Source organism: Nocardiopsis sp. MG754419, from assembly GCF_018207095.1.
Taxonomy (GTDB): Bacteria; Actinomycetota; Actinomycetes; order Streptosporangiales; family Streptosporangiaceae; genus Nocardiopsis.
Genome location: NZ_QOCZ01000017.1, coordinates 1 through 54834, shown reverse-complemented (window position 1 = coordinate 54834; position 54834 = coordinate 1). Strand labels below are relative to the sequence as shown.

The 54834-nt window shown below is 71.2% G+C and carries 48 protein-coding genes and 1 riboswitch; of the genes, 19 read left to right on the top strand and 29 right to left on the bottom strand.

Going from position 1 to position 54834, the window contains the following annotated elements; all coding sequences use genetic code 11:
* Positions 1-92: 92 nt before the first annotated feature.
* The 3 genes from DSY14_RS05410 to DSY14_RS05400 all read right to left on the bottom strand — a co-directional run bounded on the left by DSY14_RS05410 (position 93) and on the right by DSY14_RS05400 (position 2946).
* On the bottom strand, positions 93-1538 hold the full coding sequence (locus tag DSY14_RS05410) for a hypothetical protein (protein WP_211715340.1): 1446 nt from the start codon (positions 1536-1538) through the stop codon (positions 93-95).
* Positions 1539-1589: 51 nt separating this feature from the next.
* Entirely contained in the window at positions 1590-2189 is a 600-nt protein-coding gene (locus tag DSY14_RS05405) for a vancomycin high temperature exclusion protein (RefSeq protein WP_211715342.1), read from the bottom strand.
* Positions 2190-2322: 133 nt separating this feature from the next.
* Positions 2323-2946, bottom strand: coding sequence for a DUF1707 domain-containing protein (locus DSY14_RS05400; protein WP_211715339.1), 624 nt, complete (start codon positions 2944-2946; stop codon positions 2323-2325).
* 766 nt (positions 2947-3712) lie between these two features.
* Here DSY14_RS05400 and DSY14_RS05395 point away from each other — a divergent pair.
* On the top strand, positions 3713-5548 hold the full coding sequence (locus DSY14_RS05395) for a UvrD-helicase domain-containing protein (RefSeq protein ID WP_211715338.1): 1836 nt from the start codon (positions 3713-3715) through the stop codon (positions 5546-5548).
* Positions 5549-5633: 85 nt separating this feature from the next.
* Here the strand turns inward: DSY14_RS05395 and DSY14_RS05390 are convergent, their stop codons facing one another.
* Both DSY14_RS05390 and DSY14_RS05385 read right to left on the bottom strand, forming a co-directional pair.
* On the bottom strand, positions 5634-7100 hold the full coding sequence (locus DSY14_RS05390) for a DUF6114 domain-containing protein (RefSeq protein ID WP_211715337.1): 1467 nt from the start codon (positions 7098-7100) through the stop codon (positions 5634-5636).
* Between the two features lie 4 nt (positions 7101-7104).
* On the bottom strand, positions 7105-7746 hold the full coding sequence (locus DSY14_RS05385) for a DUF6230 family protein (protein ID WP_211715336.1): 642 nt from the start codon (positions 7744-7746) through the stop codon (positions 7105-7107).
* Positions 7747-7969: 223 nt separating this feature from the next.
* Between DSY14_RS05385 and DSY14_RS05380 the strand changes: the two genes are divergently transcribed.
* Positions 7970-9823 carry a GMC oxidoreductase gene (locus DSY14_RS05380; protein ID WP_211715335.1) on the top strand — a complete coding sequence of 618 codons (1854 nt, stop codon included), beginning with the start codon at positions 7970-7972 and terminating at the stop codon, positions 9821-9823.
* Between the two features lie 79 nt (positions 9824-9902).
* Here DSY14_RS05380 and DSY14_RS05375 read toward each other — a convergent pair whose 3' ends face one another.
* Complete coding sequence (locus tag DSY14_RS05375; protein WP_211715334.1) at positions 9903-10682, bottom strand: MerR family transcriptional regulator; 780 nt, start codon at positions 10680-10682, stop codon at positions 9903-9905.
* Between the two features lie 452 nt (positions 10683-11134).
* Between DSY14_RS05375 and DSY14_RS05370 the strand changes: the two genes are divergently transcribed.
* From DSY14_RS05370 to DSY14_RS05350, 5 genes are all read left to right on the top strand, one after another.
* The gene (locus DSY14_RS05370) at positions 11135-11989 is read left to right on the top strand and encodes an SDR family oxidoreductase (protein ID WP_211715333.1); all 855 of its coding nucleotides are present in this window, start codon (positions 11135-11137) and stop codon (positions 11987-11989) included.
* 11 nt (positions 11990-12000) lie between these two features.
* Complete coding sequence (locus DSY14_RS05365) at positions 12001-12915, top strand: diiron oxygenase (RefSeq protein ID WP_211715332.1); 915 nt, start codon at positions 12001-12003, stop codon at positions 12913-12915.
* 261 nt (positions 12916-13176) lie between these two features.
* The gene (locus DSY14_RS05360; RefSeq protein WP_211715331.1) at positions 13177-14700 is read left to right on the top strand and encodes an NAD(P)/FAD-dependent oxidoreductase; all 1524 of its coding nucleotides are present in this window, start codon (positions 13177-13179) and stop codon (positions 14698-14700) included.
* Between the two features lie 15 nt (positions 14701-14715).
* Entirely contained in the window at positions 14716-15045 is a 330-nt protein-coding gene (locus DSY14_RS05355; protein ID WP_211715330.1) for a DUF4873 domain-containing protein, read from the top strand.
* A gap of 79 nt (positions 15046-15124) precedes the next feature.
* Entirely contained in the window at positions 15125-16009 is an 885-nt protein-coding gene (locus tag DSY14_RS05350; protein ID WP_211715329.1) for an alpha/beta fold hydrolase, read from the top strand.
* An 88-nt stretch (positions 16010-16097) separates the two neighbouring features.
* On the opposite strand, the gene DSY14_RS05345 is transcribed toward DSY14_RS05350, so the two are convergent.
* From DSY14_RS05345 to DSY14_RS05295, 11 genes are all read right to left on the bottom strand, one after another.
* Complete coding sequence (locus tag DSY14_RS05345; RefSeq protein WP_211715328.1) at positions 16098-17729, bottom strand: FtsX-like permease family protein; 1632 nt, start codon at positions 17727-17729, stop codon at positions 16098-16100.
* A complete protein-coding gene (locus DSY14_RS05340) occupies positions 17708-18361 on the bottom strand; it encodes a hypothetical protein (RefSeq protein ID WP_211715327.1) in 654 nt (217 codons plus the stop codon). Before DSY14_RS05340 ends, DSY14_RS05345 begins: the two co-directional genes overlap by 22 nt.
* Entirely contained in the window at positions 18358-19155 is a 798-nt protein-coding gene (locus tag DSY14_RS05335) for an ABC transporter ATP-binding protein (protein WP_211715326.1), read from the bottom strand. The genes DSY14_RS05340 and DSY14_RS05335 overlap by 4 nt, the downstream gene beginning before the upstream one ends.
* 390 nt (positions 19156-19545) lie before the next feature.
* Positions 19546-22827, bottom strand: coding sequence for a family 43 glycosylhydrolase (locus DSY14_RS05330; protein ID WP_211715325.1), 3282 nt, complete (start codon positions 22825-22827; stop codon positions 19546-19548).
* Positions 22828-23263: 436 nt separating this feature from the next.
* Complete coding sequence (locus DSY14_RS05325) at positions 23264-24622, bottom strand: four-carbon acid sugar kinase family protein (RefSeq protein WP_211715324.1); 1359 nt, start codon at positions 24620-24622, stop codon at positions 23264-23266.
* A gap of 316 nt (positions 24623-24938) precedes the next feature.
* Positions 24939-26045 carry a Gfo/Idh/MocA family oxidoreductase gene (locus DSY14_RS05320; protein ID WP_211715323.1) on the bottom strand — a complete coding sequence of 369 codons (1107 nt, stop codon included), beginning with the start codon at positions 26043-26045 and terminating at the stop codon, positions 24939-24941.
* A gap of 143 nt (positions 26046-26188) precedes the next feature.
* On the bottom strand, positions 26189-27160 hold the full coding sequence (locus DSY14_RS05315; RefSeq protein WP_211715322.1) for a fructosamine kinase family protein: 972 nt from the start codon (positions 27158-27160) through the stop codon (positions 26189-26191).
* A gap of 4 nt (positions 27161-27164) precedes the next feature.
* Positions 27165-27692 (bottom strand): low molecular weight protein-tyrosine-phosphatase, encoded by a 528-nt coding sequence (locus DSY14_RS05310; protein ID WP_211715321.1) that lies wholly within the window; start codon positions 27690-27692, stop codon positions 27165-27167.
* An 82-nt stretch (positions 27693-27774) separates the two neighbouring features.
* Positions 27775-28209, bottom strand: a complete 435-nt coding sequence (locus DSY14_RS05305) for a response regulator (RefSeq protein WP_211715341.1) — start codon at positions 28207-28209, stop codon at positions 27775-27777.
* Between the two features lie 24 nt (positions 28210-28233).
* A complete protein-coding gene (locus DSY14_RS05300) occupies positions 28234-30210 on the bottom strand; it encodes an ATP-binding protein (RefSeq protein ID WP_374223983.1) in 1977 nt (658 codons plus the stop codon).
* Positions 30211-30236: 26 nt separating this feature from the next.
* Positions 30237-31496, bottom strand: a complete 1260-nt coding sequence (locus tag DSY14_RS05295) for a PP2C family protein-serine/threonine phosphatase (RefSeq protein WP_211715319.1) — start codon at positions 31494-31496, stop codon at positions 30237-30239.
* 443 nt (positions 31497-31939) lie between these two features.
* On the opposite strand from DSY14_RS05295, the gene DSY14_RS05290 reads away from it, so the two are divergent.
* The 3 genes from DSY14_RS05290 (at position 31940) to DSY14_RS05280 (ending at position 33782) form a co-directional block, all read left to right on the top strand.
* A complete protein-coding gene (locus DSY14_RS05290) occupies positions 31940-32635 on the top strand; it encodes a heme oxygenase (biliverdin-producing) (protein WP_211715318.1) in 696 nt (231 codons plus the stop codon).
* Positions 32636-32718: 83 nt separating this feature from the next.
* Positions 32719-33375, top strand: a complete 657-nt coding sequence (locus DSY14_RS05285) for a TetR/AcrR family transcriptional regulator (RefSeq protein ID WP_211715317.1) — start codon at positions 32719-32721, stop codon at positions 33373-33375.
* 152 nt (positions 33376-33527) lie between these two features.
* Positions 33528-33782, top strand: coding sequence for a hypothetical protein (locus tag DSY14_RS05280; RefSeq protein WP_211715316.1), 255 nt, complete (start codon positions 33528-33530; stop codon positions 33780-33782).
* Positions 33783-33879: 97 nt separating this feature from the next.
* Here the strand turns inward: DSY14_RS05280 and DSY14_RS05275 are convergent, their stop codons facing one another.
* The gene (locus DSY14_RS05275) at positions 33880-34782 is read right to left on the bottom strand and encodes a PolC-type DNA polymerase III (RefSeq protein ID WP_211715315.1); all 903 of its coding nucleotides are present in this window, start codon (positions 34780-34782) and stop codon (positions 33880-33882) included.
* A 255-nt stretch (positions 34783-35037) separates the two neighbouring features.
* On the opposite strand from DSY14_RS05275, the gene DSY14_RS05270 reads away from it, so the two are divergent.
* Positions 35038-36000 carry an asparaginase gene (locus DSY14_RS05270; RefSeq protein ID WP_211715314.1) on the top strand — a complete coding sequence of 321 codons (963 nt, stop codon included), beginning with the start codon at positions 35038-35040 and terminating at the stop codon, positions 35998-36000.
* Between the two features lie 67 nt (positions 36001-36067).
* The gene (locus DSY14_RS05265; RefSeq protein WP_211715313.1) at positions 36068-37333 is read left to right on the top strand and encodes an NAD(P)/FAD-dependent oxidoreductase; all 1266 of its coding nucleotides are present in this window, start codon (positions 36068-36070) and stop codon (positions 37331-37333) included.
* A 73-nt stretch (positions 37334-37406) separates the two neighbouring features.
* On the opposite strand, the gene pip is transcribed toward DSY14_RS05265, so the two are convergent.
* Together pip and DSY14_RS05255 are read right to left on the bottom strand one after the other, a co-directional pair.
* The gene (gene pip / locus DSY14_RS05260) at positions 37407-38363 is read right to left on the bottom strand and encodes a prolyl aminopeptidase (RefSeq protein ID WP_211715312.1); all 957 of its coding nucleotides are present in this window, start codon (positions 38361-38363) and stop codon (positions 37407-37409) included.
* 41 nt (positions 38364-38404) lie between these two features.
* A complete protein-coding gene (locus DSY14_RS05255; RefSeq protein ID WP_211715311.1) occupies positions 38405-39274 on the bottom strand; it encodes a DUF4429 domain-containing protein in 870 nt (289 codons plus the stop codon).
* A 195-nt stretch (positions 39275-39469) separates the two neighbouring features.
* On the opposite strand from DSY14_RS05255, the gene DSY14_RS05250 reads away from it, so the two are divergent.
* Complete coding sequence (locus DSY14_RS05250; RefSeq protein ID WP_211715310.1) at positions 39470-41185, top strand: AMP-binding protein; 1716 nt, start codon at positions 39470-39472, stop codon at positions 41183-41185.
* A 205-nt stretch (positions 41186-41390) separates the two neighbouring features.
* Positions 41391-42452: a 3-deoxy-7-phosphoheptulonate synthase gene (locus DSY14_RS05245; RefSeq protein ID WP_211715309.1), complete on the top strand. Its 1062-nt coding sequence runs from the start codon at positions 41391-41393 to the stop codon at positions 42450-42452.
* 265 nt (positions 42453-42717) lie between these two features.
* Here the strand turns inward: DSY14_RS05245 and DSY14_RS05240 are convergent, their stop codons facing one another.
* Positions 42718-43617 (bottom strand): class D beta-lactamase, encoded by a 900-nt coding sequence (locus tag DSY14_RS05240; protein ID WP_211715308.1) that lies wholly within the window; start codon positions 43615-43617, stop codon positions 42718-42720.
* Positions 43618-43768: 151 nt separating this feature from the next.
* A riboswitch (glycine riboswitch) is annotated at positions 43769-43870 on the top strand.
* Positions 43871-44017: 147 nt separating this feature from the next.
* Here DSY14_RS05240 and gcvT point away from each other — a divergent pair.
* The 4 genes from gcvT to DSY14_RS05220 all read left to right on the top strand — a co-directional run bounded on the left by gcvT (position 44018) and on the right by DSY14_RS05220 (position 48433).
* A complete protein-coding gene (gcvT, locus tag DSY14_RS05235; RefSeq protein ID WP_211715307.1) occupies positions 44018-45130 on the top strand; it encodes a glycine cleavage system aminomethyltransferase GcvT in 1113 nt (370 codons plus the stop codon).
* A gap of 162 nt (positions 45131-45292) precedes the next feature.
* Entirely contained in the window at positions 45293-45673 is a 381-nt protein-coding gene (gcvH, locus tag DSY14_RS05230; RefSeq protein ID WP_211715306.1) for a glycine cleavage system protein GcvH, read from the top strand.
* A 2-nt stretch (positions 45674-45675) separates the two neighbouring features.
* Entirely contained in the window at positions 45676-46944 is a 1269-nt protein-coding gene (gene glyA, locus DSY14_RS05225) for a serine hydroxymethyltransferase (protein WP_211715305.1), read from the top strand.
* A 76-nt stretch (positions 46945-47020) separates the two neighbouring features.
* The gene (locus DSY14_RS05220; RefSeq protein ID WP_211715304.1) at positions 47021-48433 is read left to right on the top strand and encodes an L-serine ammonia-lyase; all 1413 of its coding nucleotides are present in this window, start codon (positions 47021-47023) and stop codon (positions 48431-48433) included.
* An 874-nt stretch (positions 48434-49307) separates the two neighbouring features.
* Here the strand turns inward: DSY14_RS05220 and amaP are convergent.
* The 8 genes from amaP to purU all read right to left on the bottom strand — a co-directional run bounded on the left by amaP (position 49308) and on the right by purU (position 53333).
* Complete coding sequence (gene amaP, locus DSY14_RS05215; protein WP_211715303.1) at positions 49308-49898, bottom strand: alkaline shock response membrane anchor protein AmaP; 591 nt, start codon at positions 49896-49898, stop codon at positions 49308-49310.
* A gap of 2 nt (positions 49899-49900) precedes the next feature.
* Positions 49901-50506: a DUF6286 domain-containing protein gene (locus DSY14_RS05210; protein ID WP_211715302.1), complete on the bottom strand. Its 606-nt coding sequence runs from the start codon at positions 50504-50506 to the stop codon at positions 49901-49903.
* Complete coding sequence (locus tag DSY14_RS05205) at positions 50503-50871, bottom strand: hypothetical protein (RefSeq protein ID WP_211715301.1); 369 nt, start codon at positions 50869-50871, stop codon at positions 50503-50505. The genes DSY14_RS05210 and DSY14_RS05205 overlap by 4 nt, the downstream gene beginning before the upstream one ends.
* 14 nt (positions 50872-50885) lie before the next feature.
* Positions 50886-51059 carry a hypothetical protein gene (locus tag DSY14_RS05200; protein ID WP_211715300.1) on the bottom strand — a complete coding sequence of 58 codons (174 nt, stop codon included), beginning with the start codon at positions 51057-51059 and terminating at the stop codon, positions 50886-50888.
* Positions 51060-51100: 41 nt separating this feature from the next.
* A complete protein-coding gene (locus tag DSY14_RS05195) occupies positions 51101-51418 on the bottom strand; it encodes a hypothetical protein (protein WP_211715299.1) in 318 nt (105 codons plus the stop codon).
* A gap of 2 nt (positions 51419-51420) precedes the next feature.
* On the bottom strand, positions 51421-51897 hold the full coding sequence (locus tag DSY14_RS05190) for an Asp23/Gls24 family envelope stress response protein (RefSeq protein WP_211715298.1): 477 nt from the start codon (positions 51895-51897) through the stop codon (positions 51421-51423).
* Between the two features lie 52 nt (positions 51898-51949).
* Positions 51950-52174 (bottom strand): CsbD family protein, encoded by a 225-nt coding sequence (locus DSY14_RS05185; protein WP_211715297.1) that lies wholly within the window; start codon positions 52172-52174, stop codon positions 51950-51952.
* A gap of 271 nt (positions 52175-52445) precedes the next feature.
* Positions 52446-53333, bottom strand: coding sequence for a formyltetrahydrofolate deformylase (gene purU / locus DSY14_RS05180; RefSeq protein WP_211715296.1), 888 nt, complete (start codon positions 53331-53333; stop codon positions 52446-52448).
* 180 nt (positions 53334-53513) lie between these two features.
* Here purU and DSY14_RS05175 point away from each other — a divergent pair, with 180 nt between their 5' ends.
* Positions 53514-54734, top strand: coding sequence for an alanine racemase (locus tag DSY14_RS05175; protein ID WP_211715295.1), 1221 nt, complete (start codon positions 53514-53516; stop codon positions 54732-54734).
* The last annotated feature ends 100 nt before the right edge of the window (positions 54735-54834 follow it).

The window sequence follows — 54834 nt, the reverse complement described above, 5'->3', positions numbered from 1 at the left end:
GGGTGGTTGCACCACTACAATCACCACCGGTTCCACACCGCGATCAGCGGCCCTCCCGCCTCCCGCGTACCTAACCTTTCAGGTCAGTACACCTAGCGGCCACCGCCGAAGAGGCGGCCGAACAGACCCTGCGGCGCCGGCTGGGCCGCGGCGGCCTGCGGCTGCGCGGAGGCGACCTGCTCGGGCTCCGGTTCGGAGTCCACTCCGACCAGGGCACAGTATTCCTCGGCGTTGTCGGGCAGGGCCCAGGCGGCGAGGGTCGCGGTGAACTCCTCGTCCTCCCACGCCGCGGCCGGCAGCTCCGCGATCGCCCACAGGACCTTGAGGGTCTCCTCGTCGTAGTCGGCCTGGGCGTGCTCCTCGGGGGTGCGGTCCTTGGAGCGGGCGCCCAAGACCAGTTCCAGGCCGACGCCGGTGGCCAGGGCGCGCGAGGCCTCGTCCCCCTTGATCAGCCCGGGCAGGATGTCCAGGCGCAGGCGGCGGGCGCGGTCCCCGGCGCGGCCCAGCGCGAGGAAGCCCAGGGCCTGCGGCGAGCGGTCGCCGCAGTGCGGCCACGACTCGTTGAACAGGCCCTCGTACCCCATGGAGGTGCCGCCACCGCGACCCACCCGACGCAGGCCCTCACGGGGCGTGTTCTCACCGTGGATGAGGACCATCGCCACCGAGGCGGCGAAGGAGTTGTAGAGGTTGCCGCCGGCCATCTGGTGGGTGAGGCCCACGGTGGTGTCGACGTCCTGGGGTGTGGCGAGCAGGCCGAGGGCGAACATCTCGGCGGGCAGGGGCTCGGCGTGGCCGGCACCGCCGGAGGCCTGGTCCATGGCCTCGCGCAGGTTGGTGGGGGCCTTGGGGGTGGGGCGCAGGTCCTTGGCGAGAAGGAACGAGGAGGCCCCGGTGATCTCGGAGACGATGCGCTCGTGCTCGTCGGGCAGGAAGGCCAGCAGGTAGCTCACCCACTCACCGGCGCGGTCCAGACCCCCGCGGTTGGTCCCACCGTGCAGGAGGGCGACCAGGTCGGGCACCCGGGCGAGCACCGCCTCGTAGGTGTCGAGTTCGGCCTGGAGCACCGCGGCACCGTCCTCGGACTCCATGACGGCGAGGCGGTTGCGGGCGCGGTGGTAGTGCTGCTCGTCGGGGGCCTCGTCCATCGCCGCCCGGTACTGGGCGCGCACCTTCTCGGCGTCCTCGGAGGTGGCCCGGGCCACCTCCTCACGCCACTGGGCGAGGTCACGGTGCTGCGGGAACCGGTCCTCCGCGTGGGCGGCGACCAACTCCAGCAGAAGGCTGAGTGGGCGCCATCGGTCCATGTCCGAGGTGGCGTCGGCGGTCGCGATGTCGACGAGCCGATCGACGACCTGCGGTGCGGCGCGGTGCCCCGGCGCCGGGAACCGGATGATGTCGTGGAGGTCGGACAGCGCGCTGTCGACGGAGCCGACCTGGTCGAGGAGTACGGGGATGCGCTCCCCGCCCTCGGGGGCGAGGGAGGCCCAGTCGACGTCGGCGACGTTGTCGTGTGGTTCGTTTCCCGTGGTCGCGTTCATGCCCCGATTATCCCGGCTCGGCCCGTGTACGCGAATCGCGGTGCGGCGCGGTCACGTGTCCCGGGGGTCGGGGCGTCCGGCCATGGCCGGTGCCGGGCGCAGCACGGCGTCCTTGAGGGCCTTGGCGGCGGCGGGGACCTCGCGCAGGTAGCCGATGACGGTGGAGCGGCGGCGTGCGCCCAGGCTGGAGTCGCCCACCCCCACGGCGTCGATGCCGGCGGCTCGGGCGAGCGCCAAGGTGCGCGGCAGGTGGAAGGACTGGGTGACCATGGTGGCCGCGTCCACCCCGTAGAACTCCCTGACCCTGACGCAGGTGTCCCAGGTGCGGTAGCCGTAGGGGTCGGCCTCGACGCGGTCGGCGGGGACCCCCTGGTCGACGAGGTACCCGGTCATGGTGTCGGTCTCGCGGAAGGACACCTCCCGGTTGTCCCCGGAGACCAGGACACGGTCGACCTTCCCCTCCTCGATGAGGCGGACGGCCAGGTCCAAGCGTCGGGCCAGCAGAGGCGAGGGACCGTCGGCCCAGGCGGCCGCGCCCAGCACGACGGCGACGGGCCGGTGCGGAACGTGGGCGATGTCGGGGCGGCGACCGGCCCCGGCCAGGCGGGTCCAGGCGAACGGTGCCAGGGCGAGGACGACCACGCCGCCCATGATCGTCCCGATCCAGATGAGCACACCCGCCGCCTCTCGATGTCGACCACGGCCCGTGCCGCGCGCCCCACCATCATGGCGCACCGCGGGGGTGCCCGGACCGGCGCGGGCGGTGCGCGGTCGGGGCCGTGGCTCAGGCGAAGGGGTTCCAGCCGCCGGCGCGCTTGTGCCGCACGCGCAGGCTGCCGCCCTGGGACTGTCCGGTGATGACGAAGTGGGTCACCCCGGCACGGCGAAGGGAATCGACGTCCGATCGCAGGCTGCCGAACCAGGAGGAGTCGACGTCGATCTCGGCCGTGGCCCCCTCGGGCAGGATGATGTCGGCGCCGCCCCACGAGGTGTCCACCCACACCTCCACCACGGGGGTGCTGATGCGGGCCTCGCGGAAGTCGAGCCGTGTGGAGCCGAACCGGGCGTCCACCTCCACGCGCTGCGGCACGGTCCAGTCGCCCTTGCGGACCAGGGAGTTCCCCTGGGCCTTGAGCCGCAGGGTCTGGTCACCGGGGACGAGGGGAGCCTCCCGCGAGGCGACCGTTCCGCCCGGAGCGGCGGTGGAGAAGTTGCCGGCGCCGGCCGGCAGGTCCGCGACGATGGGTTCGAGGTCGGCGTAGGTCTTGGCGGCGTAGACCGCGTTGAGACGATCGTCCAGCTCGTCCAGGTCAAGCCGCCCCTCCCCCGCGGCTTCCCGCAGGATCTCAGCGACCTGATCGCGCTCGCCGTCGGAGATGCGCATCCGGCTCATGTCGTTGGGGGCCACGTGCTCGTACCGCTCCTTCTGCCTGGTTTGTCAGACCCACGTTAGAGCATGCGGAGCGACGATGGCCGGTCGCCGACGGGTGTGATCGTGCACGACGCAGCGTCCCCGCTCGGGGCCGCGCCGGAGTCGGATGGCGCCTCTCCCCTGTGGTCGAGGACTCTGCCGGGGTAGGACGGACCCCGGCAGAGTCCTGGACCGCGCGTGATTCCCTGCCCGGGTGCCTCCACGATCCCCCACCGCACCCGTCCTGCACAGAGCGTGTCCACAAACGGCCAGACAGTGAGCGTCGACCGCCTTGGGCTCACGTTCCGGAGCGCCGCACGCACCTGCCCCCTCATCGGGTTTCGGCCCCGATCGCCGACGGCGACCGCGCCCACCCCTGACCCACCGACGACCCACGCGGGATGGGCCACGACCCTCTTCGAACTCCTCTTTCGGTCCGTCTTTTAACCTGATTAAGGACACAAGGTAGACCCGAGAAACCCCAGGTCACGGGACGGTTCCCTCACGGGATCGACGCATCCCTCGCGTCCATTCGAACACCCTTGCGCAAAACATCCTTTGAACTGCAAAGACGCAACCTCTTCGAGGTTCCCGAAATCTGCCCTTCTTCGCCCTCGCGACCGCGTTTGCCCAAATTCCCCCGCGAGCATGTTCCAGGTGAGCGCGAAAGCTCGCCCGACCAGGCCTCCCTTCGCGCGACACCCATCCGATCCGACCGTTCAGCGGAGCCACCATCAGGTCGACGACCGGAGGAATCAACGACGTGTCCGCCCTTGCGATCGCCCCGGCTTTTCTCAGTGACTTCACCCACCTCACGCCCGACGTCCAGCTCGGCACCCTGGCCGTGATGCGCGCCTACCAGGCCGGCGAACCCACCGACCTGGAATCCGTCGCGGGCGCCGCCGACCCCGACGTCCGGGTCCTGGCCATCGCGCCCGACTGGACCGCCGTCATCGCTCCCGCCCCGGGCGCCGAGGCGGACTTGCCCCCGGAGCCGTCCGCCGAGCCGGACACCGACGACCCGCACTACCGGCTGCTGACCGTGCGCCCTCGGGAGGAGGCCCTCCGCTACGCACGGAACCTGCGACCGCGCGTGCCGACCGACACCCTCGCCGAGACCGTCCACACCACGGCCGACCTCACCCCCGAAGGTCCGCCGGAACTGTCCGGCGCGCTCGGCTCTCCGTTCGCACAGTGGCGGATCACCCTGCACCCGGACCAGCACCGGGTCACCGAGTCGCACTTCAACGGATCGGTGCAGGTCACCGGCGGCCCGGGCACGGGCAAGACGGTGATGGCGCTCTACCGGGCCGCCCGTCTGGCCGAGCTGGACGCCGCCGCCCACCCCGAGGACGAGCGGGAGTCGGTCCTGCTCACCACGTACAACCGGGCCCTGGCCCAGTCCCTGGCCGAACGCCTGGATCAGCTCCTGCCCGACCCCGGAACCCGGTCCCGCGTGCGCGTGGCCACCATCGACTCACTGGCCCGCTCCGTGGTCCAGACGCACGCCGGCGTCGCCCCGCGGATGATCGGCGCGGACGAGCTCGCCCAGCGTTGGCGCTCGGTCGCCCTCGCCGACGGGCTGCCCTTCTCCGGGCGCTTCCTGGTGGACGAATGGGAGCAGGTCATCCTGGCCAAGGGCCTGGACCTGCTGCCCGACTACATCCGTTGCGAGCGCAGCGGCCGGGTCCAGCACCTGGCCCCCGAACACCGACGCCAGGTCTGGGAGACCGTCCGGCGCTACGTGGGCGCGATGCGGGTGGAGGGACTGTGGTCCTATCCACAGTTGGCCGCCGAGGCCGCTCGCCTGGTCTCACGCTCGGGTCCACTGTTCCGGCACGCGGTGGTCGACGAGTCCCAGGACCTGCACCCGGCACAGTGGCGGATGCTGCGCGCCTCGGTCCCCGAGGGACCCGACGACCTGTTCGTCGTCGGCGACCCGCACCAGCGGGTGTCCGACAACCGGGTGTCCCTGGCCTCGCTCGGCATCAACGTGCGCGGCCGTGGCCACCGGCTGCGGGTCAGCTACCGCGTGACCCAGGAGATCCTCGACTGGAGCATGCCGATCCTGGGCCGGGAGGCCGCCCTGGGGATGGACGACGACGCCGACACCCTCGCCGGTTACCGTTCCCTGCTGCGCGGCCCCGCGCCGGTGGTCCGCGGCTGCGACAGCCGGACCGAGGAACTCCGGGCGCTGGGCGAGTGGGTGCGGGTGTGGCTGGAGGCCGGGGTGAACCCGGAGGAGATCGCGGTGGCCGGACGCAACCAGTGGGTGGAGCGCGGTGTCGCCAAGGAACTGGAGGCGCGCGGGGTGCCCACCGCGCCGTTGGAGGACGGCGGGGCGCCCGGTGCGGTCCGTGTCGGCACGATGCACCGGATGAAGGGACAGGAGTTCCGGTGCGTGGCCGTGGTGGGGGTGAGCGAGCACCTGCTCCCGCCCAAGGCCGCGATCGAGGCCGCGGAGGGTGACCAGGTGGCCCTGGAACAGGTGATCCAGCAGGAGCGCACGTTGCTGTTCGTGGCCTGCACCCGGGCCCGCGACGCGCTGTACGTGTCCCACGTGGGCCGACCCAGCCGGCTCATCACCGAGAACCGTTGACCCACGGTCGCACGTGCGCGGCGGGCCGGGGACGTCGTCGGACGTCCCCGGCCCGCCCTCTTCGGGCTCTCCGGGGCGGCGTCGGTCAGTCCGGGCCCGCCGCGAACCGACCGTCCAGGTCCGGGATGACCATGCGGTCGGTGGAGGCCATCGGTTCACCGACGTCCACGTCGGTGACGTGCATGATCGGCAGAAGCAGCGGCGGAGGGAAGTCCGGGGTGAAGGTCAAGGGGATCCCCAGGAGCCGCAGGCGCATGCTGGTGACGTGGAGTTCCACGTCGCCCTCCAGGTCCATGGTGGGCAACCCCAGTGACCGTCGGCTTCCGGCGTCGTCGAACCACAGCTCACCCCCGGTCAGGTGGGTCCGGTCCATCGTGAGCCGGAGGTAGCGTCGCGGACCGTCGACGGTCGGGCACTCCACGACGCCTTCGTAGCGGGCGCCGAACATCGTGAGGCCGTCCGCGGTCAGACCCGAGTCACGGACCGAGCCGCGGAAACATCCGTCGCCCTGGGCGACGCCGACCTCGGGGTAGGCGCCCTGGTCCCGCGCGGCCCGGCAGGCCATGACGGCGTCGAGGAGTTCCTCCTCGTCCTCGACCACGGCGCCGTCGCCCCGACGCAGTTCGCACTCGGCGGGGTCGGCGTCGTCCTCGGCCTCCTCCTCTTCGTCCTCCTCCTGACGCTCGTCCTCGTCGGCGTCGTCACCGTCCTCGTCGGAACCGTCCTCGTCGGAACCGTCCTCGGGCGCGGTCTCCCCCGGCGGCTCCGTGGGCGCCCCCGTGGGCGGCTCCGACGGGGCCTCGGAGGGTTCCTCGGCTTCGGGGCCCTCCTCGGACCGTTCGTCGTCTCCGGGGCGGAACCAGTCCCAGGGCCATCCGAGGGTCGGAGCGGGCGCGGCGGCGATGGTGACGGCGACGACCAGTGGAAGCGCGAGCGCCGCCGACGGTCGGTTCCCGCCACGCGGGTCGTCGACGGTGTCGGGCCGACCCCTGCGTGTGCCGGGGGTGTCCGTTTCGGTGGCCTCGGTGGCCTCTGGGCCCGCGGCGTTCTCGGTGTCCGCGTCCGCGGGGCGTTGGGGGTCGTCCACGGCGGCGGCGCCGGAGCCTTCGTCTCCGGCGTGGGCACGCTCCCTCACCGCGGCCCGGCGACGTCTCCGTGGGCCGTGCCGGGCGTCGGGCCCCCAGGCGAACACGAGCGCTCCACCGATGATGCCGAGCAGCATGCCGATGACGAAGCCACCGAAGTTGGAGGTCACGAAGGAGGCCAGCGAGAGCAACAGCCCGACCACACCGAAGAAGGTGTGCTGGGCGGGCTGGAGCCAGCTCAGCACGCCGATGACGATGAGCAGGACACCGATGAGGGTTCCGGAGACACCGGCGACCCCGGCGTAGATGATCAGGTCGATGGGCAGGATCAGGCTCTGCGCGGCCGGTGCGACCAGCAGCTCGATTCCGGCGGCGACGAGGAGGACGCCGCCCCAGAACGGCCGTGTGCGCCGCCAGCCGCGGAACCGGCCCCATCCCGCGCGGAGCAGGGTCATCGCTTGGGCCATGGGATCAGAAGCACTCGTGGGAGCCGGGTCGGATGGCCAGGTTCAGGCCGCTTAGGCGCAGGGAGCCGGAGGTGACCGCCCACGAGGTCAGTTCCATGTCGCTCACCAGGATGGAGTCGGCCTGCAGGCCGAAACCGCCCTCCGGCCCCTGACCGCCCTCGGCCTTGTCGAGGGTGCTGGAGTCCCGACCGATCTCGATGGCGCCGAACTCGGCGTTGCCCTGCATCTGCTCGATGTCGATGACCATCGAGGTGCCCTCGACCGGGGTGTCGGCACCGGCGTTGATGACGAGGGTGGCCTCGCCGATCGGCAGGTCCCACAGGGAGGACAGGCACAGGTTCTGGATCTCCGCGGTGTTCACGGTGGACAGGCCGACCGGCCGGGCGGAGCCGTCGACCGAGTTCGCGACGTCGCCGTACTGCGTGAAGCCGTCACCGGCGAAGCTGTCGGCGGACATCTTGAAGCTGTCGCCGGAGACCGCGAAGGAGGCGGCGAGCAGGCCCTGGGTGGTCATACCGCCGAGCACCGCGGCGGCGACGAGACCCGGGACCGCGAGCAGGGCGAACCTGCGCCACCGGGTGCCGCCTCCGTGCCGTTCGGGCGCTGCCTGACGTGCCTCGGGCACCTCTTCGGGGGCCTTGGGCATGTGTACCTCCAGAGGGTTTCGCCGCCCGGGGACGGCGAGGGGGGAAGGAACCTTGCACCGATGCGCGCCACGTGTGTTACTTGGAACACACCTTACTCGGCGGTAGTGACGAACATTACAATATCAATTGTCACATTTCCAGATGGCGCAATCATCGTTGCGGACTCGTATCCGGCGCACTACGGGATACCGCTTCCGAGCTGCGAAAAAGAGGTCCGAGTCCATGCCCCCTCACAGCGCAACAGACCCCGCCGCCCCCGAGCAGGCCGGCCACGACTACGACGTGGTGGTGATCGGCTCCGGGTTCGGCGGATCGGTGAGCGCGCTCCGCCTCACCGAGAAGGGTTACCGCGTCGGCGTCCTGGAGGCCGGTCGACGCTTCACACCCCAGACCCTGCCGTCGTCGTCCTGGGACCTGAGGAACTTCCTCTGGGCTCCCCGCGCGGGCCTGTACGGGATCCAGCGCATCCACCTCCTGCGCGACGTCATGATCCTGGCCGGGGCAGGGGTGGGCGGTGGCTCGCTCAACTACGCGAACACGCTCTACCACCCGATGGATCCCTTCTTCGAGGATCCACAGTGGCGGCACATCACCGACTGGAAGTCGGAACTGGCCCCCTTCTACGACCAGGCACGACGCATGCTCGGCGTGCGCACCAACCCCACCATGACCCCTTCCGACGTGCACCTGAAGGCGGTCGCCGAGGAGATGGGGGTGGGCGACACCTTCCGGCTCACCCCCGTGGGCGTGTGCTTCGGCGACGGTGAGGACGGAGACGGCTCCACCGCCGCTCCGGGTGCGCCTGTCGGCGACCCCTACTTCGGCGGCGCCGGTCCGGAGCGACGGGCCTGCCGGGAGTGCGGTGAGTGCATGACCGGCTGCCGCCACGGCGCCAAGAACACGCTCACCGAGAACTACCTGTACTTCGCGGAACGGGGCGGGGCCGAGGTGCACCCGTTGACCACCGTCGAGCGGCTGCGCGAACGCCCCGACGCCGAGGGCGGGGGGTACGCCGTCGACACCGTCCGCACGGACGCCCCCCGACGCCGGGAGAACGCCCGCACGTTCACGGCCCGACAGGTGGTGGTCGCCGCGGGCACCTACAACACCCAGGTCCTCCTGCACCGGATGCGGGACCGCGGCATGCTGCCGCGCCTGTCCGCCGCGCTGGGCACCCTCACGCGCACCAACTCCGAGGCGCTCGTCGGCGCGATGAGCAAGCGGGTGCGCCCGCCCGAGGACCTCACACACGGGGTGGCGATCACCTCGTCCATCCACCCCGACCCGAACACGCACATCGAGCCGGTCCGCTACGGCAAGGGATCCAACGCGATGGGGCTGCTCACCACCATCCAGGTGCCCGGAGGAGGGAGGATCCCGCGCTGGCTGCGCTACGTGGGACTGATCCTGCGCCACCCGTCCGTGTTCGCCCGCAGCTTCTCCAACCGCCGTTGGTCCGAGCGCACCATCATCGGTCTGGTCATGCAGTCGCTGGACAACTCCCTGACCACCTCGCTCGCGCGCGGACCGCTCGGCGGCGGGACGAGGCTCACCTCGCGGCAGGGACACGGAGAGCCCAACCCCACCTGGATTCCGGCGGGCCAGGAGGCCGCGACGCGACTGGCCGCACGCATCGACGGCCACCCGGGTGGCACCGTCGGCGATCCCTTCAACGTCCCGATGACCGCGCACTTCCTGGGCGGGTGCCCGATCGGGGACGACGCCGAGACCGGGGTCATCGACCCGTACCACCGGCTGTACGGGTACCCCGGGCTGCACGTGGTCGACGGATCGGCGGTCACCGCGAACCTGGGCGTGAACCCGTCACTGACCATCACCGCCCAGGCCGAGCGCGCCATGTCGATGTGGCCGAACCACGGTGAGGAGGACACCCGCCCGGAACAGGGCGCGGTGTACCGGAGGGTGCGGCCGGTGTTCCCCCGTGATCCGGCCGTGCCCGCGGGCGCGTTCGCGGAGCTGCGGTACACGACGTCACTCCCGCTCACGGTGGTCGAGCCGGGCTCGGAGGCGGCCGAGGTCCCCGCGCCCACCCCGGAGAGCGTCGACCCGGTTTAGGGGACCGGTCGGTTCGGGAGCCGACCACGCCCCGGCGAGCGGCCACGAGGACACCCCGGACCCACGGGGGTGTCCTCCCTCAGGACGGGCCCGCGGGACCCTCGTCGTCCTCGCTCTCGTGCGCCCGGAGCTCCTCCAGTGCCTCCGCGAAGTGATCGCCCATGACGTCGCTGAGGTGGTGGGCCATCTCCTGGGCCAGGACCGCGTCGACGGCCTGCTGGGCCAGGGGACGCACTCTGCGGATCAGTTCGGCGATCTGCGCGACCTCGTCGGCGCGGATGACGCTGCCGGGGGTGTACTCGTCGACGATGTGGTCGGTCACGGTCCGGACCATGTGCTCGGACACGTCGCCGATCCGGTGGCGGAGGTTCTCGGCGATGTCGAGGACGGAGTCGACGCTCATGCCGAGCTTGACGAGCTCGACCCCGGCGTGGAACAGGCGGGGGCTGGGGATCCGGAAACGCAGACCGTCGCGTTCCAGGACGCGGAGTTCGAGGGCCCGCCTTATCGTCCGGGGGGTGACGTCCTTGCCGAAGAGTTCGCGGATCTCGCCGAGCCCGACGTAGTCGGCGATCTCGTCGGTCCAGGCGTCACCGATCGCCGACTCGAAGCCGAGGATCTCCGACAGGTCGCCCCCGCGTTCCCACACCTGGAACATCTCACCGATGTTGGCGAAGGTGTAGCCGCGACGGAGCAGCTGGCCGATCAGCCGCAGGCGCGCCAGGTGCGCCTCCGAGTAGATGCCGACGCGCCCCTGACGTCGCGGCGGGGCCAGCAACCCCCGGTCCTGGTACACCCGGACGTTGCGCACCGTCGATTCGGCGAGCCGGGCGAGTTCGTCAATGCGGTATTCGGCCATGGCACCACCCTAAAGACACGAGAGGGCCGTACTCGTCGGTATTCGGGGCCTTTCACGCCACCGATCGTGGTCGACACGAAGCGTCATGCCCCGGCGCAACCGTGCCGATAAGGCCAAAGCCCACGAAAGCCCCATAAGGCTCATATCCGGCGCCGAACACACGAGAGGAGAGTGGGCCCGCCGCATCGGCGCCCCGTGCCGGCGCCCACCGACCCGTCGATGCCCGGTCACCGCCACGCGACGCGATCCGAGCCTTCCCCGACGGCCCCGACCGGTGCACCCTTTAGCCACCGGAGGCCGTCGACCCCGGACCCCCGACGGCCCGACCTCGCGCGTACGCAGGACACACCGCGAACACCGGAACCTACTCGCGAGTAAATTCACCGCTTCACCCCATTGCATTGTGACAATGACCGTTGTAACGTTCCGGCAATGACTGTGGAGGAGATCACATGACGCCCCCCTTGCCGCACCATCTGCGCCGCCTCCCCGGCCGGAACGCCCTGGTCACCGGCGCCTCCGGGGCGTTCGGCAGCGCCACCGTCGCGGTCCTGCGCCACATCGGCGTCAACGTCATCGGCCTCGACCACAAGCCCGCCCCCGGCGTCATCGCCTGCGACATCACCGACGACCGCCAGGTCCGTGACGGGGTCGCCGAGGCGGTCGAGCGGCTCGGCGGTGATCTGGACCTGCTCGTCCACTACGCCGGGGTCGGACCCTCCGTGGACATCGGCCACGCGCCCGACGCGCACGCCCACCAGGCACTGGAGGTCAACCTCCTCGGCACCTGGCGGGTCACCGCGGCCGCCATGCCCCACCTCGTACGGGGTCGGGGCCGTGTGATCGTCACCGCCTCCCTGCTCGCCCATCTGCAACTGCCGCTGGCCGGCGCCTACACCGTCTCCAAGCGCGCCGTCACCGCCTACGCGGACTGTCTGCGCGCCGAGTACGGAACCCACGTGGAGGTCACCACCGTCCATCCGGGTTTCGTCGACACCCCGATCCACGAGAGCTCCCGCGCCACCGGCGCCTCCCTCGACGGCCTCGTCCCCGTCGAGACCGAGCGCGACACCGTCATGGCGGTGGTCAGGGCCGCAGGCGCCAAACGCGCACCACGTGACGTCGCCTCCACCGCCCTGGGAACCGCCGCACTCCACCTGACCCGACACTTCCCCGGCACCACCGAGCAGATCGTGTCGCTCCAACTCGGTCTGCTCCTCACCGACGGTGCCTTCGCCGACGCGGAGATCGCGCAGGGCCTCCACGCCCGCCACGGCACCCCGCACGCACCGACCGCCCTCTCCTGAAGGAGCAGCCGTTGACCGCCGAAGCCGTCGCCAAGCCCAAGACCACCGACCGCGAGGACATCGCCAAACGCCTCCTGCGCGGTTCAGCCAAGGCCTCCTACGACCCGCTCGTCGAGATCGACTGGGACGCCCCGGTGGACCCCGACATGTGGGCGATCCGCCCCGAGCGCATCTCGATCTACGGCACCCACCTGTGGGAGGGCCTGAGCGAGGAGAAGCGCAAGGAGCTCTCGCGTCTGGAGGTCGCCAGCGTCGCCACCATCGGCATCTGGTTCGAGACCATCCTCATGCAGATGCTGGTGCGGCACGCGTACCACAACGACCCCACCTCGCTGCACGTCCAGTACGCCTACACCGAGATCGCCGACGAGTGCCGGCACACGATCATGTTCGCGAAGATGGTGCAGAAGCTCGGGTGGGAGACCCACCGCCTCGACCCGGTCACCTTCCACCTCGGCCGACTGTTCAAGGCGATCGCGCACGGTCCGCTGATCTTCGCCGGCGCCCTGTTCGTCGAGGAGGTCCTGGACCAGCTCCAGCGCGAGGCCGTCCCCGACGAGCAGATCCTGCCGTTGGTGCGCGCGGTCGCACGGATCCACGTGACCGAGGAGGCGCGGCACATGCGCTACGCCCGCGAGGAGTTCCAGCGGGACTGGCCGCGGCGCGGCGCCCTCAACCAGGCCTACAGTCGGATCGTGCTGGGTCTGGTCACCTACTACTCCGCGACCCGGCTGATCAACCCGAAGGTCTACGAGCAGGTCGGGCTCGACCCCGAGGAGGCCTCCCGGGTCGCCAGGGCCAACCCGCACTGGGTCGACACCAAGACCTGGGCGGCGCGCAAGGTGGTCAAGACCCTCGACACCGCGGGCGCCATCTCCGGCCTCGGCCGGTACTTCTGGAACAGGGCCGGCCTCCTGGGCCGCTGACCCCGTCCGCCACGATGGCCTCGCACCGTGCCATCCGTCCCGGGACCGTCGGGTCCCCCGAGAACGCCGTCGCCGGAGGGCGCAACGCGCCACGCCCTCCGACGACGGCCCCGAGACGCCGGGTCCGGGAGCGAACGCGCCACGCTCCCGGACCCGGCACCCCTCCCCCGGTGGGCGGAACGCGCCACGTCCTCCGGGGGCCTACCCACCGGCCGCTACGCCTGTTCCGTTCCGGCCGGGACGCACGAAGGGAAGAGCGACGTGACCGAAGCAGTACCGCACTACCGGGTGGCGGTCATCGGCACCGGTTTCGCCGGCATCGGCATGGCGGTCCGCCTCAGGCAGGCCGGGCTCAGGGACTTCGTGGTCCTGGAGCGGGCCGACGGCATCGGCGGGGCCTGGCGGGACAACTCCTACCCCGGTGCCGCCTGCGACGTCCCCTCCCACCTGTACTCCTTCTCCTTCGCGCTCAACCCTCGCTGGAGCCGCACCTTCTCCCCACAGACGGAGATCCGGGAGTACATCGAGCGCGTGGCCGGCGAACACGGCGTCGACGCGCACCTGCGCCGCGACAGCGAGGTCCGGGCGGCCCGGTGGGAGCCCGACCGGAACCGATGGCGTCTGGAGACCTCCGGCGGCGACCTCACCGCCCAGTTCCTCATCAGCGGCGCGGGCCCGCTCGCCGACCCCGCCCACCCCGACATCAAGGGCATCGACTCCTTCGAGGGCAGGCTGTTCCACTCCGCGGAATGGGACCACGACCACGACCTGACCGGCCGCAGGGTCGCGGTCATCGGCACCGGTGCCTCGGCGATCCAGTTCGTGCCCCGGATCCAACCCGAGGTCGACCACCTCACACTGTTCCAGCGCACCGCCCCCTGGGTGATGTTCCGGCACGACCGCGACATCACCAGGACCGAGAGCTGGCTCTTTCGCAACGTCCCCGGCGCCCAGCAGGTCGCCCGCAAGAGCATCTACTGGGGACGCGAGAGCTACGTCCTCGGTTTCGCCAAGAACCCCAGGCTGATGGGGGTCGTGGAGCGACTGGGGCGCGCCAACATCGCCCAGTCCGTCAAGGACCCCGAGCTCCGCCGCAAACTCACGCCGAACTTCCGTCCGGGTTGCAAGCGCATCCTGATGTCCAACGACTACTACCCCGCGTTGGCCTCCCCCAACGTGGACGTGGTCACCGACGGCATCGTGGAGATCCGTCCGCACTCCATCGTCACCCGGGACGCGTCCGGCACCGAGACCGAGCACGAGGTGGACACCATCATCCTCGGCACCGGTTTCCACGTGAGCGATCCGCCCATCGCGCAGCGCCTGTTCGACGCCGAGGGCCGCTCCCTCAGAGAGCACTGGGGCGGCGACGTGCAGGCGTTCCGTGGCACGACGGTCGGCGGGTTCCCGAACCTGTTCGTGTTGGCCGGCCCCAACACCGGTCTGGGCCACACCTCCCAGGTGTTCATGATCGAGGCCCAGATCCGGTACACGATGCAGGCGCTCAAGTTCGTCTGCCGCAACCGGATCGACCGGCTCGAACCGCGTGCGGAGGCCCAGCGGGCCTACAACGCCAAGGTGCACGCGGCGATGCGGGGCACGGTGTGGGTGACCGGCGGTTGCGCGAGCTGGTATCTCAACGAGGAGGGCCGCAACACCACCCTGTGGCCCACGTTCACCTGGAACTTCGCGCTCCGCACCCGTTGGTTCGACCCGCACAACTACGACCTGCGACGGATCCGTTCGGCCCGACGATCGGCCCGCGACGACGCCGTCGCGGCCTGACGGAGGAGGAACACCATGAGCGGCTTCGACGACGAAGAGGAGTACCGGGGCACCGTGACGGTGCTGCTCTCCGAGGACGCCACGGAGGGTGTGGAGGTCGGCGCCCACCTGGCCGGCCACTTCTCCCCCCTGACCGGCGACTACCGGTGGACCGGGCGCCTGTCGGCGCACCCCGAGGTCACCCGCGCCTACGAGGACGGGACACGCGAGGTCGTGCTGCGCACCCCGGACGGGTATGCGGGCGCCGGCACCCTCGACGGCCCCAACCTGTGGGGCGGACACCCCGTCAACGGGGCGGGAACGCCTCCCTTCGCCGTCCCCCGGATCATCCTGGAGGATGACTGAGGCGGACCGGACGTCCCCCGGGCCACGCGCCGGCCCGGGGGACCGCATCCTTGCACCCCCACACCCGAAAGGTGATCCGATGGCGATACGACACGTGGGCGACGCACGGGAATCGCGGATCCGTTCCGCCGACGGCACTCTGCTGCACGTCGAGGTCCGCGGCCCGGACGACGGCCCGACCGTGGTCCTCTCGCACTGCTGGTCGACGTCGCTCGCCTCCTGGGGACGCGTGGTCCGACGGCTCGATCCGGGACTGCGCGTGGTGCTGTACGACCAGCGCGGGCACGGTCGCAGCCAGACACCCCTCACGCGCGCCGGTTACAGCGCCGAGAAACTCGCCGACGACCTGTGCGCCGTCCTGGAGGCCACCGTCCCCTCCGGGGGTCGGGCCGTCATGGCGGGGCACAGTATGGGCGGGATGACCATCATGGCGGCGGCTCCCCGAGCGACCTTCCAGGAGCGGGCGGGCGCCGTGCTGCTCACCAACACCGGATGCACCGACCTGGCGAACCGGGCCACGGCCATCCCCCTGCCGGGGGCGCTGGGCAGGCTCGGCTCGCGGCTCTTCCTGACCGCGCCGGTGCCCCTGGGCCCTCCCAGCGTCGCCAGCGCGGAGATCTTCCGGTACCTCGTCATGGGGAAGGCGACCGACCGGGCCACCAAACGCCTGTGCGCCCGGCTCGTGCACGGCTGCGGCGGCGTCGCCCGCAGCGAGTGGGGCCGGGTGATCACACGCCTGGAACTGTCCGACTCCGCCCGCCGGATCACCGCCCCGACCGTCGTCTTCGGTGGCTCCGAGGACAAACTCACCCCGGCGTGGCACGCCCACCACATCGGCTCGCTCGTACCGCACTGCGAGGAGGTGCGGGAGGTTCCCGGTCTGGGGCACATGGGCCCCCTGGAGATCCCCGACATCCTGGCGGAGTCGATCGACGAACTCGCCGCCACCCATCTCCGGGCCTGATCCCGACCGCGACGCACGCACGAGGGGTGGGGCCGGCGCCCCACCCCCGGTCGCGCACCGGTCCCACCCACCCGGTGGTGGGAGCGGACTACCCGTGCGCCACGGTCGTGACCGGCCGATGCCGGGTCACACGTCGACCGGGCACCAGTGTGGCGAGCAGCGTCACGAGGAGCGCCACACCCACCACGCCGACGTAGACCAGCGGCGACCCCGTCGGGACCACCGTGCCCGTGCGGCCGACACTGAAGGACACCAGCGTCGCGGCGGCGGCGACGGTGCCCAGGAACACGCCGATCACCGCCACGAGGACACCCTCGATGGCGAGCATCCGCAGTACCTGCCCCCGAGTGGAGCCGGTGAGACGTTGCAGGCCGAACTCGCGACGGCGCGCGTTGGTGCCGGAGGCCAGCACGTTGACCAACGAGATCGCGGTATAGGTGACGATCATGGCGACGATCGTGTAGATGGCGAACGCCTCGGTGCCCTGGACCCGGCCGTACTCCTGCGCCAGCGTCGCGCGGTCGGCCACCACTGTGCCCCCGCCTTCGGGGGCGATCCCCGCCAGGCCGGCCATCATCCGCTCCGTACCGACCCCGTCCTCCCCCACCACCCGGATCTCGGTCACCCGACCCTCGGTGGTGTGGCCGGCGAGCACGTCCGCGGGCAGCAACAACGTGGCGTCCGATCCGGGGGGCTCGGTGAACAGAGCGACCACCTCCACGTCGAGCACGGCGTTGTCGCCCATCCGCAGCGTCATCGGGTCACCCGGTCCCACTCCGAGTTCACCGGCGTTGTCGGCGTCCAGGGCCACGGCGGCCCCACGAAGGTCGTCCATGGAGCCCTCGACCACGGGTCCGGGCATGACCGCCGCGACGCCGTCCGGCGTGACACCCCGAAGCTCCCAGCCGGCCCACCGATCCTCCCCCTCCCAGTTCCCCGGATCGTCGACGGGCCTCTCGACGAACCCCGTGCTCTCGACGTACTCCGAGGCGGCGTCCACTCCGGGCAGCGCGGCGACCTGTTCCGGCAAGGGAGCGTCGGCCCCGGCCTCGACCCTGATCACCGCGTCCGCCGCCAGTCCGCCGACGAATTCCTGGTGGACGGCGGCCTTACCGGTGAGGTGCATGTACAACAACCCGGTGGCGATGCCGGTGAGCAGGACGACCGGCATCGCCACCGCGGCGGTCCGGTCGATCCCGGCCCGCACGTTGATCACCGCCAGCCGCCCGGCCTGCCCCGTCAGCGCGCCCACCGGCGTCAGTAGCGCGGCGAGCGGGCGGGTCAGCACCGGGCTGAGCACGGCCAGGGCGATGGCCATGAGGATCGCGCCCGGCGACCCCGTGGTGGAGGCGAGTCGTCCGCTCATGGCGGTCATCGTGACGACGAGCAGTGCGACACCACCGGCCAGCAGGACCAGTCCGAGGACGATCCGCCACGGGCCGATCGGTCGGTTCTCTGGCGAACCGGCGTCGGCCAACGCCTCGGTGGGCCGGGTTCGAGCCGCCCGATGGCCGGCGACCAGGGCGCCGCCGACCGCGGCGCACAGAGCGGAGACGACCGCGACGAGCGACGGGATCCAGCCCAGGTGGAACGCGAGGCCGTCGACGATGATGTCGGCGTCGACCAGGGCGCGCAGCAGCGACTCACCGAGCCATCGACCGGGCAGGATCGCCGACGCCGAGGCGAGGGCGGCCAGGATCAGCGTCTCCCCGAGGACCAACAGGCGCAGTTGCCCGGGTGTCCCCCGACCGCCCGGAGCAGGGCCATCTCGCGATGGCGCTGCTGCACCGAGAGCGCCAGCATCGAGGCCACCCCGAACACCGCGATCATGATCGCCCACGCACCGAAGAGGCCGGCGAGGACGACCAGGCCCTCACCTGCGGCCACCGCCTCGGGCACTTCGGCCAGGCCGCGGTCGTCGCCGACGAGCGTCACGGCGGTCTCGGTTGACTCGGCGTCGACGAGGGCACGGAGCCGATCGACGTCGGTGCCCTCCTCGGCCACCACGGCCACGGCGTCGACGGTGCCCTCCGGGGCCGGAGCGTCGAAGACGTGACCGCGGGACTCCTGGACACCGGGCAGCGCGGCGAGCGCGTCGACCAGTGCGGCGTCCACTCGCACACGCTCGGTCAGGATCGCGGTGTAGCCCATCTCGGCGACGTCGTGGCGATGGTCGCCGGCGACGACGATGTCGGCGCCGGACAGCTGCTGCGGCGGCACCGACGCGCGGATACCGGTCTCCAGGAGCCCGCCGCAGGCCATGACGATGGTCGCGCCGAGGAACATCGTGAGGAAGGCCGCCACGAAGCCGCCCTTGCGATGGCGCAGGGTACGTGCGGCGAGCCGGATCATCGCCGTTCCCCCGCGGTCGGCGCGGTCGTACCGTCGTCCCAGGCGCCCAGGTGCGTCATCCGCTCGGCGACGGCCTCGGCCGTGGGGGCGCGCAGTTCGCCGGCGAGTCGCCCGTCGGCCAGGAACACGACCCGGTCGGCGTAGGAGGCCGCCACGGGGTCGTGGGTCACCATGACGATCGTCTGTCCGGCGCTCCGCACGGTCTCGCGCAGCAGTCCCAGCACGCTGCGGGCCGACCGGGAGTCCAGGGCCCCCGTGGGTTCGTCGGCGAAGACGACGGCCGGTGCGGTGACCAGGGCCCGGGCGATCGCCACGCGTTGCTGTTGGCCTCCGGAGAGTTCGGCCGGTCGGTGCCGCCCCCGGTCCCGGAGGCCGACCTGTTCCAGGATCTCGGCCACTCGGCCGTGGGAGGGACGACGGCCCGCCAGTTCGAGGGGCAGCCGGACGTTCTGCGTCGCGGTCAGGGCGGGAAGCAGGTTGAACGCCTGGAAGACGAATCCGACCCGTTCCCGACGCATGAGGGTCAACCGTCGCTCACCGAGACCGCCGAGGTCGACGCCGTCGAGATGGACCGATCCCGAGGTCACGCGGTCGAGACCGGCGGCACAGTGCAACAACGTGCTCTTCCCCGATCCGGAGGGCCCCATCACCGCCGTGAACGTGCCGCGATCGAAGCCGACGTCGACATCGTCGAGCGCGGCGACACGGTGGCCGCGCCGACCGTAGACCTTGCCCACCGTCCTCAACCGCACGACCGTCGACCGACGGTCGTCCCCCGTGTGCGTTTCCCGCATGGTCCCCGTCCCCGCTCACCCGTCTCGGGTGCTCCCGTTCTCTCGGTATCGACGGTTCCAGCGTGGTCGCCATGGGGCACGCCTCCCATCGGGGAGAGCCCTGGTCACGCCCTGAGTTCCTTCACACGCACCTCTGGGGTGGGGCACGTCGGGGTGGCGGGGCGGTGACGGCGACGGAGGCGGAACGATCACCGGAGGGGGCTCGGCGCATCCGACCCCACGGAGATGCGACGCACGTCACAGCGACGGGGGCGGTCACGGTCGCCCCGGACCGGTGTCCACTGTGACCGGTCGCGTGCCCGTAGGGGACACGGGTCGGGGTCCGTATCGGGCGACGGCCTGGCCGTCGCCCGATACGGACCCCTCGGTCTCAGACCTTCCGTACCCGCCTCACGGATCCGTCGGGTCCAGGTCGACCCACGAGGACGGACCGTCGAGCACCGGCACGTCGCCCTCCCAGAGCAACGGAGTGACCCACATGCTCCGTCCACGGTCGTGGTCGCCCACACCGTCCGGGGGCCATGCGTGGTGCACGTACCAGGTGCGGTCGTTCACCTCCAGGACCATGCCGTGCCCCGGGCCGCCGGCGACCTCGTTGGAGGACATCAACGGTTCCTCGGACGGCTTGGTCCACGGCCCGAGGAGGCTGTCCGCCACCGCGTAGCCGACCCCGTACTCCGCCGAGTAGTAGCCGTTCGCGGAGTAGAACATGTAGTAGCGGCCCTCGTGCACCCAGACGCTCGCGCCCTCGACCAGATGGCCCTCCCATTCCTGGTCGTGGGTGACCAGTCGGTGCGCCTCCCCGACGAGGGACAGCCCGTCCGGGGACAGTTCCTGGGCGTAGATCCAGCTCCGCTCGTCGACGTGGTTGCCGTCGTTCTTCCAGAGCAGGTAGGGCGTACCGTCCACGTCCACGAACGGGCTGGCGTCGATCGACCCGCCCTCATCGGTCTGGCAGACCAACGGCGCGTCATCGGAGTCCGTGAACGGGCCGAGCGGGTCGGTGGCCTCGGCCACGCCCAGGCACTGAAGATCCAGCTCGGGATCGCGGGCGGTGTAGTAGGCCAGGAAGCGCCCCGGTTCGGCCTCGATGACCTCCGGCGCCCAGTGCTTGCCCTCCTCCGACCAACCGGCCACGTCCGGCATCGCGTCGCCGGACAGCTCCCAGTCGACCAGGTCGGTGGAGGTCAGCACCGGCATGTTGCCGTGCTCACCGTTGGTGGCGTAGGCGTAGAACGTTCCCCCCGACTCCAGAACGAACGGATCGGGGAAGTTCTCCTCGAAGACCGGGTTGGCGAATCCCACGGGGTTCTCCTCATCGTGGTCGGTGCCGGCGACGGATTGGATCTCGACGCTGTGGAACACCGCGTCGACCGCCGGTTCCGCTCCCCCGCCCGCGTACAGGCCGATCCTCGGCTCGGCGTCGGCCGGGAAGGTCCAGACCGCGCCCCAGCGCCAGTTCTCGCCGTCGATCGAGGTCGCGGAGCGGTAGTGCGACTCACCCGTCTCGGGGTGCACCCGGTGGTGGAGCCGCAGCCACATCTCCGGTGCGGTGGGACCGCCCCAGTGGGATCCGCTGTCGCGCCGACCGTCGGTGGTCAACTCACGGCTGAACTCGGCCGACCGCGTCCGGTGCAGGGCGAGGGTTCCCAGCCGGGCGAAGTCGTCGTCGTCGACGTGGGCGATCAGGCCCGCCTGCTGGTAGTTGCGCACGGTGTCCTCACCGAGGTCCAAGGTGAGGTGGGTCTGCATCATCCACTCGCCCTCGGGCGCGTCGCGCAGCAGGAGCGTGCCGTCGTTGTCACCGCCCCTGACGTCACCGTCATCGAGCGGCCAGGTGAGTCCGTCCTCCTCCACCGTGATGTCGTCCGTGCCGCGGACCCACTCCCAGCCCTCGTCGAGCTCGCCGTCGAACTCCTCGGACCAGAGTGTTCCGCCCGCCTGCGGTTCGGCGACCGCCTCGGTGACGGGGGTGTGGACCGCGGCCACACTCGGGTTGGCGATCGACACGGGTGCGCCGTCGGCCGCCCAGGCCACCGGCCGCTGCTTGACCACGGAGCGCGGAGTGTCCACCACCACGCGCGCCAGCGAGTCACCGAGTCGGCTCTCCCCCACCGAGGCCCACACCCGACCGTCCCTGACCTCGACCTCCAGGGCCGTGAAGACCTCCGGGTCGAAGATCTCCGGCAGGGGCGCGACCTCGGTGACCGGGTCTCCCGAGGGCGCCGCGACCTCGGCGCGCAGCTCGCGCGCGTCGGCGTCGACCTCGACCGCGATCCCTTGGTCGCCCATCCCGGCCAGGTCCAGCCGGAACGTCCCGGTGCCGTCGGGGAACCTGAGGTCCGACTCGACCCGGGACTCGGCCGCCGCGGGGCGGACGGTCTCCACGCGGGCCGGTGCGTCACCGGAGGTGTCCGGTGCGAGCAGGCCGACGGTACCGGCGCCGTTCTCCTCCTCCTCGACGGAGGTCCAGTCGCCCTCCACCACGCGCAGCGCGTCACCCGCGGCGGGGTCGTCCATGTCGATGCCGAGCGCCGAACCGACCGTGGGACCGGTGAGTTCGCCCTCGGTCGGGCCCGCGCCGGCGTTCACGATCGGCCAACCGTCGATCCAGTCGAGCCGGTCGATGAACGTCGGCCGCTCGTTGATCCCGCCGGGCTCGTCCAGCCACGGGTCGTCACGTTCGATGCCGTGGTAGAGGATCCAGTCCTGGCCGGTGGTGTCGGTGAAGAACGCGTGGTGACCGACCCCGATGATGCCGTTCCCGTTCTGGGCCAGGACCTGGGTGCCGCCGACCCGCGACTCGTTCAGGGAATGGCCCTCGTGGTCCACGAAGGGCCCGGTGGGAGAGTCCGACCGGCCCGCGTGGACGCTGTACCCGGTGCCCGGACCGTCGCAGCACATGGCGGCGGAGACGGTCAGGTAGTAGTAGCCGTCGCGCTCGACGACGAAGGCTCCCTCGTAGCGGTCGGCGACGGTCAGGCGGGTCGGCTCGCCGACGGCGCGCAACCCGTCCTCGTCCAGTTCGGTGACCCAGACACCACCGATGTAGCCGCCGAAGTAGAGGTAGCGGGTGCCGTCGTCGTCGATGAACAGGGCCGGGTCGATCGAGTTGAAGAACCCGCCCTCACCGTCGGAGCGGGGTTCGACCACCGCCTCTCCGGTGTCGGTCCACGGTCCGGCCGGGGTGGGCGCGGTGGCCGCCCCGATGGCGTAGTCCATGGCCCCGCCGCCCGCGACGGTGTGGGTCATCGAGTAGTACAGGACGTACTGTCCATCGACGTACCGGATGTCCGGGGCCCAGAACATCGAGTCCTCATGGGCCCACTCCGGCCGGTTGTCGTCGTCGAAGATCTCGCCGAGGTACTCCCAGGTCGCGAAGTCGGCGCTCCGCGCCACGTGCATGAGACCGAACTCGCTCGGCGCCTCGGTGAGCGGGTCGCTCGTGGCGTAGAGGTACCAGTAGCCGTCCTTGCCGCGGATGACGACGGGGTCGGCGTAGGTGTCGGAGAACGGGTCCGAGATGGGGTTGCGCACGTCGGCCGGCCGGGGCTCGGCCGCACCGGAGGTCGGGGCGGCCGGTGCGGGCTCGGCCGGCGACGCCGACGCCGGGGACGTGGACAGAAGGGCGATGACGGTGCACAGGGCGATGAGGATCGCCGAAGGTCTCATGGGGGTTCGCACCTTTCCGGGCCGCCGGAACACGGCCTCGTGCGGCGAGACCGGCTCCGCGACACCCCTGGCACGCGTCCCTGGGCGACTCGTGAGCCTCACCCGCCGATGTTCAGGGGGAGTTTCCGAGTGATGAACGACGGATGACGACAGCTCCCTTCCTAGTCGAGTTTTCCATCGTTGTAAAGACCTGGTGCGAGGCTGCGTCCACAGCGAGGCTCCGCGTGTGCACCCCGGTGAGGAGGGACGATGGCCGTCCCATCACGGGATGTCGGTGTCGCGTCGGCGCTCGCGCGGCGGTGGTCGCACACGGGGAGGACGGCCGCCCTCCCCGGTGGGGCGGCCACGGCGGCGGGCGGCGGACCTGCCTCGTCGGAGCACCCGTGAAAGGGCGGCGCCACCCGGGCCACCACCGGGGCGGTGGCCCGGCCGATGGCTACGGGTCGCGCGTCAGGGAGGGGATCACGTGCTCGGACACCTCGGAGTGCACCTGGTGCAGGCGGGCCTGGGCGGCACGGCGGAGTTTGGCCAGGCACTCGACCAGGGTGATGTCGTCACCGACCATGCCGCCCTTGGCGATGACCGGGGTGCCGTCGAGAGGACCGCCGCTCAGGTGGCCGTGGACCGCGAGGGGCACCACCTCGCCGCCCACGTCGAAGGCGTGCACGTCCAACTCGTCCAGCACGCTGGCGACGAGATCGCCGCCGGTCAGGTACAGGCCGCTGGGCAGGGCGTGGGCGCCCACGGTGTCGGCGAGCTCGTTGACGACGTCGGCGACCAGTCCGGCCAGACGTCCGGGCAGCTCGGCCCGCGCCTGCGCCGGAAGGGCGCGGACGCGTTCGGCCGGGGTGACCACGCGCAGCACGCAGAGTTCGGGGAAGCCCGAGGAGGACAGGTGCCCGGTGAGTTCCTCGGCGATGTGGTCGGCGTGCTCGCCCTCGGGGTCGCCGAGTTCGACCGCGTCGACGTCGACGAACCGGACCGCTCCGGTGCGGGCGACGGTGGCGAGCTGCCGACGGGTCAGCTCGGTGGTGCTGCCGGCCACCGCCAGGAGGGGCCCGCGCGATCCGGCCTGACCGCGCAGCCGCAGGGCATAGGCGAGGAGGGCGCCGGTGGGTCCGGGGTCCACGGCCACCCACACGGTCCCGTCGGAGTGGTGCGCCGCGGCGGCGGCCTCGGCGATGTCGGTGAGGTGCTGTTCGGAGGCGGCGTCGCACAGCACGACCGGCTCGTCGCCGGCCAGGAGTTCGGCGGTGAGCATCTCCGGTGTGACCTGGCGGATCGGTACGTGACGGACGGCCAGGTCGGTCTGGGCGCCCAGGATGTCGGCGACCACACTGGTGTCCATCGGACAGAGGGGGTCCAGGGCCAGGTCGGTGCGTTCCAGCGGCACCCCGTCGATGAGCTGCACCCCGTTCTCGGTGACGCGTCCCGAACCGGGGAAGGCCGGCGCGAACAACACCCGCACCCGGGTGCCGACGGGTACGCGCTCACGGACCGCGTCGTAGGCGGCCTCCACCTCGGCACCGATGTTGCCGCGCAGGGTCGTGTCGGTGCGCTTGACCACGAGCCCGACCGGCCACACCGCCTCGATGACGTCGGTGACCAGGTCGGCGGCCTGTTCGGCGGGGACGTGCCTGCTGTCCAGGTTGGCCACGACCACGTCGTAGTCACCGGCGACCCGACTGACGTGCTCGGGCGTCACCGTGGCCACCCGCATCCCGGTGCGGGCGAACCGCGCACCGGTGGCGTTGGCACCGGTGAGGTCGTCGGCGACCACGAGTACCTGGGCCACGGGGCGTCTCCTTCGGGGTGCGTGAAGCCTGGATCATCCTCCCTCCAACATAGGGCCAAGCGGGGGTCCGAGGAGCGTTGTCCACAGGGGCGTGGCGGCCGAAGGCACTGGTGACGGCGGTCTCGGCGGCCCGGACACGGTCGCCCGACGGATCGGACACGAAGGCGACACGGACACCCGGCCCCTCGCACGCGACACGCCCCGCCACGTACCCGGCACCGACCCCCGGGCCCGTCGTGGACCCGGGAGGGAGTGCCCGCACCGCACCTCCCGGGAAGGCGGTGGAAAGGCCCGGGCGACCGGAGCGCGGTCCGGCTCAGTGCCCGGCGGGCCGCACCACGGTGCGGGTCGCGGCGCTGCGCCGGGCCGCCTCGATGACCTCCAGCCCGTGGATCACCTCGTGCGGGTCCACCGGCAGGGGTTCTCCCTCGCCGACCGCGTCGCGCACGCCGACGTAGAACTCCGGGTACGCTCCTCGCTCGCTCGGGACGGGCCGGAGGTCGCCGTCGACGCCGAGCAGACCCCACTCGGACTCGGGGACCACCCCCCAGTCGGACACGGTGGGGCTCTCCCCCGCGGCGAGACGTGCCTCCTGCCCGTCCATGCCATGAGAGGTGTAGGCCGCCCGGTCGCCCAGTACCCGAAAGCGCGGACCGTTCTGCGCGCTCAGGGCGCTCATCCACAGATGGGAGCGCGTGCCGCGCGCGTGCTCCAGGGAGAGGAAGACGTCGTCGTCGGCGCGCACCCCGTCGCGCCGGGCGTCCACCTCGGCGTGGACCGAGGCGACGGGTCCGAAGAGGTTGACGGCCTGGTCGATCAGGTGGGGACCCAGGTCGTACAGAACGCCGGCACCGACCTCCACGCTCCCGCTGTCCCGCCAGGTCGCCCGGGCCTCGGGCCGCATCCGTTCGAAACGCGACTCGAAACGGTGCACCCGTCCCAGCGCGCCCTCCTCGATGATCCCCCACAGGGTGAGGAAGTCGGCGTCCCAGCGGCGGTTCTGGTAGACGGTGAGCACCTGACCGAGCTCCGCGGCACGATCGGTGAGGTCGCGCGCCTCCTTGGCGGTGAGCGCGAACGGCTTGTCCACGACCACCGCCAGACCGGCCTCCAGGGCGGCGCGGGCCAGGGGCGCGTGGGTCTCGTTGGGTGTGCTCACCACGGCGATCTCGTAGCGCCCGGCGTCGGCCCACAGGTCCTCGACGGAGGGGTACACGGTGACGTCGGGATAGCGGGAGCGCACGGCGGCCTCGCGGGCGGGCGCACCGGTGACCACGGCGGACAACCGTAGTCCGGGCACCGCGTCGATGAGGGGAGCGTGGAAGACCTCGCCGCCCTTGCCGTAACCGATGAGCGCGACGTGCAGTTCGGGTCCGTCGTGTGCGGGGGTGCCCTGACCAGGGCTCGTGGGTGCGTCGGCCATGGCACCAATGTACTTTTCCCGGACCGGTGTCCCGAGACCGGCGGGGCCCGGTCCCCCACCGGTGGTCGACGCGAGTGGCTCACGAGGTCCCCCGCCCGCGCCGTGCGGGGCATGGGCGGCCCGGACACGGTGACGAGGGCCGGTCAGACCCCGCGCAGAGCGGAGCGGGCGGCTTCCATCGTGGTGGTGCGGTAGGCGGCGCCGAACAGACACAGGTGCACCAACAGCGGGTGCAGTTGGTGCAGGGCGACCCGGGCGCGCCAGCCGGCCGACAGCGGCGCCACCTCGTTGTAGGCGTCGCGCACCCGGTCCAGGTGGGGCAGGCCGAACAGGGCCAGCATGGCCAGGTCCGCCTCCCGGTGACCTCCGTGCGCGGCGGGATCGATGAGCACCACGTCCCGGTCCCGCCAGAGCACGTTGCCGTTCCACAGATCACCGTGGATCCGCGCGGGCGGTTCCGGGTCGCCCGCCAGTTCGGCCACCGCGTCCATGACCCGCTCCACCTCGCGGGCGTCGCCCGGGGTGAGGGACCCCTGGTCCACGGAGGCGCGCAGGTAGGGACGGAGCCGCTGTTCGGCGTAGAAGGTGGGCCAGTCGGTGTGCGGGGTGTTGTCCATCGGAAGAGGTCCGATGAAGCCGGGCCAGTCCGCGCCGAACGCCTCCGCGCCGGTCAGGTGCGTGCCGGCGAGTTGTCGACCGAGCCGTTCGGCGGCGACCGGCGAGGGATCGTCCTCGGCCACCCACGGCAGCACGAGGAGATGGTCGTCCCAGGCCACCGGAGCGATCATCGGGGAACCGAAACAGCGCCCCAGCCACTCCAGGCCGCGCGCCTCGGCGGCGAGCACACCCATGGCGGGCGATCCGCGGGTCAGCGACTTGACGAACAGGCGGGTGCCATCGCCCAGTTCGGCGTAGGACAGGGTCCAGTCGTGGCTAACCCCGGCCTTGGCCGCGCGGCGGACCTCGCGACCCACCAGAGCGGAGACCCGGTCGGCCAGAGTGCCGGTCAGCGGATCGCGGCGCGGCCCGTGGGGTCCCCGCGGTCCGTCCGGTCCGTGCCCCCCGGGGCCGGGTCCGTCCGCTCCGCGCGCGTGCGCGATCGGCTCGCCCTCCACCTCGTCAGCCCCGCAATCGGGTGACGAGTTCGTTGGTCAGCCCCTTGGCCGCCGCCTCCACCATGTTCAGGACGGCGGTGAAACCGTCGTCCCCACCGTAGTAGGGGTCGGGGACCTCGGGGTTGGGCCCGCGTCCGGGAGCGAAGGAGCGGAACAGCAGCAGCCGGGACGGCTCGAAGCCGAACCCCTCCCCCCGTTCCTCGACGACGCGGAGCAGGTCGTCGTAGTTGTCCAGGTCCATGACCAGGATGAGGTCGCGGTCGGCCAGGTCCGTCGGGGCGAACTGGCGGGCGGTGTGATCGGTGAGGTACCCGTGCACGCGCAGCGTGGACGCGGCACGGGGGTCCATGCCCCCGCCGACGTGCCAATCGCCCGTGCCGGAGCTGTCGACCCGCACGAGGTCGCTCATTCCGGCACGTTCGAGGTCTGCGGTGAGCACCTTCTCCGCCATCGGCGATCGGCAGATGTTTCCCAGGCACACCACACTGACGCGGTAGGGACCAGCGGGGTCACGCGGTTCCGGCAGGCTCATGTCTCTTACCGTAACGAAAATCCGCCGCACCCACCCGATCTGGCGCGATACGTGCGCGCCCCGCCGGCAGATCCGACCCGTGTCAGCCCTTGGGCAGGCGCACCACGGTGACGAAGAAGTCGTCGATCTGCCGCACCACGCGGATGAACTGTTCGAAGTCCACCGGCTTGGGCACGTAGGCGTTGGCGTGGAGGCGGTAGCTGCGCAGAACGTCCTCCTCCGCCTCGGAGGTGGTGAGCACGACCACCGGGATGTGCGCGAGGTCGTCGTCGCTCTTGACCTCTTCGAGGACCTCTCTGCCGTCCTTACGCGGGAGGTTCAGGTCGAGGAGGATCAGGTGCGGGCGCGGCGCCTCGGCGAACTCACCCTCACGACGCAGGAAGCGGAGCGCCTCGACGCCGTCGGAGACCACGTGCAGCCGGTTGCCCAGCTTGTGTTCCTCGAACGCCTCCTTGGTCATCAGGACGTCTCCGGGATCGTCCTCGACCAGCAGCACCTCAATGGGATGCACCAACATGACCTCGCTCAAGCTTCCAGACCCCTATGCGGGCCCCGACCGGTGACCGGGCGGGGCCGTACCGCCGGCGTCTTCGGAGGACAGGGGACGTTCCCCCTCCGGTCCATGGGCCGGGGGATCGGTCTCCGACTCTGTGACGCCGGACTCTCGTGTGGCCGTCGACGCCTCGTCCGCGGGGGCGGACTCGGCTGCCGTTGTGCCCTCGACGCCGTTAACGGCCACGTCGGTGGGTTCGGTTCCCTCGTCGGGCTCCGACTCCTCCTCCGACTCGACCGCCGATGCGGCGGCCTCCGCCTCGATGTCGACGGGCAGGGTCCAGCATATGCGGGTTCCGGTCCGTCCGGAGTCCACCTCTTCCGTCGATGCGGATCCGTCGGGGTCGTCCACGTTCACCGAGCTCGTGTCCAGCCACATCCGACCACCGTGGAACTCGATGATCTTCTTGCACATGGCCAGACCGATACCGGTGCCGGTGTACTTCTCCCGCGTGTGCAGACGTTGGAAGATGACGAAAATGCGTTCGGCGTATTGGGGTTCGATCCCGATGCCGTTGTCGGTGCAGGCGAACACCCATTCGTCGTCCTGGCGTTCCACGCTGATGCGCACCTCGGGTGCGTCCTCGCCCCGGAACTTGACGGCGTTGCCGACCAGGTTGAAGAAGACCTGCGTGAGCAGGGTGCGGTCGCCCTGGACGGAGGGCAGGGTGTCACCGGTGACGACGGCGCCCGCGTCCTCCAGGCTGGCCTCCAGGCTGCTCAGGGCGTCGCCCAGGGCCGTGTTCAGGTCCACGGGCGCGAAGTTCTTGGTCCGTCCCACCCGGGAGAACGCCAGCAGGTCGTTGATCAGGGTCTGCATGCGCTTGGCCCCCTCGACCGCGAAGTCGATGTAGGAGTCGGCGCGCTCGTCCAACTGCCCCTGGTAGCGGCGTTGGAGGAGCTGGCAGAAGCTGGCGACCTTGCGCAGCGGCTCCTGGAGGTCGTGGGAGGCGACGTAGGCGAACTGTTCCAGTTCCAGGTTGGAACGGCGCAGCTCCTCCGTCTGGTGTTCGAGCAGGGTCGACTGTTCCTGGAGCTTGCGTCGGGCCGAGGCGACCTCGTCCAGGTCCTGCACGATGCGTTCGCGCATCGCGTCCACGTCGTGGCCCAGTTGGACGATCTCCGGGGGGCCGTGCAGGGAGATGCGGTGGGCGTAGTACCCCTCGGACACCTGCCGCATGTGCCCGGCCAGGTCCTCCAGTGGACGCAGCACCCACTGCTGGAGCATGACCCACAGGAACACCGACAAGAACACCACGACCAGGCCGACCAGGACGAGCAGCGCCACGACCTGCTGGGTCGCCAGGGTGAGACCGCTCTGGGCCTCGGCGATCTCGTTCTCCAGGTGGTTGGTGGTCGCGTCGGCGGCGCGGTTGAGCTCCAGGAAGAGGACCCGCCCGCGCTGGAGGTCGTCCTGGGTCGGTGTCTCGCCGGCGCGCACCTTCTCCGAGACCGGGCGGGCGAAGTCCTCGCTCCACACGTCACCGGCCTCGATGAGCTCCTCGACCTTGGGCGCGACGTCCTCGTTCTCCGCGGCGAGCATGGTGAGGGCGTTGCGGTACTCGGCCAGCGACATGCCCTGTTCGTTGTAGGGCCGCAGGAAGTCCGGGTCCCCGGTGAGGATGTAGCCGCGCAGCGCGTGGTCCTGGCTGAGGTAGGCCGAGCGGGTCTGCTCGACGGTGCTCAGCCCTGGGGTGAGCGACTCCACCTGCAGGGTCAGGGAGTCGCGGGCCTGGAACGCGGCGAGGGTGATCACCGACACCGCCACCACCAGCACGACGGCGACGACCGTCAGAAGGCTGGTGACCCGGCGGCGCAGGCTCCAGGAGTGCCGGGCGGGGTACAGGTCCCGGGTCACGACGCCTCCGGTGGGCGAGGGCGCGCCGGTGGACGCGTGTTCGTCCCGCTCCCGGCCCGACCCCTCCTCTCCGGCGCGTGCGGAGCCGGCGTCGGGCTCGGTGTCCATGGTGCGGTCGTCCTCCCCCGTGGGGCTCAAGCGGGTTCTCCGTGGTTGATGAGCAGCATGGCGACGTCGTCCTGGAGCGGCCCGCCGTTGCTGCGCTCGGCCTCGTCCACGATGTGCTCGGGCAGGTTGTTCAGGGGAACGTTCTGGCCCAGCACCCCGTTGACGAGGCGGCGCAGACCGGCGACCTCCAGGCGCGCGGGCGGGGCGCCGTCGTAGGCGTCGACCAGTCCGTCCGTGTAGAAGAGCAGGCTGGCCCCGCGGGGCAGGACGACCTCGGTCGACTCGTCCTGGTCGACCGGGAACACGCCCAGGGGCGGCTGGGGCGCGGCCTGGATCTCCTCGGCGCAACGGTCGGAGACGAGCATGGGCGGGGGGTGGCCCAGGCTCCGGACGCGTGCGCGTTCGCTGCCGGTGTCGAGGCTGGCCATGCACAGCGTCGCGTACATCTCCTCCTGGGCGCGTTCGCTGACCAGGAGCTGTTCGAGGTTGGGCAGGACGTGCCGCTCGGCGACACCGCTCATGACCAGGGTGCGCCAGGCGATGCGCAGGCTGACGCCCAGCGCGGCCTCGTCGGGACCGTGGCCGCTGACGTCCCCGATGATGACGTGCGTGGTGCCGTCCTTCTCGACCGCGTCGTAGAAGTCGCCGCCGACCAGGGCGCGCTTACGGCCGGGACGGTAGTAGGCGCGGTGGCTCAGGGGCGACCGCTCCAGCAGGACCTGGGGCAGCAGACCGCGTTCGAGGCGCATGTTCTCACGGGCGCGCATGCGGGCCTCGCGCAGTTGGCGCGCGTTCTCGTCGGCGCGCCGCCGTTCCAGGGAGTAGCGCAGGCTGCGGGCGAGGAGTGATCCGTCGACCTGGCCCTTGACCAGGTAGTCCTGGGCGCCGGCGGAGACGGCGGCGATGCCCTCGTGCTCGTCGTCGAGTCCGGTGAAGACGACGACGGCGGCGGAGGGCGCACTGCCCAGCACCTCGCGCAGGAGGTCGAGTCCGTGGCCGTCGGGAAGGTTGAGGTCCAGCAGAACGCAGCCGCGAAAGTCCGTGAGGTGTTCCCGTGCGGCCTTGAGGGTGGAGACCCAGGTGATGCGTGTGGCCAGCGCGGTGTCGGCGAGGAGTTCCTCGGCGAGAAAGGCGTCGCCGGGGTCGTCTTCGATCAGCAGGACCTCAACCGATTCGACGGTAGCCTCCACCCGGTCGGCCAGGACGGTGTCGTCACTCAGGGGAGCGTTGCCGTCCGTGGCAGCGCCCTCGGCGGCTTCGGCCGCTCCGTCACCGATCACCGTCACGGGATCGGGCCCTGTTCTCCTGGTATCCACTCATCGCCTCATGGTTCGCGGCCCGCGGGGCGCACTGTCATGCCGTAGGACCCGAGGGGACACCTCGGGTCTTCCCGGCGGTTCGGACCGCACGCCACCCAAACGATAAACGCCCCACCGACCACTTGACCAGCAGAGGCGACGAGACACATCCAACGCCCGTCGGGGAACTCCCCGTGGGCGGGGTGCGCAAGCCTCCGGGACGTGGGCGCTTCCGGGCGCGTCCGAGGCACGCGCGACCGCCGGGAACGCCGGTGGGGGCGCACGGCGGGACGTGTCCTGTGACGCAGGGCACCACGACGGGGGCTTTCCCGGCAATTTTTGTGACAGGGTGTCATATAAGCCTTGACAGGAGCGGTCACCTAAATGACATCATGTCAGAAAAGCTCCGAATGGAAAGGTGGAGAGTGTCGATGAGCGCCACGGCACCGGCCCCCATGCCGGCTCCGACCCCCGCCACGGCCGAACCCGACTCCCCCCGGTCGTTCTCCGAGCGGCTCAAAGCGGCCACCTGGAGCGACCACGCCTCGGCCGAGCACCACGGCTTCACCAAGGCCCTGCTCGACGGCGACCTCTCCCTCGACGGTTACACCGCGATGGTCGCCCAGCACTACTTCGCCTACGTCGCCCTGGAAGAGGTGGGGCGGGCGCTGGCCGACGACCCGATCGCCGGCCGCTTCCTCGACCCCGAGCTCCAGCGGGTCCCCTCCTTGGAGGCCGACCTGCGCCACCTCCTCGGCGCGGACTGGGCCGACCACGTCGCCCCGGGTCGCGCCACCCGCACCTACGTGGCGCGCATCGAACAGATGGCGGACCACCCCGAGGGCTTCGTCGCGCACCACTACACCCGCTACATGGGCGACGTCTCCGGCGGCCAGTTCATCCGTCGGATCGCGGCCCGCGCCTACGACCTGGCCGACGGCGCCGGCACGGCCTTCTACGACTTCGGCTCCCTCGGCAGCCTGCCCCGGTTCCGCGCCGGCTACAGGGAGCGCCTCGACGGGCTGCCCCTGACCGAGGAGGCCGCCGCCTACCTGGTGCGGGAGACGCGTCTGGCCTACCAACTCAACACGGAGGTGCTGGCCGAACTCGGCCGTCACCACGCCTGACGCCACCGCCCACCGAGACAGCGCCCGGATCGCCCCCGTCGGTCCGGGCACCTCGGTGTGCTCGGCGTGCCACCATAGGAGACATGCCCAAGATCACGGCTCCGACCATCGCCGCTCACCGTGCCCGCACACGGGACCGCATCATGGACGCCGTCGACGAGTTGATCAGGACCCAGGGGATCGACCGCATCTCCATGACCGACGTGGCCAACGCCGCGGGCATCACCCGCACCGCCCTGTACAACTACTTCCCGGACAAGCCCGCCCTGCTCCTGGCCTTCACCGAGAAGGTGAACACCACGTTCGTGGAGCGGTACAAGCGGGAGCTCCCGTCGGGGGTGTCGGCCTCGCGCCGTCTGTCGGCCTTCGTGCGCCTCCAACTGGAGGGCATCGTCGCGCACCCGCACCCGCCGGCCGCCGAACTGGGCGCGAGCCTGGGACCCGACGCCTACCAGGCCCTGGCCGCGCACGTGGCCCCGATGCAGCGACTGCTCACCGAGGTCCTGGACGAGGGGATCGCCTCCGGGGAGTTCGACCACCTGCCCGGCGGGCGCGTGGCCGCGCTCACCCTGTCCATGGTGGGCTCCCAGCGCCTCCCCCTGGTGAGCGGTGAGGTCGGCCTGGAGGAGACCCACGCTCTGGTGACCCGATTCGTGCTCCGCGCCCTCGGGGTGGAGTCCGGAACCGTGGACACGATCCTCCCGGAACACCCTTCGAAAAACACGCTCGGTAGCGAGTGAATCACCCTCGGAGATAAGGGCCCGAACGTAATCGGTTCTGGCCGTGAACGGCCATTGTGAAGCCGCATGAAGGTGTGCATGCGGGGAACGAGTGGACTCAGCCCGCCCCCGGGCCGCCCCGTCCACCCTCGACTCGTGAGGCCCTCTCCACCGTGTCCCTCGTACTCATCGCCTTCGGCGCCACCCTGGTCTCGGTCGCTTTGTTCAACAAGATGCCTCGGGTCGTCCCCGGGTACCGTCCCGTCCCCCGTCACGGAGGCGGTGTCGCCGCGGCCCCGCGCGCCGTCGCGCCGCCCCGACTGCGTCTGGTCGAGGCCCGACTCACCGAACAGGGCCGCGCCGTGTTCACCGCCATCGGGGGCAGCGCTCTGATCGTGGCCTTCTTCCTCGCCCTGTCCGGCCTGTAGGTCCTCGCCTTCGCGGTCTCCGCCGGCCTCGACCCGTTGTTCGGGCATCGAGGACCACGGCGGGGCCCGGCCGGAGGACCCGCGAGCGTGGAGGAGGTCAGCCGCGCGGGAGCCGTGGGTCGCCGGCCCTGCGCAGCAGCATGCCGCCCGCCACGGTGGCGGCGATGCCGCCGGTCACCACCGCGGCCCGGCCCAGGCGCTCGCGCAGCCGTGCGTCGCGCCGGGCGGCCGACTCGGCCACCTCGCGCTCGGCGTCGCGGAAGGCGCCGCCGCACAGCAGCGAGTCGAGTTCGCGGCGCCGCCAGCGAGCCGACGACCAGGGCCTCAACGGCAGCCGGGTGGTGGTCCCCGAAGTGGTGCGCGGCTTGAACCGCACCGGACCCGCCGAGGGCGTTTCGCCCCGAAGGAACCGGGGCGAGGGCCCCGTGTAGCGCAGGTCGCCGGGGGCGTTGGTGATCATCTCCCCCAGCAGCCCGGCGCAGGCGCGTGCGTCCCCCAGGGCGGTGTGCTGACCGGTCGGCCAGTCCCCGCTGAGCAGGTGCGAGGCGCGCGGCAGCGAGTAGCGCGCCAGATCCAACTGGGAGCGCAGGGCCCGGAGCGTGCACAGACCCGACTGTCCGGCGGGCAGCCCCGCGGGCACCAGTTCGGCGGCGAGGAAGCGCTCCTCGAAGTCCAGGTTGTGACCGACCACCACCGCTCCGGACAGCAGCTCCGCGATCCGGGGGACGATCTCCTCGGCACGGGGGGCGCCGATCACGTCGCCCTCACCGATCCCGTGGAACTCCTGGCCGCCGATCGGCGCGCGGGGGTCCACCAGGGTGCTGAACTCGTCGAGGACGCGCCCGTCCCCGTGCACCCGCACCACGGCGATCTCCACCAGTCGGGCACCCTCCCGAGGGTCGAGTCCGGTGGTCTCGACGTCGACGACCGCGTACTCCAGGTCCGCCGCCCGCGTCCCGACCCGTCTGCGGGTCAGCGCGCCCGTCCGCAGCGTTCCCATTGTGCGTCCCCACTCCTCACATCAGCCCTCTGTCGCGGTGGACTCACCACCCGCAACGACCCTACTGCCCGGGTCCGACACCCCTGCCGCCCGGCCCGGTGCGCCGGAACCGCGACGGAAGGCACACCTGCACCGGGGAAGAACCACGCGGTTGTGTACGTTTTGACGCATGCCCGGCAGGGTCGGGGGTCCGATCACCCCCGACGCACCGGGAACCCGGCACCCGCTCGGCCCCGACGAAGAGGAGACCCCCACATGACGCAGGCACCGATGCCCGGCTACGTCCCCCTGGCGGAGGTCGTGCGCTCCGGGATGCGCGAGAGCGTCCACTACGGTGCCGTCGTCGGTCTGTCCGCCGAGGGGGAGATCGCCTACGCCCGCGGCCCGGTGCACGACGCCATGTTCCCGCGCTCGGCCGCCAAGCCCTTCCAGGCCCTGGCGATGCTGCGCGCGGGCGCCGACCTCAAGGACTCCGCCCTGGCCATCGCCGCCGGCAGCCACGGCGGCGAGGACCTGCACGTGGCCGAGGCCGAACGCATCCTGGCCTCGGTCGGGCTGACCGCGGACGCGCTCGGCTGCCCCGAGAGCGTGCCCGGCGGCCACGCCGCCCGCAGGACCTTCCACGCCGAGGGCCGGGCCCCCTCCCGCCTGTACATGAACTGCTCGGGCAAGCACGCCGGCATGCTCGCCGCCTGTTCCGCCCAGGGCTGGAGCACGGACGACTACCTCGACCCCGAGCACCCCTTCCAGCAGTCGGCCCGTGAGGCGACCGAGGACATGTGCGGCGAGCAGGTGGCGCACACCGCCGTGGACGGCTGCGGCGCCCCGCAGTTCGCCGTCTCCCTGGTCGGCCTGGCCCGCGGTGTGCAGAGCATGCGCCTGTCCCCCGAGGGCAGCCCCGAACGGTCCGTCCTCGAAGCGATGAGCGCCCACCCGGAGTACGTCTCGGGCACCGACCGGATCGACACCGAACTCATGCGCCGCATGCCCGGCCTGGTATCCAAGGTCGGGGCCGACGGAGTGCTGGTGCTCGGCGCCCCCACCGGTGAGACCGTCGCCGTCAAGATCAGTGACGGGGACGCCGAACTCCGCGCGCGTACGCTGGTCGGCATCACCGCACTGAAGGCCCTGGGTGTAAACGTCGACCCCATCGCCGACCACCTCACCACCGACGTCCTCGGCGGCGGCCGGACCGTCGGCGGCGTCCAGGCCCTCTGACCCCACAGCGGCCGGGCTCGATGGGCGGCGGGTCGGCGACCACAGACGAGAAGAGGGAGAACGCACGGTGTCCGACACCTTGGACCAGATCGTCATCGCCGGGGCGGGGATGGCGGGACTGCACGCCGCCGAGGCCCTGCGCGCGCGGGGGTTCGAGGGTCGTCTGACCCTGGTCGGCGAGGAGCCGCACCGGCCCTACTCGCGTCCGCCGCTGTCCAAGGAGGTCCTGACGGGCGCCGGGATGGACCCCGCCTCGGGGGATCCCGGGTGGTTGGTCGGCCACCGTGCGCTGCGGCTTCGCGAGGACGAGGTCATCGACGCCCTGGACCTGGACCTGCGACTCGGCACCCGCGCCGTGGGCCTGGACCCCGTCGCGCGCGAGGTGGGCCTCATCGGCCCCGACGGCGCGACGTCGGTGCCCTACGACGGGTTGATCGTGGCCACCGGCGCCCGGGCGCGCCGGCCCGGGACCGACCTCGCCGGGGTGCACGTGCTGCGCACACTCGACGACGCCGAGGCGGTGCGCGCCGCCTTCGACACCGCCGGCCACCTCGTGGTGGTCGGCGCCGGGTTCGTCGGCGCGGAGGTCGCCGCGAGCGCCCGCGCCGTGGGCATGGAGGTGACCCTGGTCGAGGCGGAGACCACCCCGCTGACCCGTGTGGTCGATCCGGCCATCGGCTCGGTGCTCACCGAGATGCACCGCGAGAGCGGCGTGGACGTTCGCCTGGGTGTGGGCGTGACCGGGTACGAGGGGTCGGACCGCGTGGAACGGGTGCGCCTGTCGGACGGTTCGACGGTCGAGGCGTCCCTGGTGGTGGTCGGGATCGGCGTCCACCTGAACACCGAGTGGCTGCGCGACTCGGGGGTGGAGCTCCTGCCCGACGGAGCCGTGCGGTGCGACGCGTACTCCGCCACCTCCGTACCGAACGTGTACGCCGTCGGTGACCTGGCCGACTGGCCGCACCCCCGCTACGGCGGCCGGATCCGCCTGGAGCACTGGACCAACGCGAGCGAGCAGGGCGAGGCGGCCGCCCACAACCTGCTCGCGGGCGAGGGCCGCACGGCCTTCACCCCGGTGCCCTACTTCTGGTCCGACCAGTACAAGAGGAAGATCCAGCTGTTGGGGCAGGGCGCTCCGGCGGATCGGGTCGCCTTCGTGCACGGGTCACCGGAGGACCGTAAGTTCGTCGCCTTCCTGGGGCGCGGGGGGATGCTGACCGGGGTTCTCGGGCTGCGCTCCACCCCGCGCACCATGCGCTACCGGCACCTGTTGGAGCGGCCCACCACATGGGACGAGGCCCTCACGGCCGCGGGGGCGGGTCCCACGACGTGAGGCCCGCCCGGGGCGCGTACCGCCCCGGCGCCGTGTACGTTCCGCGGGCCGAGGTCGGGGTCGGGGCCGGACCCTATGCGGCGAACCGGTCGGTGGCCTCGATGAGCCGGTCGAGGATGCCGGGCTCACTGAACGCGTGACCGGCGTCGTCGACGACGTGGAACTCCGCCTCCGGCCAGGCACGGTGCAGGTCGAAGGCGGTGCGCACCGGGGTGCACACGTCATAGCGACCCTGGATGATCACGCCGGGGATGTGCCGGATGCGCTCCGCGCCCTCGATGAGCTGTTCGGGGGTGAAGAAGCCCTTGTTGTGGAAGTAGTGGTTCTCGATGCGGGCGAACGCCAGCGCGTAGTCCTCACCGGCGTGGTGGTCGCGCAGCGCCGGGTTGGGGAGCAGGGTGATCGTCGACCCCTCCCACACGCTCCACGCGCGGGCGGCCTCCAGGCGCACCTCGCGGTCCGGGGACTCCAGACGGCGGGCGTAGGCGGCGATGAGGTCGTCGCGCTCCTCCTCGGGGATGGGCGCCAGGTAGGACTCCCACAGGTCCGGGAAGAGGTTCGAGGCGCCCTCCTGGTAGAACCACCGCAGCTCCTGGTCGCGCAGGGTGAAGATGCCCCGCACGATGAGCTCGGTGACGCGCTGGGGGTGCTTCTGGGCGTAGGCCAGGGCCAGACAGCTGCCCCAGGAACCGCCGAAGACCTGCCAGGCGTCGACCCCGACCATCTCTCGAAGACGCTCGATGTCGTCGACCAACGCCCAGGTGGTGTTGGTGGACAGGTCCACGTCCATGCCGCCGGCGTGCGGGGTGGAACGGCCGCAGTTGCGCTGGTCGAACAGGAGGATGCGGTACTTCTCGGGGTCGAACAGCCGACGGTGGTCGGGGGTGCAGCCGCCGCCGGGACCACCGTGCAGGAACACCACGGGCTTGCCGGTGGGGTTACCGCACAGCTCCCAGTAGACGCGGTGTCCGTGTCCGACGTCGAGCATGCCCGAGTCGTACGGTTCGATGGTCGGGTACAAGGTGCGCAAGGCGTGGCCTTTCGTGACTGTGGCGAGCCCCGGAGCCGGGCTCAGAGCCGGTCCAGGAGCTCCGCCTTCTTGGTGCTGAACTCGTCCTCCGTCAGCAGCCCCTCGGCGTGCAGACGGCCGAGCTCGCGGATCTTCGCGAAGATCGCGCCGCTGTCGTCGCCCGGGGACGCGGGCTCCAGTGCCGCGGTCTTCTCCACCCAGGCGATGTGGGTGTTGACGGTGGCCGCCATGAGGAGGGTCTCGTCGCTGCCCTTGGCCCCGTGCGAGACGAGGGTGAAGAAGTCGTGTTCGAGGCCGGCCGCGCCGGGGATGTCGACCCCGCGCAGGAGGACCCGGATGAACCCCTCCTCGAAGTCCATCTGCGGGGTCCACTCAAGGCCCTGGATCTCGGACATCCGGTAGTCGCGCGACTGTTCCCGTCCTTTGGGGGTGCTCGTCATCCACCCGTCCCACTGGAGCCGCAACCGTTCCCCGTCGAAGGAGGCGGCGCCCTCGGCGGTACGCACCTGCAACGGAGGGCGGGCGACCAGCCCTCGGGCGACGACGACCGGGTGCGGTGGTTCCTGGTCCGTCTCGCGGGCGAAGCGCACGGAGGCGGCGAGCTGTTCGGCGAAGTACTCGGCGACCAGTTCCTTGTCCTGCGGCCCGGTCAGCAGCAACGGAGTGGCGGCCGTACCCGTGGTGTCCAGACGGGAGTAGGGGTCGGCACCGTCCATGAGGCGCAGACGCAGCCGCCACCCCTGTTTACGGTCGCCGGGATCGAAGTCCACCTCGTCCACGGCCACGATCGGCACCTCGCAGTGGCCGAGGGTCTTGAACAACTGTGGCACCTTGCGCCCGGCCCCGAAACCGATGCGCACGAGCGCGTCGTCGAAGCGCCAGATCGCGTGATGACCGCGTAGCTCCTCCATGGTCCACCACCTTAGAGGGGAAGACCCGCGACACGAACCCTGTGAGCGCCGGTATCGGGACGCCGTCGCGGGGCGAGGCGTCGCGGCGGTCCGTAACGGGTAGAACCGCAGGGGCACACCCCGTCCCATCGTCCGCGGCGATGGGGGCCCGAGGGCGGTGCGCCCGGCGCGCCGCCTCCGAACCGGAGGTCTTCGATGGCGAAAGGGATGTCCGAGGGCGCGCGGGAGTTCCGTGCCGCACGGGACCTGCTCCTCCAGCACCGGAACGACCAGGAGGCCGCCCGCCGGGAGTTCACCTGGCCCCGGCCCGCGCACTTCAACTGGGCGCTCGACCACTTCGACCACGTGGCGGCGACCCGGCCGGACCGGACGGCGCTGTGGCTGGTGGAGGACGACGGCACCGAGGTGCACCACACCTACCGGCGGCTGTCGCAGCGCTCCGACCAGGTGGCCAACTGGTTGCTCGCGCAGGGGGTGCACCACGGCGACCGGATCATGGTCGCCCTGGGCAACCAGGTCGAGCTGTGGGAGATCACCCTCGCCGCCATCAAGCTGGGTGCGGTCGTCAGTCCCACCTCACCGTCCCTGTCGGAGGGCGACCTGGTGGACCGGTTGGACCGGGGCGACATCGCGCACGTGGTCTGCTCCCCCGCCGACACCGAACGCTTCGGGCCCTTGGAAGGACACTGGACCCGGATCTGCGTGGGCTACATGGAGGGCTGGCTCAGTTACCCCGACTCCGAACACGCCGGACTGGAGTTCCACCCGCCCCACCCGACCTCTCCGGACGATCCTCTCCTGCTGTACTTCACGTCGGGGACCACGGCGGTCCCCAAACTGGTCACCCACACCCAGAGTTCCTATCCCATCGGGCACCTGTCCACCATGTACTGGTTGGGGGTGGGGCCCGGCGACGTGCACCTCAACGTGTCCGCCCCCGGATGGGCCAAGCACGCCTACAGCAGCCTCTTCGCCCCCTGGAACGCCGAGGCGACCGTGTTGGTGGTGAACCAGGAGCGCTTCGACCCCGCACGCCTGCTGGACGCGGTGGTGCGCTGCGGGGTGGACACACTGTGCGCCCCGCCGACGGTGTGGCGGATGCTGGTGCAGGCCGACCCCGGAGCGTGGCGGGTGGGGCTGCGCGAGGCGGTGGCGGCGGGCGAGCCGCTCAACCCCGAGGTGGTCACCCGGATCCAGCAGGCGTGGGGCATCACCGTGCGCGACGGGTTCGGGCAGACGGAGACGACCCTGCTCGTCGGGAACGGACCGGGGCAACCCGTGGTCACGGGCTCCATGGGCCGGCCGATGCCGGGGTACGACATCGTGCTCGTCGACCCGGCCACCGACGAGCCCTCCGACACCGGCGAGATCTGCGTGGACCTGACCGACGCACCCGTGGGCGCCATGCGCGGCTACTCCGACGATCCCGAGCGCACCCGTGAGGCCACCCGCATGGGTCTGTACCGGACCGGGGACATCGCGACCCGGGATTCGCGCGGATACATTACCTATATCGGCAGAACGGACGATGTGTTCAAAGCATCGGATTACCGGATCTCACCGTTCGAACTGGAAAGTGTTCTCCTGGAACACGAATACGTGGTCGAGGCGGCCGTGGTCCCCTCTCCGGATCCTTTGCGGTTGTCGGTGGTCAAGGCGTACGTCTCCACGGCCGAGGGCGTACCGCACGACGCCGAGAGCGCCCGGTCGATCCTGCAGTACGTCCGCGGGCGGTTGTCCCCGCACAAGAGGGTCCGTCGCCTGGAGTTCTCCGACCTGCCGAAGACCACCTCGGGTAAGATCCAACGGGTGCGGCTGCGCCGGGCCGAGGCGGAGCGCGGCACGATCACCGACGGCACGCGCAACCCGCGTGAGTTCTGGGAGGAGGACCTCCCCGGGCTGAAGGAATGATCCCTCCTCTCCCTCGCGGGCCCCGAGAATGGCGCCCGGATATGTCCCGTCTCAGAACCTGAGACGCCGTTGACGCCATTGCCCGCATGTGGTCTTTCCCATCCCCGCGACCCGGTGGAATGACTCACGTGACCGCGCCCGCCCCGATGCGGCGCGCTACGGTCGTAACTGCCGAGACGAACAACCGGACGGGACACGCACAACGATGACGAGCACCAACGACACACGGGTGGCGAGCTACAGGCCGCTCATCGCGCCCCGGGACCTCCTCGCGGAACTGCCGATCAGCGACGAGAGCGCCGCCCTGGTCGAGAGCTCGCGCGCCGAGGTCAAGCGTGTCCTGGACGGGGAGGACGACCGCCTGCTGGTCGTGGTCGGTCCGTGCTCGGTGCACGACACCGAGTCCGCCATGGACTACGCGCGCCGCCTGGCCGAGCTGGTGCCCTCCCTCGGCGCCGACCTGTGCGTGGTCATGCGGGTGTACTTCGAAAAGCCCCGCACGACCGTGGGTTGGAAGGGCCTGATCAACGACCCCGGGCTGGACGACACCTACGACGTGCACCGGGGTCTGCGCACCGCCCGGGAGCTCCTGCTGGACATCAACGCCCTGGGCCTGCCCGCGGGGACCGAGTTCCTCGACCCGATCACCCCGCAGTACATCGCCGACGTGGTGTCCTGGGGCGCGATCGGCGCGCGCACCACCGAGAGCCAGGTGCACCGGCAGCTGAGCAGTGGCCTGAGCACCCCGGTCGGGTTCAAGAACGGTACCGACGGCGACGTCCAGGTCGCGGTGGACGCCGTGGGCGCGGCGGCCGCCTCGCACACGTTCTTCGGCGTGGACCCGAGCGGCGCCGGTTCGGTCGTGGTGACCGAGGGCAACCCCGACTGCCACGTCATCCTGCGCGGTGGCCGCAGCGGCCCCAACCACGACCCCGCCTCGGTGGGCGCCGCCCTGGACGTCATCGGCAAGGCCGGTCTGCCCCGACGCCTGATGATCGACGCCAGCCACGCCAACAGCGGCAAGGACCACGTGCGTCAGGTGGGCGTGGCCCGGGAGATCGCCCAGCAGGTCGCCGAGGGGCAGAAGGGCATCACCGGCGTCATGTTGGAGAGCTTCATCGAGGAGGGCGCCCAGAAGCTGGGCGACCCGGCCGCCCTGACCTACGGTCAGTCCATCACCGACAAGTGCATGGGGTGGGAGACCACCGAGAGCGTGCTGGCCGACCTCGCCGAGGCCGTGCGCACGCGCCGCAAGAACGCGGCCTGAGTCACCTCGACGTCCGACGGGCGCCGGGAGGAGGGTTCCTCCCGGCGCCCGTCGTCGTGTTCACGGTGCCCGAACCGCCCGGAACGGCTCGGGCGCGGGTGGCCTCGCCGCCCTGGACGAGCAGGGTGACGACGGCGCACTCCCCCACAACGTGACGTCGGCGGGCGGATCCCTCTCCCGCCCGGTCACCCGTGCCGACGCGTACGGCGGCGTCGCGGGTCCCGCGTCGCGCTCGGGCCCACGCGCGCCACGCGGCCCGGGCGGGTCAGGCCCCCGCGGCCTCCGCGGGCAGGACGTCCAGCTCCGCCAGGAAATCCCGGCCCAGGGACTCGCGCACGTCGGCGTCCGACTCCTCCACCACGTCCAGGCGCAGCGCGAACGTGTGCAGGTCGTCGCCGTTCTCCACCCAACCGACCCACCAGCCCGGAGCGGGGTCGGCCTCCACCCCCAGGCCGGTCCGGCCGTACAGGCTGTAGTCCTCGGTCTCCTCCACCGCCACCAGTTCGCGCAACGCCTCCTGGTGCTCCACGTCCACCGGCAGTTCGGCCCGGGCGAGCTCCGCCAGGAAGGTGGCCTGCTCCACGGCGGAGATCTCCAGCGGACCCTCCACCCAGAAACGGCCGAGGTCCCCGTCCTCGCCCACCTTGCGGTTGCCGTAGTCGAACCGGTCCACCCAGGTGGACATCCGGTCGTGCCCGATCCGTTCGGCGACCTCGTAGTGCACCGGGACGTCCGCGGTCGGCAGCGCCTCGCGCAGACTCATCTCCTCCTCGCCCTCGGGGGAGACGACCTCGTCGATGTCGGACACCACCCCGGTCTGCAGGGCGATGAGCGTGTGGGGGAGCTTGAACGTGGACGCCGGGACGGCGCGCTCACGGGCCTGGTCGGCGCCCACCACCACGGCGGAGCGGTCGCGCACGTCGTAGAGCACGAACGTGCCGTCCACGCCCGCCTGCTCGAAGTGCCCGGCCAGATCGGAGCGCTCCACGGCCTCCAGGTCGCCGAACGCGACCGGTGTGCCGGAGTCCACCCGCCCGGGGCCGGGCGGGGGTTCCTCCTCGGCTCCCCCACAGGCCACCCCCGTGAGCAGGGTGAGGACACTACCGGCGACCAGGGCGTGGTTCCGTGTCCTGGGAGACCGTGCGGGGTCGGTGTCGGTACGCACTCGGCTCCTCCAGCGGTGTACGAGAGAACGTCCTCACCCCAAGCTAGGGCATCCCCCGCTCCGGGGTCTCCCACCTTCCGAAAGGGGCGTCCACAACCCGTCGACCGCTCTTGGGTGCCCTGTGTCACCGCTGCTAGGCTGGCCGTGTTGCTGACCCCGTACGGGAGAGTGCCCATGTAACCAACGTGGGCCGCCGAAGGAGCAATCCCTCCCCACAGACAACCTCTCAGGCACAGCGGACCGTACGGGCGAGACCACTCTGGAAAGCAGGGACCATGATCCCTCGCCGAAGGTGCAAGCCACGCCGCGCGCGTGGTGAAGCTCTCAGGCACCCATGACAGAGGGGGAGGATGGCAACGCCTCACCGCAACGACCGACGCCCATCCTCTCGGGAGTGCCCATGTCAGAGTCCACCTCCGCGCCGCGCCTCACCGCGTTGCACAAGACCCACGAAGAGGCCGGCGCCACACTCGTCGACTTCGCCGGGTGGCTCATGCCGTTGCGCTACGGCAGCGAGACCGCCGAGCACACCGCGGTCCGCGAGGCCGCCGGACTCTTCGACCTCTCGCACATGGGCGAGATCCGCCTGATCGGGCCGCAGGCCGCCCGGGCGCTCGACCACGCGCTGGTCGGTCACTTGTCCAAGGTGAAGGTGGGCCGCGCCCGGTACACCATGGTCACCGCCGAGGACGGCGGCGTCCTGGACGACCTGATCGTGTACCGCCTCGGCGAGGAGGAGTACCTGGTCGTGGCGAACGCGGCCAACGTCCCCGTGGTCGCCTCGGTCCTGGCCGAGCGCGCCGCCGACTTCGACGTCGAGGTCGTCGACGAGTCCGCCGACCACTCCCTCATCGCCCTGCAGGGCCCCAAGGCCGTGGAGATCCTCGCGCCGCTCACCGACGCCGACCTGGACGAGATCCGCTACTACGCCGGGTACGAGCACACCGTCGCCGGGATCCCGGTGCTGCTGGCCCGTACCGGCTACACCGGTGAGGACGGCTTCGAGATCTTCGTCAGGCCCGCCGACAAGGCACCGGAGGTCTGGGCCGCGCTGTCGGCGGAGGGCGCGCGCCACGGGCTGGTCCCCGCCGGGCTCTCGGCCCGCGACACCCTCCGTATGGAGGCCGGCATGCCGCTCTACGGTCAGGAACTCACCGCCGACCTCACCCCCTTCGACGCCGGCCTGGGCCGCGTGGTCAAGTTCGAGAAGGGCGACTTCGTCGGCCGCGCGGCGCTGGAGGAGGCCTCGCGCACCGCGCGCGCCCGGCGCCTGGTCGGGTTCGTCGCGCGTGGCCGCCGCCCGCTGCGCAAGGGGCAGGACGTGCTGCGCGACGGAGTCGTCGTCGGAACCATCACCAGTGGCGCCCCCTCCCCCACTCTGGGCCGCCCCATCGCCATGGCCTACGTGGACGGCGACCTCGACACCACGACCGGCGCGTTCACCGTGGACGTGCGCGGCCGCGGCGAAGAGGTCGACGTGGTCGAACTGCCGTTCTACCAGCGGAAGTCGTAGGAGCGGGGTCCGCTCCGTCGGACCCCCGAGGACCTGCGCGCCCCACCGCCCGGATCCCCACGAGGGACCGGCACGGTCGGGGCGTGGCCAGGTGTAGGCCGGGCCGGTACGCCGCACGGGCGCACGGCACACAACGGATAAGCATCTCCAAGGAGAGTTGAAGTGAGCGTTCCCACGGAGCTGGGTTACACCGCCGAACACGAGTGGGTCAGGGTCGAGGGCGACATCGCCACCGTCGGTATCACCGCGTTCGCGGCCGAGTCGCTCGGCGACATCGTCTTCGTCGAGAGCCCCGCGGTCGGCGGCGAGGTCTCCACGGGCGAGGCCGTCGGCGAGGTGGAGTCCACCAAGTCCGTCAGCGAGATCTACACCCCCGTGACCGGTGAGATCACCGAGATCAACGGGGCTCTCGAAGACGCCCCCGAGACGATCAACTCCGACCCCTACACGGACGGTTGGCTGTTCAAAGTACGGGTCCCCGGGGAACTCCCGCAGCTGCTCTCCGCCGCGGAGTACACCAAGCTGATCGAAGGCGAGAACTGAAGATGACCAGCGACAACCTGCTCAACCGGCCCCTGGGCGAGTTGGACCCCGAGGTCGCGGCCGCCGTCGACGCCGAACTGGCCCGGCAGCGCGACACCCTGGAAATGATCGCCTCGGAGAACTTCGCTCCCCAGGCGGTCCTGGAGGCCCAGGGCACCGTCCTCACCAACAAGTACGCCGAGGGCTACCCCGGCCGCCGCTACTACGGCGGCTGCGAGAACGTCGACGTGATCGAGCAACTCGCGATCGACCGCGCCAAGGAGCTCTTCGGCGCCGAGCACGCCAACGTGCAGCCGCACTCGGGCGCCCAGGCCAACACAGCGGTGTACTTCGCCCTGCTCAAGCCGGGTGACACGATCCTGGGTCTGGACCTGGCCCACGGTGGTCACCTCACCCACGGCATGCGGATCAACTACTCCGGCAAGATCCTCAACGCCGTGGCCTACCACGTGCGCGACGACGACGGCACCGTCGACTACGACGAGGTCGCCGCGCTCGCCAAGGAGCACCGGCCGAAGATGATCGTCGCGGGCTGGTCCGCCTACCCGCGTCAGCTCGACTTCGCCCGGTTCCGCCAGATCGCCGACGAGGTCGACGCGCTGCTCATGGTGGACATGGCGCACTTCGCCGGTCTGGTGGCGGCCGGACTGCACCCCAACCCGGTGCCGTTCGCGGACGTCGTCACGACCACCACGCACAAGACCCTGGGCGGTCCGCGCGGCGGCATGATCCTGTCCAAGGCCGAGTTCGGCAAGAAGATCAACTCCGCGGTGTTCCCCGGCATGCAGGGCGGCCCGCTGGAGCACGTGATCGCGGCCAAGGCGGTCTCGTTCAAGGTCGCGGCGGGCGAGGAGTTCGCCGATCGCCAGCGTCGCACCGTCGCCGGCGCCCGTATCCTCGCCGAGCGGCTCACGCAGCCCGACGCGGCCGAGGCAGGCGTCAAGGTCCTGACCGGCGGCACCGACGTCCACCTCGTGCTGGTGGACCTGGTGGACTCGCCGATCAACGGCCAGGAGGCCGAGGACCTGCTGCACGAGGTCGGCATCACGGTCAACCGCAACGCGGTGCCCAACGACCCGCGCCCGCCGATGGTCACCTCGGGTCTGCGGGTCGGCACTCCGGCCCTGGCCACCCGCGGCTTCGACGAGGGGGACTTCACCGAGGTCGCCGACGTCATCGCCGAGACCCTGAAGCCGGAGCGGGACGTCGCCGCACTGCGCGCGCGGGTCGACGCCCTGGCCGCCAAGCGGCCGCTCTACCCCAACCTGTAGCAGCGCCCACGCCGTGTGGGCCCGCTCGGGCCCGCACGGCGCCCATCCCCACGGCACCTCGACGAGGAGGATGTCCATGGCCATCAGCACCTTCGACCTGTTCAAGATCGGTATCGGACCGTCCAGTTCACATACCGTCGGCCCGATGAAGGCCGCACGGACCTTCGTGTCGACTCTGGGATCGGACGGGGCGCTGGACCGGGTGGCGCACGTGCGGGCCGAGCTGTACGGCTCGCTGGCGCTCACCGGTAAGGGACACGGCAGTGACACGGCCGTGGTGCTGGGGCTGATGGGTCACACCCCCGAGGGGGTGGACGTGGACGCGGTGCTCCGGCTGGTGGAGGAGGTCCGTTCCTCCCGGACCCTGCTGCTGGGCGGGCCGGACGGTCCCCCGGTCGCGTTCGACCCGGCCGTGGACGTGGACTTCCGTCGCAAGGAGAGCCTGCCCGACCACCCGAACGGGATGCGGTTCGTCGCCCTGGACGCGGTCGGGGTGGAGCTGGCGGCCAAGGTCTACTACTCGGTGGGCGGCGGCTTCGTCGTGGACGAGCGCGCCGCCGGCGCGGACCGGATCAAGGCCGACGACACCGAACTGCCCTACCCCTTCTCCTCCGCGGAGGAGCTGCTGGCCCTGTGCGAGCAGACCGGTATGTCCATCAGCGCGCTCATGCTCGCCAACGAGCAGGCGTTCGGCCGCACCCCCGCACAGATCCGCGCCGAACTCCTGGAGATCTGGTCGGTGATGCGCCAGTGCGTGCGGCGCGGGGTGATGACCGAGGGCAGCCTCCCCGGGGGGCTGCGCGTCCCCCGACGGGCGCACCGGCTGTACCGACAGCTGGGCGGGGTCTGCGACGAGCACGGCCTGCTGGCGCCCACCCACGTGGACCCGGACCCGATGCGCGGCAGTGACTGGATCAGCCTGTACGCACTGGCGGTCAACGAGGAGAACGCGGCGGGCGGCCGGGTCGTGACGGCACCGACCAACGGCGCGGCGGGCATCGTTCCGGCCGTGCTCCACTACTACCTGCACTTCAGCCCGGGCGCCGGGGACGAGGGTGTGGTGCGCTTCCTGCTGACGGCGGCGGCCATCGGCATCCTGTTCAAGCAGAACGCGTCGATCTCCGGCGCCGAGGTGGGCTGCCAGGGCGAGGTGGGTTCGGCCTCGTCGATGGCCGCGGCCGGTCTGGCCGAGGTGCTGGGCGGCACGCCCGCGCAGGTCGAGAACGCCGCGGAGATCGCGATGGAGCACAACCTGGGCCTGACCTGTGACCCCATCGGCGGTCTCGTGCAGGTCCCGTGCATCGAGCGCAACGCGCTCGCGTCGGTGAAGGCGATCAGCGGCACCCGTATGGCCTTGCGCGGCGACGGTAGCCACTTCGTGAGCCTGGACAAGGTCATCAAGACCATGCGCGACACCGGCCGCGACATGCACGACAAGTACAAGGAGACCAGCCGCGGGGGTCTCGCCGTCAACGTCATCGAGTGCTGACGGACCCGTGCGGCGCGCACGTCGCCGCCCTCCTCCCGAGCGACACCGCTCAGGGCCGTTCGGGGCCGTTCTCACCGGGTTCGCGCGGCCGCGACGACCGTTGGTCGACCACGCTCTCGACCAGCGCGATGTCGACCACGTAGGAGACGTCGGCCTCCCACCGGCCCCGCTCGTCGCGGCCACGCCACCGTGTCGGCAGTCCCTTGAACCAGGACCCCCGTGTCGGACCCAGCAGAGCCGGGTCCCCGCCTGCGCGTAGTCCGGGAAGCAGTGGACGCAGGGTGGCCGGTCGTGCAGCACACGCTCCAGGGTCACCACCTCGGGGTCGTGTATCGGCAGCCCCATGCGGTCCGCCCTGCGCTGCCCCTCGATCAGGGCCTCGCACGAGCGCGTGATGGAACACCGTCCCGCTCGGTGTGATCACCACGCACGCGGACAGGCCCGAGGGAACGGGTCGACAGGGTCCGCGCTGCCCGGGCAGGAGGTCGTGCACGCAACGGTCGTCACCCATCCCCGATGATCGCGTCCTCCGCGCGTGGGCACCAGAGACCGCGGGCCATGATCCGGCGGTAATCCGACCGTCGGCGCGCACACGACCCCTCGGTCCTCGGTCGGTGGTTCTCCCGGCAGTGGTCGTCGGTACACCGGGCCCGAGCGCCGGAGGCCGGGACGGGGGAGACACGGGGATCCTCCGAGGTCCGCGCACCCGTGCGCCGGCTCGGACAGGGTGGTGGACAGGGCCCCCACGCTCGGACGCTCTCCGGTCCGGGGCGTCGCGGCCCGGCCCGGGCGAGGGGCCTTGCGGCCGACGTCGAGCGCTCGTGCCCCGGCCGGGCGGACGCACGCCGTGGTGCGTCCGACCCCAGACGTTCCCTCAGGCCAGGCTGCGGCGCGGGTTCTTGGCGGGGGCCGTCATCGACATCCGGATGACCGCCGGAACGTGCTCCAGTTCGAGGGCGGACCTCAGGTTGGCGAGCCCCTCCTCGCGCACCCGGTGCCATACCCTCGTCACGTCCGCGTCCTCGTCCAAGGTGAGCGCCAACCGCAGGTGCGGCGCGTCGCCGGACTCGGTCAGGCGTGCCCGGGCACGTCGCACCCCCGGGTACTCCGCGACCTCCTGTTCGAGGGCGCCGCGGGCCGCGCTCTCGGACATCTCCACGTTGCCCTCGTCGTGCCGCTCCAGGTAGAGGCGGCCCACGGTGTCGTTCATGCCCTGGACCATCAACCACCGCAGGGCCAGGAACCCGGCGACGAAGGCCACCGCCACGGTCACATAGGGCACCCACGGCTGGGCCAGGACCGCGTTCACACCATCACTCAACAGGGGCGTTCTCGCGATCCCGGGCCCGAAGAGCCCCTGTCCGGCCGCGAGCGCCGCCGCACCGACCGCGAGCAGCACCATTCCGACGATCACCAGGCCCAGGCGATTACCCCGGGCCGACCTGCGGCACCTGTCGCGCGCCATGGCTAACCCTCCGCGTATCGAACGTGTGTGGCGATCCGCATGCTGCGCAGGGGCGCCAGCTCCTCCAGGCGCCGCTCCACGGACCTGGTCACCTCGGCAGGCAGGGCGCGCGCCTCGCGCATCCCCGTGCGCACGTGGACCCGCAGTCTGTTGCCGCGCACCGTCACGTGCACGCTGTCGACCCCGCTCACGTCCTGCGCGGCGGCGGCCACCGCACGGCGCAGCGCCGGTCGTGTCAGTCCCACGACGAGCGCCGGGTCGTCCGTGCGCAGGGCCGTCCACCGGCCCCGTCCGGGGGCGAGCGCCACCACGATCAGGGCCAGCCCGATCACCGCCGAGACCGCCGAGGCGATCTGGACGGAGGGCTCGGACCAGGTGGTCGCGGCGGCGTAGTCGGTGGCCGCTCCGACGGGGAACAGCCGCAGGGGGTTCCCCGCCAGGGCGGCGATGACCTCGGCGGCGGCGACCACCGCCACCATGAGGACCACGAACCCGGTGATCACCGCGGGCCACGAGCGACGTGGGCGGAACGTGTGGACGGCGACCCGTCTCGCCCGGCGATCCACGCTCTGGGCCGGACGGGCGAGCGCCTCTTCCACGGTGGTCATCGCACCAACTCCGCGATCTCTATGTCGATGTGGTGGACCTGTTTACCGGTGATCCGCTCGATCCGGCCCTTGACGTGTTCTCGTACGGCCTCCGCCACGCGGAGGACCGACAGTGGATAGTCCACGTCGATCCGCAGTCGTAGCAGGACCACCTCCCCGCTGACGCGCGCGCGGGCCGCCCGGGATCGGGCGGCCTCGGCCCCCGCGACCTCGCCGATCGCCCGGGCGGCGGCCTTCTCGATGACGCTTCCCGGGAGATCGATCCGTCCCCCGGGATCACGCGCGCCGGCCAGGTCGGCCCTCGTCGCGCCCCGCGGTGCCGGCACCCGTTGCTGGGGGACCGTGTCGCTGCGCACCCCGACCACGTCCACTCCCCCGTCTAGGCCGAACGCCGTGTGAACATCTCGGCGAGGTCGATCTCGCCCTCCATCGCCCTACCTACGACGAACCCGACCAGGCCCAGGACCAGGACCAGCGCGAAGGCGGGAAAACCGCCGAACGCCGCTGCGAGCCCCAGCACGGTCCCATAGGACAGTCCAACGATGGGCCACATGGCTCCCCCTCTCATCACACGCCCTGTATCGCGATCGGTGTTCAGCCGGCCGCTCGTGCTCCGTCACCCAACCCGGCGACCACGTCCTCCACGGACACATGGACGACGCGGCCGCCGGCCAGCGGGGTCAGCCCCCGACGGATCTCGGTGGCGATCTCCGGCAACGGCCGCCCGTATCTGACCACCACACCGATCTCGACGTGGTCGCCGCGTACCGCGACCCCGCGCACCCGTCCACCCAGCGCGGGGGTGCTCAGGGTCCCGAAGGACCCCGAGGACAGCTCCACCACGTCGGGGAAACGGACCGCCGCCGCGGCGATCTCCAGCGCGGTCTGCTCGGGTGCCTCGCCACCGGCCATGACTACTTGACCCGGGGTTCGGAGTCGCCGCCGTCGGAGGAGTCGTCGTCCCCCGGCAGGTGGATGTCGTCCACCCTGATGTTGATCTCGGTGACCTCCAGGCCGGTCATCCTCTCGACCGCGGTGGTGACGTTGCGGCGAACCGCCGTCGCCAGGTCCTGGATGGCGGCTCCGTACTCGACGACGAGGTCGATGTCCACGGCGGCCTGGCGTTCGCCGACCTCGACCGAGACACCCTGCGCCACCGAACCGGAGGATCCGCCTCCGCTCACGACGTCGCGGACGGCGCCGACCATGCGGGCGGTGCCACCGCCCATGGCGTGGACACCGCCGATCTCACGCGCGGCCATACCGGCGATCTTGGCGACGACGCCGTCGGCGATGTGCGTGTGTCCCTGTCCGCGCTCGCTCGCGGACTCACGCTTGCCGGCGGCCTCACGGGCGCTCGGCACAGCGGATTGGGTCTGGGTATCCGACACTGGTCCCCCTACGCAGTGTGTCTTCCGTACTGAACGCTTTCCGCACGACGCTCTAGTCGCGCTTGAAGGCGTCCCTGATCTTCTCCCCCGCGGACTCGAAGGCGCCCTCGGCCTTGTCCTTCAGGTCCTCGGCCTTGTCCTTGAACTTGTCTGCGGCGTCCTCGGCCTTGGCCTTGGTCTGGTCGACCTTGCCCTCGGCCTCCGTACGGCGGTCGCCGGTGGCCTTACCGAAGGCCTCCTTGCCCTGACCGACGGCGTCATCGATGTGCTTGCCCATTTGTGCCCCCTGGTCTGAGCCACGCGGCTCAGGGTGTGTGGACCGAAACCGACGACCCCTGTCCTGTGACCAGGTCACGTCGATTCGACCCCATCACACCATATAGAGACTCTATGTAGTCACCAAGACACTTAAAGCAATGCTTTGCAGGTCGGAAGGGTCATGGTCTTACCATCCATCCCCCAAACCAGGGCCCCGAATCCTGTCCGGACCAAGAAAAACGCCAGGAGTACCGACGGGTACCCCTGGCGTCCGAAAATCGATTTGTCGGTCAGTCGAAGATGACCGTCTTCTCCCCGTTGAGGAGGATCCGACGCTGCGCGTGCCAGTTCACGGCCCGCGCCAACGCCACCGACTCCAGGTCGCGGCCGATCGCGGTGAGCTGCTCCGGGCTGTGCGTGTGGTCGACCCGGGAGACCTCCTGCTCGATGATCGGCCCCTCGTCCAGGTCTGCGGTGACGTAGTGGGCGGTGGCACCGATGAGCTTCACACCGCGCGTGTGCGCCTGGTGGTAGGGGCGGGCGCCCTTGAAGCTGGGAAGGAAGGAGTGGTGGATGTTGATGATGCGGCCGGACATCTTCGCGCAGAGCTGCTCGGAGAGCACCTGCATGTAGCGCGCCAGCACCACGAGGTCGACGTCGTAGGAGTCGACCAGCTCCAGGATCCGCTCCTCCTGCTGCCCCTTGGAGTCGGAGGTGACCGGCAGGTGGTGGAAGTCCACCCCGTAGGACCGCGCGAGGAACTCCAGGTCCGGGTGGTTGGAGACCACCGCCGCGATGTCGATGTCGAGCAGGCCGCTGCGCTGACGGTAGAGCAGGTCGTTGAGACAGTGCCCGAACCGGGACACCATGACGATCATGCGGGGGCGCACGTCGCGGGCCTGCAGGCTCCACTCGACGATCGACCGCCCCGCGCCCCGGCCGAACTCCCCGGCCAGAGCGGCGAAGGCACCGCGCAGAACGTCCTCGCCGACCACACCGGCCCCGCCGTCCTCCGCCATGAACTGCATGCGCAGGAAGAACCGACCGGAGTAGTGGTCACCGTACTGCTGGCTCTCGGTGATGTTGCACCCGTGGTCGGACAGCAGGTTGGCCACGCCCGCCACGATGCCCCGACTGTCGGGACAGGACAGGGTCAGGACGTACTCACGCTCGCTCATCGAAGGAACCACTCCCGCAGATCGTCGGCCGAACAGCCTGACCACCCAGAATATCCAGGACCTCGCACCAGCGGGGTCGATCCGGGCGTATCCCCCGTCACCCGCGCGGGCCCCGAACCCGCGCACATCGGACGCTCCACGCAATATGAAGGCCCCTCACGTTCTGGCATGCTCGATGCCATGACAAGCCTGCGTGAGAAGTACGAGGCCGCCACCCGCGAACTCCAGGCCCCCTTCGCCATGGTCGACCTGGCCGCCTTCCGCGCCAACGCCGACGACCTGACCCGCCGCGCCCACGGCCGCCCCATACGGGTCGCCAGCAAGTCCGTCCGCAGCCGCGAACTCCTGCGCCGGACGCTGGACCGGCCCGGATACGCCGGGATCATGGCGTTCACCCTGCCCGAGGCGCTCTGGCTCGACGCCGCCTCGCCCCGCCTGAGCGACGACATCCTCGTCGCCTACCCCACCGCCGACCGCTCCGCCCTGGTCGACCTGGTCCGCGGCCCCACCGCCGCCCACCACATCACCCTGATGGTCGACCACACCGCCCACCTCGACATGATCGTCGCCGCCGTGCGCAAGGCCGACCGCGGCGCGGACACCCCCCGGGTCCGCGTGTGCCTGGACATCGACGCCGGCTGGCAGCCGCTCGGCCCGCACCTGCGCGTGGGCGTCTACCGCTCCACCGTCCGCACCCCCGCCCAGGCCGCCGCGCTGGCCCGCGCCGTCGTCGCCCGACCGGAGCTCGAACTGGACGGCATCATGGCCTACGAGGGCCAGATCGCGGGGCTCGGCGACGCACCGCCCGGCCGGCCGCTCTACGGACGCCTCCTGAGCGCCCTCCAGCGCCGCTCGGCCGTCGAACTGGCCCGACGCCGGGCCGCCATCACCCGCGCCGTCCGCGCGGTCGCCCCCTTGCGTTTCGTCAACGGTGGCGGCACGGGCAGTCTGCACACCACCGGACGCGAGCGGGCCGTGACCGAACTGGCCGCCGGGTCCGGGCTGTACCAACCGCACCTGTTCGACCACTACCGGTCCTTCCGAGGGCGCCCCGCCGCGCTGTTCGCGCTGCCGGTCGTGCGACGTCCGGCACCGGGCGTGGTCACCGTCCTGGGCGGCGGCTACCCCGCGTCCGGGCCCGTCGACGCGTTCCGTCCACCCGTACCCCACCTGCCCGAGGGGCTGACCTACAGCCCACACGAGGGCGCCGGGGAGGTACAGACCCCACTGATGGGCGCGGCCGCCGACCGGCTGGCCCTCGGCGACCGCGTATGGATGCGCCACGCCAAGGCCGGGGAACTGTGCGAACGCTTCGACACACTGCACCTGATCGACTCCGACACCGGCACCTACGAGGGCGCGGTACCCACCTACCGCGGTGAGGGCCACGCCTTCCTCTAGGTCGTTTCTCCTCGGGCCCCCACCGTGCCCGGCCCCGCCCGTGTGCGGGCGACCCACGCCACGACACGCGCCTTGGAGACCCGCGGTGGGAGGGCTCGCC

Excerpts from the sequence above, each read along its gene's own strand:
- DSY14_RS05340 (WP_211715327.1), bottom strand. The coding sequence starts at position 18,361 with ATGATCCGGCTCGCCGCACGTACCCTGCGCCATCGCAAGGGCGGCTTC.
- DSY14_RS05350 (WP_211715329.1), top strand. The coding sequence starts at position 15,125 with ATGGCGATACGACACGTGGGCGACGCACGGGAATCGCGGATCCGTTCC.
- DSY14_RS05210 (WP_211715302.1), bottom strand. The coding sequence starts at position 50,506 with ATGACCACCGTGGAAGAGGCGCTCGCCCGTCCGGCCCAGAGCGTGGAT.
- DSY14_RS05410 (WP_211715340.1), bottom strand. The coding sequence starts at position 1,538 with ATGAACGCGACCACGGGAAACGAACCACACGACAACGTCGCCGACGTC.
- DSY14_RS05245 (WP_211715309.1), top strand. The coding sequence starts at position 41,391 with ATGACGAGCACCAACGACACACGGGTGGCGAGCTACAGGCCGCTCATC.
- DSY14_RS05290 (WP_211715318.1), top strand. The coding sequence starts at position 31,940 with ATGAGCGCCACGGCACCGGCCCCCATGCCGGCTCCGACCCCCGCCACG.
- DSY14_RS05255 (WP_211715311.1), bottom strand. The coding sequence starts at position 39,274 with ATGGAGGAGCTACGCGGTCATCACGCGATCTGGCGCTTCGACGACGCG.
- DSY14_RS05385 (WP_211715336.1), bottom strand. The coding sequence starts at position 7,746 with ATGCCCAAGGCCCCCGAAGAGGTGCCCGAGGCACGTCAGGCAGCGCCC.
- DSY14_RS05250 (WP_211715310.1), top strand. The coding sequence starts at position 39,470 with ATGGCGAAAGGGATGTCCGAGGGCGCGCGGGAGTTCCGTGCCGCACGG.
- DSY14_RS05310 (WP_211715321.1), bottom strand. The coding sequence starts at position 27,692 with ATGAGCCTGCCGGAACCGCGTGACCCCGCTGGTCCCTACCGCGTCAGT.
- DSY14_RS05355 (WP_211715330.1), top strand. The coding sequence starts at position 14,716 with ATGAGCGGCTTCGACGACGAAGAGGAGTACCGGGGCACCGTGACGGTG.
- DSY14_RS05320 (WP_211715323.1), bottom strand. The coding sequence starts at position 26,045 with ATGGCCGACGCACCCACGAGCCCTGGTCAGGGCACCCCCGCACACGAC.
- DSY14_RS05390 (WP_211715337.1), bottom strand. The coding sequence starts at position 7,100 with ATGGCCCAAGCGATGACCCTGCTCCGCGCGGGATGGGGCCGGTTCCGC.
- DSY14_RS05370 (WP_211715333.1), top strand. The coding sequence starts at position 11,135 with ATGACGCCCCCCTTGCCGCACCATCTGCGCCGCCTCCCCGGCCGGAAC.
- DSY14_RS05405 (WP_211715342.1), bottom strand. The coding sequence starts at position 2,189 with ATGGGCGGCGTGGTCGTCCTCGCCCTGGCACCGTTCGCCTGGACCCGC.
- DSY14_RS05220 (WP_211715304.1), top strand. The coding sequence starts at position 47,021 with ATGGCCATCAGCACCTTCGACCTGTTCAAGATCGGTATCGGACCGTCC.
- DSY14_RS05335 (WP_211715326.1), bottom strand. The coding sequence starts at position 19,155 with ATGCGGGAAACGCACACGGGGGACGACCGTCGGTCGACGGTCGTGCGG.
- DSY14_RS05375 (WP_211715334.1), bottom strand. The coding sequence starts at position 10,682 with ATGGCCGAATACCGCATTGACGAACTCGCCCGGCTCGCCGAATCGACG.
- DSY14_RS05305 (WP_211715341.1), bottom strand. The coding sequence starts at position 28,209 with ATGTTGGTGCATCCCATTGAGGTGCTGCTGGTCGAGGACGATCCCGGA.
- glyA (WP_211715305.1), top strand. The coding sequence starts at position 45,676 with ATGACCAGCGACAACCTGCTCAACCGGCCCCTGGGCGAGTTGGACCCC.
- DSY14_RS05330 (WP_211715325.1), bottom strand. The coding sequence starts at position 22,827 with ATGAGACCTTCGGCGATCCTCATCGCCCTGTGCACCGTCATCGCCCTT.
- amaP (WP_211715303.1), bottom strand. The coding sequence starts at position 49,898 with ATGGCGCGCGACAGGTGCCGCAGGTCGGCCCGGGGTAATCGCCTGGGC.
- DSY14_RS05195 (WP_211715299.1), bottom strand. The coding sequence starts at position 51,418 with ATGGCCGGTGGCGAGGCACCCGAGCAGACCGCGCTGGAGATCGCCGCG.
- gcvT (WP_211715307.1), top strand. The coding sequence starts at position 44,018 with ATGTCAGAGTCCACCTCCGCGCCGCGCCTCACCGCGTTGCACAAGACC.
- DSY14_RS05380 (WP_211715335.1), top strand. The coding sequence starts at position 7,970 with ATGCCCCCTCACAGCGCAACAGACCCCGCCGCCCCCGAGCAGGCCGGC.
- DSY14_RS05270 (WP_211715314.1), top strand. The coding sequence starts at position 35,038 with ATGACGCAGGCACCGATGCCCGGCTACGTCCCCCTGGCGGAGGTCGTG.
- DSY14_RS05175 (WP_211715295.1), top strand. The coding sequence starts at position 53,514 with ATGACAAGCCTGCGTGAGAAGTACGAGGCCGCCACCCGCGAACTCCAG.
- DSY14_RS05200 (WP_211715300.1), bottom strand. The coding sequence starts at position 51,059 with ATGTGGCCCATCGTTGGACTGTCCTATGGGACCGTGCTGGGGCTCGCA.
- purU (WP_211715296.1), bottom strand. The coding sequence starts at position 53,333 with ATGAGCGAGCGTGAGTACGTCCTGACCCTGTCCTGTCCCGACAGTCGG.
- DSY14_RS05285 (WP_211715317.1), top strand. The coding sequence starts at position 32,719 with ATGCCCAAGATCACGGCTCCGACCATCGCCGCTCACCGTGCCCGCACA.
- DSY14_RS05185 (WP_211715297.1), bottom strand. The coding sequence starts at position 52,174 with ATGGGCAAGCACATCGATGACGCCGTCGGTCAGGGCAAGGAGGCCTTC.
- DSY14_RS05275 (WP_211715315.1), bottom strand. The coding sequence starts at position 34,782 with ATGGGAACGCTGCGGACGGGCGCGCTGACCCGCAGACGGGTCGGGACG.
- DSY14_RS05300 (WP_374223983.1), bottom strand. The coding sequence starts at position 30,210 with ATGGACACCGAGCCCGACGCCGGCTCCGCACGCGCCGGAGAGGAGGGG.